This window comes from Kitasatospora nipponensis (genome assembly GCF_039528135.1).
Classification (GTDB): Bacteria; Actinomycetota; Actinomycetes; order Streptomycetales; family Streptomycetaceae; genus Kitasatospora; species Kitasatospora nipponensis.
Window position 1 is genome coordinate 1 of record NZ_BAAALF010000001.1, and the last position, 56,716, is coordinate 56,716.

Here is a 56,716-nt window from a genome sequence, read left to right on the forward strand (position 1 = left end):
CGCCGTCGCCCTGCCGGTGCTGCCCGATGCGGCGACCCGACGGCTGCCCGACCTGGAGCTGCTCCGCGCCGGTGCGATCGAGGTCGCCCGGCTGCACCCGCTGGTCGGCGAGTTCCTGGTCCCCGGGCATCCACCCGTCGATCGTTCCCCGGCCCCTGACCGCGCGGGAGAGCCGCGCGTCGTGGACTGCCGGGGAGCCCGGCACCGGATCGGCCTGGTCGGCGGGGTGCTGGCCCCGTTGGACCACGACCCGGCCGAGATCCGCCGGGAGGAGCTGCTGGCCGCCCTGAGCGGTACCCCCCTGCCCTGCCTCCAGGCCATCGACGCCGCGCACCGCCACCCGGACTGCCTCAGCGGCGTCCGCGAACGCCTGGACCACGGTGACATCGCCGGTGCGCTGGCCGTCGTCGAGGGCCTGCTGGGCCCCGGCGCGCTGCTGCGCGGCGGTGCGCTGCGGGACGAGCTGGAGGCGGCCGCACGACAGCGGATCACCTACGGGCTGTTCCGGGCCGGCCTGATCGGGCCCGGTCCGGAACGCGCCCAGCCGGACCGCCTCCGTCCCCGGCCCCGCCCGCGCCCCCGACCGCGCCGACCGCGCCCGAGTGCCGCGCCGTCCCGCTGACCTGTTGTTCCGCTGGTTCCGCTGGTTCCGCTTGTTCCGTTCAGCCGGGGTCCCGGTCCCCGGCCCGCTACCGACCGACAGGTGATCACCCATGCCCATGCCCACCCTGCTCGACGCCCCCGCCTCCCAACTCGACGTCGCCGGCGAGCTGCTGGCCCTGCTGCGCGAGGCGACCACCGAACCGCGCCCCGACATCCAACTGGAGGCCCTGACCCTGGCCGTGGCCGCCGACCTGCCGGTGATCCTCTGGGGCGAGCCGGGGATCGGCAAGACCTCGGCGCTGACCCAGCTCGCCGAGGCCCTGGAGCTCCCGCTGACCACGGTGATCGCCAGCGTCCACGAACCGTCCGACTTCTCGGGGCTGCCCGTCGTCGGTGACGATCCCGCGGAGCAGGGTGTCCCGATGGCCCCGCCGGACTGGGCGGTGCGCCTGGTGCGGGCCGGTCGTGGACTGCTCTTCCTGGACGAGCTGTCCACCGCGCCGCCGGCCGTGCAGGCCGCCCTGCTGCGCCTGGTGCTGGAGCGGCGGATCGGGACCCTGCGCCTGCCGCCCGGGGTCCGGATCGTGGCCGCCGCCAACCCGCGGTCCTCGGCCGCCGACGGCTGGGAGCTGAGCCCGCCGCTGGCCAACCGGTTCGTCCACCTCCACTGGACCCACGACCACGAGGTCGTGGTGCGCGGCCTGGGCGGGACCTGGCCCCGGGCGACGCTGCCCCGGCTCGACCCGCAGCGGCTGCCGGCCGCCGTGGACTTCGCCCGCCGGGCGGTGTGCGAGCTGCTCGCCGCCCGCCCCGCCCTCGTGCACCGGCTGCCCAGCAGCGAGACCCGGCGGGGTGGCGCCTGGCCCTCACCGCGCAGTTGGGAGATGGCCCTGTGCCTGGTCGCCTTCGCGACCGCGGCCGGATCCTCCCGGGAGGTGCTCTCGCTGCTGGTCCGCGGCACCGTGGGGGACGGCCCGGGGCTGGAGCTGCTGGCGGGCCTGGACCGGATGGACCTGCCCGACCCCGAACTGCTGCTCGCCGACCCGGCGAACGCCGTGCTGCCCGAGCGCGGCGACCTGCGCCAGGCCGCGCTCGACGCGGTGGTGACGGCGGTGCACCGGCGTCCGGAGAAGGCCCGCTGGGACGCGGCCTGGGCGCTGCTGGTCCGGGCGATGGAGACCGGGGCGCCGGACCTGGTGGTCGTCCCGGCGACCACCCTCGCCGGGCTGCGCCGGGCCGACTGGGACGTGCCGGCGTCGATCGACCGTCTCGCCGGGGCGGTGGCCCTGTCCCGGCTGGCGGACCGGGCGGCCGAGCAGACGGCGACCCGCGGCGCGGGCACCGCGAAGGCCGGCCGATGACCGACACCCTGCCCGCGCCGGTCGACCGGGCTCCGGCCCCGCCCCCGGCCCCGGCCCCGCCCCCGGAGCTGGACCCGGAGCTGGACTTCGACAAGCTCTTCGCCGCCCGGCTGCACGCCGCCCGGGTCCGCCCCTACCTGGCGACGGCGCTCTTCGCCCTGCACCCGGTGGCGTCGCGGCAGGTCCCGACGATGGCCGTCGACCGGCACTGGCGGTGCTACGTCGCGCCGGCGTTCGTGGACCGCACGCCCGTGGAGGAGCTGGCCGGGGTGTGGGTGCACGAGGTGTCGCACCTGCTGCGCGACCACCACGGTCGCAGCGACCGGGTCGCGCGCGAGCGCGGCCTGCACGGCCCGGGGGACCGGCTGCGGATGAACATCGCCGCGGACTGCGAGATCAACGACGACGTGTTCGGCGAGGGCCTGCTCCGGCCCGAGGGCGCGGTCACCCCGCAGCTGCTGGGCCTGACCGACGGGGAGCTGATGGAGGACTACCTGCGCCAGTTCACGCTCGGGCGGCGCACCGAGGGCCTGGTCTGGCTGGACTGCGGCAGCGGCGCCGACGGACTGGAGCGGGCGTGGGACCTGGGAGCGGACGGCGCGCACGGCCTCAGCGCGCAGCAGCGCGACGCGGTCCGGTTCCGGGTGGCGCAGGGCATCGCCGCCCGCCCGGGCGACACCCCGAAGGCGTGGCAGCGGTGGGCCGAGGAGGCCTTCCACCCGCCGCAGCCGTGGCGGCAGTTGCTGGGTGCGGCGGTCCGCTCGGCGACCTCCGGCTCCGGTGGGGGCGGGGACTACACCTACAGCCGGCCGTCGCGGCGCTCGGCCTCGGTGCCCGGCGCGGTGCTGCCCAGCCTGCGGCGCCGGCCGCCGCGGGTCTGCGTGGTCATCGACACCTCCGGGTCGGTCAGCGACGCCGAACTGGGCAGCGCGCTCCTGGAGGTCGCCGCGATCGCCCGGGGGGTGGGCGTCCGCCGGGACCTGGTCACCGTCCTGTCCTGCGACGCGGCGGCCCGGGTCGCGCACCCGCTGTGCCGCGCCGAGGGGATACCGCTGGTCGGCGGTGGCGGCACGGACCTGCGCACCGGCTTCGCCCGGGCGCTGCGGACGGAGCCCCGGCCCGACGTGCTGGTGGTCCTGACCGACGGGCAGACGCCCTGGCCCAGCAGGCGGCCGGCGTGCCGGACCGTGGTGGGCCTGTTCCCGCGGCGGCGGGTGTCCCGGTCCTGGTCCGAGCACGATCCCGACTACGTGCCGGACGCGCCACCCGCCCGGGCCCACGTGGTCGACATCGGCTGACCCGCCGCCGGGCCTCCGCCGGGCCTCCGCCGCCCGCCGGCCGTCAGTTCGCGGTGGCCCCCGCAGCAGCCGACCGGGCCTCGACCAGGCCGGACTCGTAGGCGGCGATCACCGCCTGGGCGCGGTCGCGGACGCTCAGCTTGCCGAAGATGCTGGTGATGTAGTTCTTCACCGTGGAGACGCTGAGCTCCAGGGCTCCCGCGATCTCGGCGTTGTCCAGCCCGGTGGCGAGCAGACGCCACACCTCGACCTCGCGGGGCGTCAGCTCGCCCGGTCCGACGCCCGCGCCCGCGCCGGTGCCCGCGCCCGGGGGCGGCGGCTGGGCGCGGTGCGGCGCGGTGACGTAGGTGGAGAGCAGCCGGGTGAGCAGGCGCGGCGCCACGGCGGCCTCGCCGGTGTGCACGGTGCGCACCGCGGCGAGCAGTTCCTCCGGTGAGACGTCCTTGGGCAGGAACCCGTAGGCCCCCGCGCGCAGAGCGGCGACCACGTACTCGTCCAGGTCGAAGGTGCTCAGCGCCAGCACCCGGCACTCGGGCAGTTCCCGGGCGAGCCGCTCGGTGGCCCCGACGCCGTCGAGGACCGGCATCCGGATGTCCATCACCACGACGTCCGGCCGGTGTTCGTGGGCGAGGCCCACCGCCTGCTCGCCGTGCTCCGCCTCGGCCACCACCTCGATCGCCGGGTCGGGGCCCAGGATCAGCGCCAGGCCGCGCCGCACCAGCGGCTGGTCGTCCGCGATCAGCACCCTGATCGGCGCCGGAGCACCGGCCGTGGCAGCCGTGGCAGCCGTGGCAGCCGTCGTCCCGCCCGTCATACCCGCACGTCCTCTCCCTCGACCGGTGCCAGCGGCAGGCTGGCCGCCACCCGGAAGCCGCCTCCGTCGAGCCGGCCGGTCCGCAGGCTGCCGCCCTGCAGCGCGACCCGTTCCCGCATGCCGATCAGACCGTACCCGCCGCGCCCCGCGGCGCCGGAGCCGGACCCGGACCCGGTCCGGGCCGGGTCGCCGCCCGGTCCCGCCGGGGCGCCGGCCGGCAGGCCCGTGCCGTCGTCCCGCACCTCGACGGTGATCCGGTCCGCCCGGTACGTCAGGTGCACCTGCGCCTGCGCCCGGCCGGCGTGCTTGCGGGCGTTGGTGAGGGACTCCTGCACGATCCGGAAGACCGTCAGGCCGGTGCTCGGCGGCAGCGGACGCTCCCGGCCGTGGACGGTGAGCTCGGTGGGCAGACCGGCCAGCCGGGACTCCTCGACGATCCGGGCGAGGTCGGCGGTGCCGGGCTGCGGCGCCGCGAGTGCCTCCTCCGGCTCGTCGCCGGCCCGCAGCACGTCGAGCAGTTGGCGCATCTCGCGCAGCGCCATCCGCCCCGAGCCCTCCAGCGTGCTCAGCGCCTCGCGCACCACCTCGGTGTCGCCCCCCAGATTGGCCCTGGCGCCGCCGGCCATCAGCTGCATGGTGGTGATGTGGTGGGCCACGATGTCGTGCAACTCCCGTGCGATGCGCCGGCGTTCCCTGGCCAGTGCCTGATCGGCCAGGAGCCTGCGGCGGTCCTCGACCTCGCGCTGGTAGCGCTCGAAGGCGCGGGCCCCGACGACGATCAGGCCGGCCGCGACCAGATTGCCCGTCAGCGAGCCGGCCGTCGGCGGCATCGGCTGCTCGCGGCCGATCAGCGAGGTGGTGGCGGCGGTCAGGGCCGCCACCACCGTCAGCGCGGGGCCGCACGAGCGGGCGAAGCCGAACAGGGCGACCGCGAAGGTGAGGCTGAAGTGGTTCGTCACCGGCACGCTCAGGTTCATCACCAGGCCGAGGGCCAGCACCGACGCCAGCGAGGCCCGCGGGTGGCGGCGCACGGTGAGCAGCGGCAGGGCCGCGAGCACCAGCAGCACCAGGCCGAGCAGCGCCACCGGGCGGTTCTCGTCCAGGCCGCCGATCGTGTAGCCGAGGACGTCCACGACGGCGGCCCCGACGGCCAGCAACGCCTCGTTGCGCGACCAGATCAGGGTGTCGGGGGTGAGCGGGCGCGGTAGGCGCGGTAGACGTGTCGGCATGCTGGCAGGTTCCTCCCCGCGGCCGGTTCCCCGGGCCCTCGCCGGCGTGCCGCAGCTGTTGTTCGTGGGCCATTCTCTCAGCTGCCCGCCGGGCCCGGCCCGGGCCGTGGGGCCGACCTCCGACCAGGACGCAGGTCCTGGTCGGGGGCGGTGGCCGGACCCCGGTCCCGGTGGCGTTCTCGTCCTGTGCACGGACGAGCGGGCGGGGTGCGCCGTGATGGTCTGGAGACCGGCCGGGGATCCCGGTCACCACCCACCCCGACCGCTCCGAACGCCGCACCGCCGGGAGGCACTGTGATCCGCGCCCTGACCGGGTTCTCCACCAGGAACCCGTGGAAAGTCATCACCGCCTGGATCCTGCTGGGGATATCCCTGGCCGTCCTGGGGCAGGCGCTGATGTTCCGGGTGACCCAGACCGGCACGGGGGACTTCCTGCCCAGGAGCTACGACTCGGCCGCCGCCATGAAGATCGCCCAGGACCAGTTCGGCGCGAAGTCCGACGCCAACCCGGTGACCGTCCTGGTCGCCAGGGCGGACGGCAAGCCACTGAGCGCCGACGACCAGCGGCGGATCGACGCCGAGGCGCAGAAGCTGGGCCGGCAGCGGGTCACCATGCCCAAGCCCGCCGACCCGGCCCCGCTGCAACGGGACTACTCGCAGGTCCCGCAGGTCGCCCCGGCCATGGTGGCACCGGACCGGAGCTTCGAGCTGCTCGCCGCCGACCTGACCGGGAACTCCGCGGATCCGGGCTTCCAGAGCACCTTCCGGGCCTTCCGGGACTCCACCCGCGCCGCGTTCGCCGCCGCGGACCTGCGGACCGGCTTCACCGGCCCGGTGGCCGACCAGGTCGACGCCGCCGACGACTCGAAGACCCTGACGGCGATCGCCTCCGGCTGCATGCTGGGGCTGATCGTGCTGCTCCACGTGCTGGTCTTCCGCAGCCTGATGGCGGCCCTGGTGCCGCTGCTCTCGGTGGTCGTGATCGGCGGTGCGGCCAGTGGCGCGGTGGTGGTCGGCGCGCTGCTCACCGGCATCCGGCTCAGCGAGTCCGTGCCGAGCCTGATCAGCGTGGTGCTGCTCGGGATCGGCATCGACTACTTCCTCTTCCTGATGTTCCGCTTCCGCGAACAGCTGCGGGCCGACCCGCGACAGCACCACCGCGTGGTGGCCGCCGAGGTCAGCGCCCGGGTGGGCACCGCGGTCACCTCGGCCGCGCTGACCATCGTCGCCGCCTTCGCGACCCTCGGACTGGCGAGCTTCGGGCAGTTCCGGGTGCTCGGTCCGGCCGTCGCGGTCTCGGTCCTGGTCATGCTGCTGGCCAGCCTCACCTTCATGCCGGCCGTGCTGGCGGCCGCCGGCCGTAAGCTCTACTGGCCCTCGCGGTCCCTGGACCGCGAGCCGCGCGAGGGCAGGGCCGCGCGCTTCGGCGCCCTGGTGGCCCGCCGCCCGCTGGTCCTGGCGCTGGCCTGCGTCGCCCTGCTGGGCACGCTCGCCACCGGGCTGGTCGGCATACGGATGGACTACGGCCAGGGTGGCGGCGGCGCGCGCACCGCCGCGCGGAACACCGCCGCCGAGATCTCCCGTGCCCTGCCGGCCGGGGTCTCGGACCCGACCAGCGTCTACCTGACGGCCAAGGACGGCGCCACCCTCGCCGCCGGGCCCCTGGCCGGACTGGCGCACGAGCTGGCCCGGGTCCAGGGGGTCGGCCAGGTGTCCGAGCCGGTGCTCAGCCAGAGCGGGAAGGCGGCCCGGATCGACCTCTTCCTGACCGCCGACTCGCAGTCCTCGCAAGCCCGGGAGCTGGTCTCCGGCCCGCTGCGCGCGGCGGTGGCCAAGGCGACGCCGGCCGGGCTGGCGGCGCACGTCGGCGGCACCCCGGCGATCCTCGCCGACGTCTCCGCCGCCGTCGACCACGACCTGGAACTGGTCTTCCCGGTGGCGGCCCTGCTGATCGCGCTGATCCTGTTCGTGCTGCTGCGCAGCCTGCTGGCGCCGGTGATCCTGATGATCTCGGTCGGCCTCGGTTTCGCGGCCACCCTCGGCTCCGCCGCCCTGCTCTTCCAGCACGCGATGCACCGGCCGGGCGTCGACTTCACCCTGCCGCTGGTGCTCTTCCTCTTCGTGGTCGCGCTCGGCACCGACTACAACATCCTGATCAGCGACCGGATCCGCGAGGAGATGGAGCAGCCGGTGCCGGCCCGGACGGCGGTGGCCCGCGCCGTGCGGCACACCGCGCCCGCCATCGCGACGGCCGGTGTGGTGCTGGCCGGCTCCTTCGCCACCCTCGCGGTCACCCCCTCGTCGTCGACCCAGCAGGTCGGCTTCGCGATGGCGCTGGGCATCCTGCTCTCCGCCTTCCTGCTCTCGATCGTGCTGGTGCCCTCGCTGGCGGCCCTGCTCGGCCGGAGCCTGTGGTGGCCGGTCCGCTCGGGCCGGTCGGCCACCCGCCCGCCGGCGCACGAGCAGGTGCCGTACCGCCCGTACGCCGCGCATCCCGCCCCGGGCGCGAACCCCGACCCCGACCCCTACTGGATCACCACCACCGACCACTGACACCCCCGAACGCCGCCGCCCGCCCCCTGACGGTCCGTCAGGGGGCGGGCTCCGTGCCGCTCGCCGGCGACCGGCGGCTCGTGATGGCCCAACGGGGTATTTCTCCGCATGAACACCTCATGAATCGCGCGTACCCGGCCCGTTGACGGGACAGGGATCCCAGACGGCGCCAACCAACGACCGATCCGGAGGATCCCCGTGCGCAACAAGCTGCTCGTCCCGGCCCTGGCCGCGGCCACCCTGCTGCTGGCCGTCCCGGCCTCGGCGGCCACCCCGACCCCGGGTGCGCCGGGTGCCGGCGACCCGTACTACCCGACCTACGGGAACGGCGGCTACCGGGTCTCGCACTACGACCTACGGCTGAAGTACCAGCCCGCCACCGACCAACTGGAGGGCACCGCCACGCTGTTGGCCACCGCGACCCAGGACCTCTCGCGCTTCGACCTGGACTTCGCGCTCGACGTCAGCCAGGTGCTGGTCAACGGCCACCCGGCGAAGTTCGCGGCCACCGGCGTCCAGGAGCTGGAGATCACGCCCGACCGGCCGCTCGCCAAGGGCAGCCAGGCCACCGTCGTGGTGCAGTACTCCGGAGTGCCCTCCAAGGTCTCGCGCTACGGCTTCACCGCCTGGCAGCGCACCCCCGACGGTGCGGTGATCGCCGACGAGGCGGAGGCCGCCTGGTGGTGGTTCCCCAGCAACGACCACCCCTCGGACAAGGCCACCTTCGACGTCTCGGTGCTGGTCCCCGACGGCACCCAGGCGATCAGCAACGGCGTGCTCACCTCGCAGAGCTCCAAGCTCGGCTGGACCCGCTTCAACTGGCGCGAGAACAAGCCGCAGGCGACCTACCTGGCGACGCTGGCGATCGGCAAGTTCGACATCACCACCGGCACCAGCCCCAGCGGCATCCCGGTTCTCAACGCCTACAGCCCCGACCTCGGCGACAACGCCGACGCCGCCCGCGCCAGCGTCGAGCGCACCGGCGAGCTGGTCGACTGGCTGAGCGGCTACTTCGGCCCGTACCCGTTCAGCTCGGCGGGCGGCTACGTCCCCAACGTGCCCACCCACTACGCCCTGGAGACCCAGACCCGGGTCTTCTACAGCCCCCGGCAGTTCGCGGGCGGCGCCAACACCTCGGTCGTCGTCCACGAGTTGGCGCACCAGTGGTACGGCGACAGCGTCTCGCTGGAGCGCTGGAGCGACATCTGGCTCAACGAGGGCTTCGCCAGCTACGCGCAGTGGCTCTGGTCGGAGCACGAGGACGAGGGCACCGCCCAGCAGCTCGCCGACTACGTCTACGCCTCGCACCCGGCGGACGACCCGTTCTGGACCGTCAAGCCCGGCGACCCGGGCGCGGACAACCAGTTCGACGCCGCGGTCTACGACCGGGGTGCCCTGACCATCCAGGTCCTGCGCAACACCATCGGCGACGACGCCTTCTTCCAGCTGCTCAAGGCGTGGCCCACCGAGCACCGCTACGGCAACGGGACCATCGCCCAGTTCCAGGCGCTCGCCGAGCGGATCTCGGGCAAGAAGCTCGACGACCTGTTCCGGACCTGGCTCTACACCCCCGGCAAGCCGGCCCTGGCGGCCGCCACCAAGGCGCACCTGGCCACCGCCGACACCGTCACCGGTGCCGCCGCGGCGCCCACGGCCGAGCCCCGCTCCTGGCAGCAGATCAAGGCCGCGCAGCAGCACTGACCCGGCGACCGCCCGGTCGGTCCGGTGCACCGCCACCGGACCGACCGGGCGGGGCCCGGACCGGTCAGCACGAACGCCGGTCGGCGCGAACGCCGGCCGGTGCCAGGCCGGTCAGCACCGGGCGGCCGCCGCGCAGGCGTTCTCCCAGTCGTGCGCGGAGGCGGGGGCGGGGGCAGGGACCGCGGGGCCGGTCGGATCGACCCGGCGCGGGGCGACGGCCGCGTCGGAGGCCAGCCGCACCACCAGCGCGTCGATCACCGGGCGCGGGCTGGGCCCGGCGAAGTTGTTCACCAGCACGCTGAACGCGAGGGTCCGCCCGTCCGCCCGGTCCAGGTAGCCGGCCAGCGCGTCCACCCCGGTCATCGAGCCGGTCTTGGCGTGCAGCCGGCCCTCGGCGGGGGTGCCGCGCAGCCGGTCGGTGAGGGTGCCGCCGACCATCCGGCGCGGGTCACCGGCCACCGGCAGCGCATCGTACCAGGCGCCGAACCAGGGCTGCTGCCGGGCGAAGCGCAGCAGCGCCACCAGCCGCCGGCCGGTCAGCAGGTTCTGCCGCGACAGCCCCGAGCCGTCCACCTGGCGGGCCGGGGTCGGCTCCAGCGCGTTGCGGGTCAGGAAGCCGCGCACCTGCTCCAGCCCGGCCGCCCAGCTGCCGGACCCGGCCCGCACCACGCCGATCTCCTTCACCAGGTGCTCGGCGATGCCGTTGTTGCTGAGCTTGAGGAAGGGCACGAGCAACGCGCCGAGCTGCGCCGAGTCGTGCGCGGCCAGCACGGTGGCGCCCGCCGGCGCCGGCCCCTCGCGCAGGGCGCCGCGCACCGTGACGCCGTGCCGGGCCAGCGCCGCCGCGAAGACCGTGCCGGCCAGCCGCGCCGGGTCGTCGATCGCCACCCACGCCCCGGTCGGGCCCGCGTCGGCCGGCAGGCTGCCGGAGAGCACCAGGTCGTTGTCGCCCGGGCGCCGGTCCACCTGCACGGTGCTCGCACCGCCCGCCGGGCCGGTGATGACCTGCCCGGAGATCCGCACCGGCGCCTGCTCCGGGGTGAGTCGCACCGCCGCCGGTCCGCCGGGCGTGGCGTCCGGGGTGAGCGTGAGGCGCACGCTGCCCACGTCGTCGTCGCTGTCGGTGGTGAGGGTGAGCGCGGAGATCTGCGGGCTGTAGTAGGCGGCCTGGTCGTCCCAGGCCCAGGCCGCGGCCAGCGCGTCCGCGTCGTAGCGCGAGGCGTCGGCCAGCACGCCGCCCGCCACCTCGGTGACCCCGGCGGCGGCGACCCGGACGGCCAGCGCGTCCAGATCGGCGGGCAGCAGGCTCGGGTCGCCGCCGCCGCGCAGCACCAGGTCGCCCTCCAGGCGGCCGCCGGTGCGGGGGCCGGCGGCGAGGACCTCGGTGGTGAAGCGGTGGTCCTGGCCGAGCAGGTCGAGCGCGGCGGCCGCGGTGACGGTCTTCTGGGTGGAGGCGGGCAGCATCAGCGCGTCCGGGTCGTGCCGGTAGAGCTCCTGCCCGCTGGCCGCGTCGCTGACCAGCACGGACACCTCGGCTCCGGCGAGGCGGGGGTCGGCGAGCAGGCGGTCCAGGTCGCCGGCGAGCGCGCCGGTGCCGCCGGGGCCGGCCGGGGAGGTGGGCGCCGCACCGGACCCGGTGAGCAGCAGCGCGACGAGCACGGCCGCCAGCGGGACGGCGAGTCGACGGACGGGGATGCTCTGCACGGCGCCTCCGGAAGGTGAACGGGCTGCGGGACGGGTGACGGGGACGAGCGGCGGGACCGCGCCCGCCGACCACCACCATCACGCGACCCGCCCACCGTCGGGGCCCGGTGACACGCCGACCACCCTCCATCGCCCACCCGGTGGACGATTCGGCAGGGAATATGACTACCCGTCACCGTCCCTGGAGCGTGAACTCCTCGCCGGGCCGGTGGGCGCGCAGCGCGACCGTGCCGAGGGGGTCCTCGATCCGCACCACGTGCACCCGGCCCAGGCCGCTGACCCGGGCGCGGTCGCCGTCCACCGTGAGCAGGGTGTTCTCGTCGATCGCCACCCCGCACGGGGCCGCGCCGCGGGCGACCGCCTCGATCAGGCGGGGCAGGGTGCCCCACTGGGCGGCGTGCACGTCCACGGTGAACGGCACGAGGCCCAGGCCCGGCCGTACCTCGATCTCCTCCAGGTCCTCGGAGGCGTTCTCGTCGCAGACCTGGGTGCCCTGCGAGAGCCAGCCCCCGACCACGGCCGCGCTCGCGGCGACGACCGCGCCGGCGGAGAAGCCCGCGTACGGCATGTCCCGCGCGGCCAGCAGGGCCGGCAGCGTGGTCAGGACCGGCACCAGCGCCTCCTGGTAGGCGGGCGTCAGGCCGCCGCAGACCAGCAGGGCGTCGGCCCCCTCCAGCGCGGTCGGATCGAGCACGTCACCGAGCGGCACCAGCACCGGGACGGGCCGGCACGGGGCCACCTTGCGCAGCACCGCCTCGATGCGCGCGAACCGCTCGGCGCCGTCGCCCTCGTCGATCAGCAGGCAGGCCACCACCGGATCGGGTCCGGCCGCCGCCAGGAACGGTCCGTAGACCAGCTCCGCCGCCTCGTCGTGCCAGCCCCCACCGATCAGATACGTCGTCACCACGCCGCCCTCCAGGAATCCCGCCCAGGTGGGCCCCGGCGGTGCAGCCACGGAGACTAGCAATCCACCCGCCCCGGAAGCGAAGGATTTCGGCCGCCGGCCCGCCGGCCCGGTCGGCGGCGGTCGGCCGCGACCCGTCAGGCCGTGCGGCGGTAGTAGCTGACGCTGATCCTGACCGGTCCGTCGTCGGGGGCGGTGGTCAGGGCCCGGACGAGGGCGAAGTCCTGGCCGCCCTGGGCGCGGACGCAGAAGCTCCGGCCGTCGGAGAGGGCGCCGAAGGTCAGGGCGGCCGCGGGGCGGGTCTCCACGCCCTTGACGCAGTCGGGGAGGGTGAGGCCGGCGGACTGCGGGACGTAGGCGTCGCTGTCGTCGGGGAGGTAGAACTCGCCCGCGTGGCGGCCCAGGTACCAGGTGGAGGTGTCCTGGGGTGCCACCTTGCCGGCCTTGAGGTCGAACTCGTAGGAGTGGTCGGGCGAGGTGAGTTCGAGGTCCGTGTAGACCGCGGTGAAGCCGGGGACGTCGGCGGGCGGGTTGAGGGCGGGCGGCGCGGTGGCGGGCGGCGCGGTGGTGGGCGGGGCCGGTGAGGGGGTGGGGCCGCCGGTGGCGGCGACGGTCTGGTCGTCGAGGCCGTCGAAGGACCCCGGATCCAGCAGGAGGAACGTTCCGGCGGCGCCGAGGAGGAGTGCACCGGTCGTCAGGAGGGCGGTGCGGGCGGTGCGGGCGGTGCGGCGTCCGCCGGTCCGGCTCTCGGGTCCGCCGGGGTCCGGTGCGGCCGGCTCGAAGCGGGTGGTCGCCGGGGCGGGGGCGATGCGCGCGGTCGGGACGTCGTCCGGGCCCGGGGACCGGTCGAGGACGGTGACGGGCGGGGGAGTGGCGCTCGGCCAGTCGGTGTGGCGGTGGAGCTCGGTGCTGATCCGCCGGGGCAGCCAGTCGTCGCCGAAGCGCAGTTCGCCGCCGGTGGCCGGGTGGTCGCGTGCGGCCTCGACGAGCTGCTCGGTGCTCGGCCGGTCCTCGGGGTTCTTGGCCAGGCAGCGCCGGACCAGCTCGTGCAGGGTCTCCGGCAGTCCGGTGAGGTCCGGTTCCTCGTGCACCGCCCGGTAGAGCGAGGCGGGTTCGGGCCCCTCGCCGAACGGTGGCCGGCCGGAGCCGACGTGGGCGATCAGGGTGCCCAGCGCGAAGACGTCGGTGGCCGGGGTCGGGGACCGGCCGATGATCTGCTCGGGGGCCATCGAGCCCGGCGAGCCGATCCGCAGGCCGGTGCCGGTGAGCGGGCTGCCGTCGGCGGCGCGGGCGATGCCGAAGTCGATGACGCGGGGGCCGTCGGCGGCGATCAGCACGTTGCCGGGCTTGAGGTCGCGGTGGACCACGCCCGCGGCGTGGATCGCCTGCAGGGCCTCCGCGATGCCGGCGAGGAGCAGCAGCACGGTCCGTTCGGGCAGCGGGCCGTGGCGGTGCACGACCTGCTGCAGGGAGGGGCCGGGTATGTAGGCGGTGGCCAGCCAGGGCGTGGCGGCGTCGGTGCCCGCATCGACCACCTGGGCGGTGTAGAGGCCGTGGATCCGCCGGGCGCTGGCGACCTCCTGGGCGAAGCGGAGCCGGAACTCGGGGTCCTCGGCGAGTTCGGGCCGGACCACCTTCAGCGCGAGGGGGCGTCCGCCGGGGGTGTGGGCGAGGTAGACCCGGCCCATGCCGCCCGCGCCGAGCCGCGCGCGCAGGCGGTAGCCGCCGACCTCCCGGGGGTCGTCCGGGGACAGCGCCTGGAATGCCGTGGGCGACGGGGCGCCGAAGGGCTCTGCGGTCATGCTCTCTCCCAGCGGATCGGCGGGCGGGGCCGGACCGGATCCTACCCGACTGGATTTTCAGTCAGTTCCTCCGGCGAGAACCCCCGGTGTGGCGCCTCCTTCCCGGGTCCGGGTCCGTACGAGGACAGGGATCCCGTCACACCTTGACTGAATTTTCAGTCTGGAGCAGGATGAGGCACCCCCACATCCCCTCCCTCAGGGAGTCCCATGAACACGTCCGTCCCCACCCGGCGCAGCCTGCTCAAGTTCGGCGCGGCGGCCCTGCCGCTGGTCGCCCTCGGTGCGGCGTTCCCCGCCGGCGCCCTGGCGGCGACCGCGCCGTCGGGCGCCACGCTGCGCCTGCCGGCGGAGACCGACCGGCACACCCGCACCTTCATGGCCTGGCCGGCCCTGGCGTCCGTCTGGCAGGACCAGCTCCCGGCGGTCCGCCGGGACATCGCCAACCTCGCCCACGAGATCTCGCGCTACGAGCCGGTCGTGCTGCTGGCCCGCCCCGGGCAGGCCGCCGACGCCCGGTACGCCTGCGGCTCCGGCGCCTACTTCTCCATCGAGGTGGAGGAGATCGCCAACGACGACCTGTGGATCCGTGACTTCGGGCCCACCTTCGTCGTCGCCCCCGGGGCGATCGCCGGTGTCGACACCAACTTCAACGGCTGGGGGAAGACCGGCACGTCCTACTACCAGCCGTTCGGCAACGACGCCGCCGCGGCCGCCACGCTGCTGGGCCGGTACGGCGTCGACCGGGTCCAGGCCTCCTTCGTCGGCGAGGGCGGCTCGCTGGAGACCGACGGCCAGGGCACCCTGCTGGCCACCGTCAGCTCGCTCGTCAACCCCAACCGCAACCCGGGGATGACCCAGGACCAGGTGGAACAGTCGCTGCGGGACTCGCTCGGGATCGACAAGGTCATCTGGGTGCCGGGGCTGGCCGGCCAGGACATCACCGACTGCCACATCGACTGCCTGGCCCGGTTCACCGCCCCCGGCCAGGTCCTGCTGGACCAGCCCGGCCCCGGGACCGACGCCCGCTGGGTGGCCGTCTACGACGAGGCGAAGCGGATCCTGCAGAACGCCACCGACGCCCAGGGCCGCCGGCTGGAGGTCACCGAGCTGCCCGGACCGGACCGCCGCCTGATCCGCGGGCGCGGCAAGGACTTCCTCTCCAGCTACACCAACTACTACACCGTCAACGGCGCCGTCATCGCACCGCAGTTCGGCGACGGGTACGCGGACGGTGTCGCCTTCGCCATCCTCCAGGCCAAGTACCCGGACCGCAGGATCGTCCAGGTCGACATCGACAACATCGCCGCCGGTGGCGGTGGCATCCACTGCTCCACCCAGTCCCAGCCGGCCGTCCCCGCCGGCTGACCCCACCCCGCGCCGGGCCCGGCCCCACCCCGGGCCGGGCCCGGGCTGAGGCGGGCCCGGACCGAGGCGTCAGAGGCCCGCGAGCAGATCGTGCAGCGGGGCCGGGACCCGCCCGGGGTCGAGGGCTTCGACCAGGAGGTGGCCGTAGCGGATCTTGCGGCCCTTCTTGGTGCCCAGGAAGCGCCGCAGTTGCCGCTGCGGGAGGCGGCCCTGGTGGGCGGGCTGGCGTACGAAGGTCTGCCAGGCCGGGAGGTCGCCCTCGGCCCGCAGGATCTCCTCGACGCGTGCCACGCCCAGGGCGCGGACGAGTTCGTCCTCCAGGTCCGTCACGCAGACGAAGAACCCCTGGCGGGGCGCGCCGGCCCGCTCCAGCGCGCGGTCGTAGTAGCGCCGTTCGCCCTCGTCGCACAGTCCGGCGAGGCGCAGACCCAGCCCCGGCGGCCCGAGCAGGTCGGCGTAGCGGCCCACGCTCATCGCCCCGCCCATCGGTATGACGCACACCCCTTCGGCGGCCAGGTCCCGGCCGTGGCGCGCGGCCAGCGTCTCGACGGCCGCGAGATCGCTCGGCCCCTCCAGCAGCACCGCCGTCCGCACCCGCAGCCGCCCGGCCAGCTCACCCGCCGGCTCGCCGGGGCCGCCCGCCGCCCAGCCGGTGACCGCATCCCGGAACGCTCGCATGTCCGCCATGGGGCGATTTTGCCCCTGCCCGGCGGTTACGGCTCGGATTTTTCGTCACCGTCCACGCGATCGCCGCCGGGCGCCACCCGCTCAGGAGCCCTTCGACGGGGTCAGGCCCGGCAGCGCAGCATCTCCAGCGGCGGGTGGGCGAGCAGGTCCGCCCAGAACTCCTCGCCGAACTCGCGGACGCCGGCCTCCGACACCCGCAACGGCACCCACTCGAGCGCCCGGAACCCGGCCGCCCGCAGGGACTGCTCGTAGACCTCGCGGCGCGGGGCCGTTCCCTCGATGCTGATCGGCCGCGGGTCCAGCAGGGCCGTGACCCGCACCCGCGGACCCGTCTCGGCCTCCTCGCCGGTCCGCTCGCAGCGGAACCCGTACGTCTCCAGGGACGCGCAGTCGAACCGGTAGTCGGGCTTCTGGGCGAGCACGAGGAACTCCCCGCCCGGCACCAGGCTCCGGTGGATGTTGCGGCACATCCGCTCCATCGCCGCGACGGACTCGGCGTAGTTGAGGCACTGCACCCCCAGCGCGAGGTCGAAGCGCCGCTCCAGCGGCCGCAACTCGGCCACGTCACCGACCTCGTAGCGCACCCCCAGCGGGTCGCGCCGGTCGATGTCCCGCGCGGCGGCGACCATCTCGGTGGAGATGTCGACACCGAGGACGTCCGTGGCGCCGCGCCGCCTGACCTCCCTGCTGTAGAAACCCGTGCCGCATGCCAGGTCGAGCACCGACCTGCCGCGCACGTCCCCGACCAGGTGCAGGAAGCTCGGCACCTCCCCGTACCGCGCCAACGGCAGCGCCTTGAACCCCTCGAAGGCCTCGCCGATCCGGTCGTACTGCTGCTGCTCGCTCATCCGCCGCCCCCTGGTGCCTCATGGTGTCCGCGCCCTGCCGGACACTCTCCTCCGCCCGGCCCGGCCGCCGTACTGGCAGATGCCACAAAGAAGTTGGCCCAGCCGCGGGCGCCGATGGTGGCCGGGGCGAGCGCCCGGGCGGCAGCCGTCGGCGGCTGGGGACGGTCACGGGCAGGTGCGGCGGTAGGCGACTGCGGCGGGTACGTACTGGTGCCACTCGTCCTGGGACATGGATCGGCCCGCGATCGCGCAGACCCTGTCGATGAGGGCGGAGAGATCGTCGAACACGCCGGTATCCCACAGTCGCACCGTGTCGTCGTCGGCCCGGGTGGCCAGGGCACCGCCACCGGGGCTGAAGACCGCCGACCGCACCGTGCCGGTGTGTCCCGTGAGGATGGCCAGTGGACGGTGGGTCGCCACGTCCCACAGCCGGACCGTCCGATCGTCGCTGCTGGTGGCCAGGGTCTGCCCGTCCGGGCTGAAGGCCACCGACCAGACGGTTTTGGTGTGCCCGGTGAGGGTGGCCACCGACGTGTGGGTCCGCACGTCCCACAGCCGGACGGTGGCGTCCCTGCCGCTGCTGGCGAGGGTTCTGCCGTCCGGGCTGAACGCCACCGACTGCACGCTGTCGGAGTGGCCGGTCAGGGTGGCCAGTGGGCTGTGCGTCCGCACGTCCCACAGCCGAACCGTCGCGTCCCAACTGCCGGTGGCCAGGGTCCGTCCGTCCGGGCTGAAGGCGATCGCGCCCACCATGTTGGTGTGACCGGTGAGGGTGGCCAGGGCGCTGCGGGTCCGCGCGTCCCACAGTTGCACCGTCAGGTTGGTGCTGCCGCCGGTGGCGAGGGTGTTCCCGTCCGGACTGAAGACCACGGTTCCCATCCAGCTGGAGATGGTGGCCACCGCCTCGTGGGTGCGCACGTCCCACAGCCGCACCGTACGGTCGACGTAACTGCCGGTGGCCAGGGTCTGCCCGTCCGGGCTGAAGGCGATCGAGCCCACCAGGCCGGTGTGGCCGGTGAGGGTGGCGAGCAGCCGCCCGGCCCGGACGTCCCAGAGCCGCACGGTGCCGTCGTCACCACCGGTGGCCAGGGTCTGCCCGTCCGGGCCGAAGGCCAGGGAGAGTGCCGAGCCGTCCTGTCCGGCGAGCGTGGCCACCGGCCGGCCGGCCCGGACGTCCCACAACCGGACCGTCCCGTCGTCAAGGCCGTTGGCCAGCGTCCGTCCGTCCGGGCTGAAGGCCGCCGACGGCATCGAGCCGCCCTCTGCGGTGAGGGTGGCCAGCGGGTGGACGACCCGCATGTCCCACAGCCGCACCGTGGCGTCCTCACTGCCGGTGGCGAGGGTGCTTCCGTCCGGGCTGAAGGCCACCGAGTTCACCTCGCCGGTGTGGCCGGAGAGGACGAGCAGCGCGCTGTGGGTCGCCACGTCCCACAGCCGGACCGTCCGATCGGCGCTGCCGGTGGCCAGGGTCCGCCCGTCCGGGCTGAACGCCACCGCCCAGACGTTGCCGGTGTGGCCGCCGAGGGCGGCCAGCAGGCTGTGGGCCGCCACGTCCCAGAACCGCGTCGTGCCGACCCGGTCGCCGGTGGCGAGGGTCTTTCCGTCGGGGCTGAACGCCACCGAGTCCACGTTGCTGCCCTGTCCGGTCAGGGTGGCCGACTGACGCCGGGTCGAAACGTCCCACAGCTGTACCGTCCCGTCCGTGCTGCCGCCGGTGGCGAGCGTCTTCCCGTCCGGGCTGAAGGCCACCGACACCGTCGTGTGGTCGCCGGTCACCGCGAGCGTGGCCGGCGGAGCCTGGGTCCGCAGGTCCCAGAGCCGCACCGCCCCCATCCCGCCGCCGGTGGCGAGGGTGCTGCCGTCCGGGCTGAAGGCCACGGGTCCGCCCGTGTCGGTGAGGGTGGTCAGCAGACGATGCGTCGGTGCGTCCCACAACCGCACGGTCCAGTCGTCGCCGCCGGTGGCCAGGGTCCGCCCGTCCGGACTGAAGGCCGTCGACCACACCGCGTCGGGGGCGCCGGGCAGGGCGGCGGTCTGGCTGCGGGTCCGCAGGTCCCACAGCCGCGTGGTGCTGTCGTCACCACCGGCGGCGACGGTGTTCCCGTCGGGGCTGAAGGCCACCGCGCGCACCGGTCGAGTGGGGCCGGTGAGCGTGGCGCGCAGGGGCGAGGTGAGGGCTGTCAGGAGTCGGCTGCGCGTGTCGGCGGTGGGGTGGACGCTCTGGGCGGCCAGGGCGAGGCGGGCCGCCAGGGCGGGGTCGGCGGCGGCCTGGAGCTGGCTCTGGGTGACCAGTCGCTGGGAGGCGGCGAGGTCGCGTTGCGCCTCGCCGGTCCGGGCGTTGACGAAGGCGAGGCCGGACACGACGAGGACCAGGACGGTGAGGAGGGCGAAACCGGTGCGGACGAGACGGCGTCGGCGCCTGCGGCGAAGCTGCACCTGCCTGCTGGCCTCGACGAACGCGGCTTCCTCGGCGGCGACTTCGGCGGCCCGGGCGTCGATCCAGTGCTGCGCCTCCTCGACGCGGCGCCGGTCGAGGGTGAGTTCGGGGGGCCGGCCCTGTTCCCGCCAGGCCCGCAGGGTGCGCCGGAGCCCCTCCTGCCAGCCGCGGAAGTCGCGGTTGTCCTCGACCCAGTCCCGCAGGCGCGGCCAGCTCTCCACCAGGGCCTGGTGGGCGAGTTCGGCGGTGTCCAGGCCGCTCGGACGGCTGGTCACGACCACCAGCCGGGTGCTGGCGAGGCGGTGGATCAACGACCAGTCCTGCTCGGAGAACTGGGTGCGGTCGGCCACCCTGCGGGTGTCCGGGCCGCGGTCGCCGGCGTCCAACTGTTCGGCGGGGCGCACCAGCTGGATGAAGATCCGTTCCAGGGCCGGGTGCTCGGAGTCGTCCGCCCACTCCCACAGGGTGCGTTCCGCGGTGCCGACCAGCGCTCCCTCGACCCCGCCGAGCTCCTGGTAGGCGGTGGACGTCAGGAAGCCGCGTTCCTGGCGTGCCCACAGCTGGCTCAGGGTGTACTCCAGCATGGGCAGCGCGGCCGCGCCGCGCGGGGTGTCGTTGAGCAGTCGCTCGACCAGGCCGTCGGCGAATCGGGTGCCCGCGTGCCCGTCCAGCGGGCGGGTGATGGCCATCCGCAGCTGGTCCCGCGTCATCGGCGGCACCACGAAGTGGGTTCCCGTCCAGGCGGCACGGAGGTGGGGCAGCCGCTCGATCTGCGGCAGGTAGTCGATCCGGGCGACGACCACCGCCTGGGCCGGCCGGCTGCCGTCGGTCCGGCGCGCGGTCAGGACGCCCAGCATGGTGTCCAACTTGGCTGCGGTGTCCGGCGCGTCCGCGAGAAGGGTCTCGAACTGGTCGACGACGAGCAGGAGTCTGGAGCGCCCGTGGCGCCGGGCCAGGGTCTGCTCCAGCGCGGTCCGCAGCCCGTGCTCGTCCCCCAGTTGACGGGACAGGGTGGTCCAGCGCTCGTGCCAGTCCGCCGTCCCGGTGTCCGCGTCGCCGGCCGATGCCAGGGCCCAGGCGAGCAACTCCTCGGCGGTCAGGCGCAGGCCGTGGGGCAGACGAGCGGTCAGGTAGGTGGCGTCGTCGAGATGGGCCAGCAGGCCGGCGCCGGTCAGCGAGGACTTGCCGACGCCGGAGGCGCCGAGCACCGGAAGTACCGGTACCTGCTGCTCCACCAGGAGTTCGAGCAGCTGACGCGTCTCGTGGTCACGCCCGTGGAACACCGCGCTGTCCTGCTCGGTGAACGGCAGCAGCTCGCGGAAGGGGCTGTCGGCGAGCAACCGCGCGCGCAGCTGCGGCCATTCGCGGGCGAGCGACTCGACGGTCAGCGCGTAGCCGGTCCGGCGCCGCTGGTCCCCCTCGACCGCGACGACGACACCGATCACCCCCTGGTACTCCTCGTCCCACACGGGTGCCCCGCTGAAGCCCCCGGCCAGCGGGAAGCCCGCCTGCTCGTCGCAGGTCAGCTGCCACCAGCCGGTCCCCTCCCGGCCCTCGATGGTGCCGCGGGTCCAGATCCCGGCGTTCTTGCTGCCGCCCGGACCCGGGTACCTCGGGAAGCCGAACGCCCGCCAGCGGTGTCCGGCGAGGTCGTCGGACTCCAGGATCCGCAGGGCGACGGCGTCCGGCGGCGGCTCGTCGGCCAGTTGCAGCACGGCCACGTCGCCGCTGTTGTCGGCGGCCACCGGCACGCTGAAGTGCACGGTGGCCGCGGCCCTCGGGCGCCCGGGCAGGAGCGGGAAGTCGACGGTCACCGGAAAGCGCTCGGGCAGCGGCTGTTGGTCCGGGAGGCCGGCGATGGCCGAGACGACGTGGGCGCACGTGAGCAGGAGCCGGCCGGGGATCAGGAACGCGACACCGACCGGCTCTCCGTCGTGCAGGACGCGGGCGGTCCCGCGCTCCCAGGCCAGGGCGCCCGGGCCGCCCGGTGGCGTCACTCGCCGCCCGCCGCGCGACTCCATTCCAGCTCCAGCACGATGTGCGCGTCGCCGGATCCCTTGGCCACGACGAGTCCCGCCTCGGCCGTGAGGCGGATCCCGAACTCCGCGCGGATGTGGTCGGGCCGGCGGGGGAGGTCCGTCAGCCGCTCCAGGATCGCCGTGGCGAGGTGCCGGACACGGCCGAGGCCGGACTCGAAGGTCTCGGCCGAGGACTCGACCAGGGCCTCACCACGACTCGCCCGCAGGACGCCGGAGCCCTGCCCCTCGGGCAGTTCGACGAGCATCGTCTCGCCATTCTCGAAGGGCACACTCAGGTACACGCGACGACCTCTCCCGTGGCTCGTCAAAGGAACTGCTCCGACGAGAAGTTGATCAGACTTGATGCTGCCTCGTCATGATAGGCCGGGCCGGTGGGATCGGTTGGGACAAAGGGTGAACGTTTGCTCCGGATCGTGTTCCACCCCGGCGCGGCGATCACCGGGATCGCGGCGCTGGGCACGGCTGGGGGTGCCGGCGGTGGACACCGGCTCTGCGCGGCGCGGCGGTGGACCCGGCCGACTCCGCCGGATGTCGAACTTCCGCGGCCGCCGACGCATCGTGTAGGTATGACCTCGATCCATGCGACACCGAAGGCGGCCCGGCCCGGCGACGCCGAGCTGGTGGCCGCGGCCGGGCGGGGCGACACGGCGGCCCTCGGGCTGCTGCTGGAAGGCCACCGGGCCCGGCTGAACCGCCAGGCGCTGGCGCTGCTGGGCGATCCGCAGGACGCCGCCGACGCCGTGCAGGACACGTTCCTGATCGCCCTGCGCCGGCTCTCCGAGCTGCGCGATCCGGCGGCCTTCGGCGGCTGGCTGGCGCGGATCCAGCGCAACGTGTGCCTGATGCGGCTGCGCGCCGCCCGCGAGAGGCCGGCCGAGGACGTCACCGCCCGGCTCGACCGGGCACGGCCGGTGCCCTCGGCCGAGGAGTGCGTGGAGCGCCTGGCCCTGAGCGACTGGGTGTGGCAGGCACTCGGCGAACTGCCCGAGTCACTACGGGTGACCGCCATGCTGCGCTACTTCGGCCGGCAGCACTCCTACCAGGAGATCGCCGCGATCACCGGGGTGCCGCTGGGCACCGTGCGCAGCCGTCTGCACCAGCTGCGGGCGGTCCTGGCGAAGCGGCTGCTCGACGAGGCGGCGCGCACGAGCAGTGCCGCACGCGACGCGGCCGGCCAGTGGACCCGGCGCTTCGACGAGGCGTTCGAGGCGTTCAACCGGCACGGCGATCCCGGACCGCTCGCCGCCGTCTTCGCCCCCGACGTGACGGCCCGGCTGGCCGACGGCCCCGAGTTGCGAGGTCGCGGCCAGGTGCGGGCACGGCTCCTGGAGGGCGACCTGGCGGACGGGGTCGGGTACCGGCTGGTCGGCGTGGTCGCCAGCGGTGGCCTCGCCGTCGTCGAGGCGCGGTTCGTCAACCCCGCCGCCGACCCCTTCCACTGCCCGCCCGCCTTCACCCAGGTCCTGCACCACCGCGGCTTCCAGGCCCACCGGGTGATCGCCTACTACGCCGCCAGACCCGACGGCGACCCCTACCGCGAGAACGGATGACCGAAGGAGTCCGTCATGTTCCAGGAACTGTCCCGGCGCTGCTTCGCGGCCGCCTACGACACCATCAACGGGCCCGCCGAACGCGCGGGACTGCGCGAGCGGCGGCGCGACCTGCTCGCGCGGGCCAGTGGCGCCACCATCGAGATCGGCGCCGGCACCGGACTCAACCTGCCGCACTACCCGGCCGCGGTCGACCGGCTGGTCCTGGTCGAACCCGACCCCCACATGAGGCGCCGCCTGCGCGCGCACGCCGCCGGACTCGAACGGTCCACCGAGATCCTGGACGCCTCGGTCGAGCGGCTGCCCTTCCCGGACGCGACCTTCGACACCGCCGTGGTCACCTTCGCCCTGTGCAGCGTCCCCGAGGAGCAGGTCGCGCTGGCCGAGATCGCGCGGGTCCTGCGGCCGGGCGGCAGGCTGCTCTTCCTCGAACACGTCCGCTCCGGCGACCCGAAGGTCGCCGCGAAGCAGGACAGCCGGCCCTTCCCCTACCCGCTGATCGGCTGCCACCCCAACCGCGCGACGCTGGAGGCGATCGAGGCCTCCCCGCTCACCGTCGAGAGCGTCCTGCGCGGCGTGGTGCCGAAGGTCCCCAAGGTCGAGAGCCCGATGATCGTCGGCAGCGCCCGCCGGCCGGCCCCCGTCGGCTGAGCGACCCGGTTCGGCTGGGCGACCCCGTTCGGCTGGGCGACCCCTGTCGAAGCGAACGAGACCGGGAGGAACGGACATGAACGAGAGCACCGCACGTCAACTGGCCGGCAGGTTCGTCACGTTCCTGGAGACCGGCGACCCGCCGCAGGGCCTGTTCCGGCCCGACGTGTTCTGCGACTTCACCCCGCCGCAGTGGCGCCTGCAGGCCAGCGGTGTCGAGGAGGTCGTCCGGGCGCGCCGGCAGTCCCACCCCTCGAAGGGGACGGTGCCGCGCTGGCGCTGCGACCCCACGCCGACCGGGTTCGTCCTGGAGGTCGAGGAACGCTGGACCGACGCCGACGACCACTGGTACTGCCGCGAGTTGTTCCGCGCCGACGTCACCGACGGTGCCATCAGCGACCTGTCCGTCTACTGCACCGGCGACTGGGACTCCGCCCAACAGGAGCGCCACCGCCGCGAGGTCGCCCTGGTGCGCCCCTGACGGCCTCACGGCTCCCGGAAGTGGACCAGCACCCGGCCGGGGTTCCTCGGGTCCAGCTCACGCCGCAGGTACAGCTTGCGGATGTGCTTCTGGTCCAGGAAGGCCAACACCCGCCGCATCAGCTGTCCGGAGCCCTTGCCGGGAATGATCTCGGCGGCCTGGTCACCCGACTGGGCCGCCGAGAACAGGAACTGACGCATCGCCAGCTCGATGTCACGGTTGTTCCGGAAGATCGGGTGCAGGTCGAGACTGCGCATCAGCGGGAGGTCCTGGGTCCGGGGTTCTCGTCGGTGGTCATCGCCGCACCCTAACCGACCCGGCCGGCCCCGGTGTTCCGGCCGCGGCGGCGCCGGATCGCCACGGCGGCCGCCACGGCGAAGCCGAGGGCGGCCGCGATCAGGTGCCCGACGGTGGTGAAGTCCGGCAGCGGTCCGGTCCAGTCGGCGCCGCCGAGCGGCCAACCCAGCACGAAGAGCACCCAGGGCAGGCGGGCCCAGCCGGGCAGGGCGAGGATGCCGGCCGCCAGCACGGTCTGGGCGCCGTAGCTGATCCCGTAGTCCGTGGCCTGTCGCACGCTCGCCGGGTACCAGGCGTGCCGCAGGGCGAGGGTGATGACGACGGCGGTGAGCAGGGTGGCCGCGACGTGCCCGCCGAGGAACACCGCGGCGGCCCGCGCCCCTCCCCACCGGCGCTCCGCCCAGGCCAGGAAGCAGCAGACGCCCAGGCCCAGGGTGATCAGGGTCGCCACGAAGCCGAGTGAGGTGACGTCGGTGAGCGTGCCGTCGAAGAACAGCGCGCTGCCGAGCAGTGAGGGCACCGGGTGGTCGTGCAGGTTGCCCAGGTTGGTGCTGACGTAGCCCAGCAGGGCGTCCGCCCGTTCGGCGGACAGTCCGTAGGTGACCCAGGCGTGGCTGACCAGGAGCAGGCAGACGTAGCCGAAGGTCAGCGGCGAGCGGCGCGGGTACGCCCCGGCGGCGCGGACCAGCCCGCGCAGGGGGGCCCACAGGGACTGAGGGTTCATGCCTGGAGATTCTCCAGGTCAGCCGACGGAGGGCACCGCCCGGGGGGCGTCCGGGAGGGTCGCCCGGGGCGTCGCCCGGGGAGCGGGTCGGCGAGCCGGCCGGTGAGCGGGTCCAGGCGCGGGCCCGAGTCCGGGTCCGGGAGTGGGTCCAGCCCCACCCCGTCGTACGGCCAGGCCCATACCGCGCCGCTCGGGCGCTCCGTAGCGTCGAGGACATCACCACGACACGGAGGAACGAAGGACCATGACGACCACCCCCGCGACCGCGACCACCACCACCGCCACCGCCAACCCCGGCGACTCCCTCACCCGGGAGGCCTTCGACACCGTCGGGACGTACGTCACGCTCTTCGGCGCCGTCAGCGCCGTCGTCCTCGGGACGGTGGCCGTGATGGCCCTCACCCACCACCCGGTGACCGCGTTCCTCTGGGTCCGCGGCGGCATCCTGCTCGCGCTCGCCCCGCTGCTGCGCCGGTACGTGAACCAGGCGTCGCAGGGCTCCCGGCCGGCATTCGACCGGGTGCGCACGCTGGCCACCACCCTGCCGGTCGCCGTCGTCGGCGTCGACCTGGTCCCCGGCCTGTGCCCCGCCTGGTACGCCGTGCTGCAGGGCCTGTCCGCGCTGGCCCTGGTGGCCGTCGCCGTGCTGACCCGCGGTGCCGTCCTGCGGGCCGCGTTCTCCGGGCGGGGGGAGAGGGTCTGAGGATCCGCCGCACAACTCCCGCGGGCCGGACCCCGGCTGACACAATGATCACCATGGCGAAAGGAGTCGGGCGGATGTGGACACCCCCAGGAGGCGGCCCGCGGCGCTGGTGCGTCGAGGTCGGGCTCGGGCTGTACCGGTGCGCCGTGCTGGTCGGGATCACCTGCGTGCCGGCCCTGTTCGCCGTGCCCGTCGCCCTCGGCGGCGCCGCGCTGGCCTACTCCTGGTCCGACGGCCTCTCGGCCCCCCTGGCCCTGCGGGCGCTGGCGACCCTGGGAGAGACCCTGGTGGTGGTCCTGTGGACCGCCGCGACCCTCTGGGTCGTGCACCCGCTGACCAGCCGGACGCTCGCCCGGGCCGCCCGCCGCCGCGCGGCACACTGGCTGAACCTGCAACTCGCGGTGACCTACCGTTCGGTGCCGCCGGTGACCAGGATGGCGACGGGTTTCTGGTGGGACGGTCACGAGTACCACAAGTCCGAACGGGAGGCCCGCCGCCGGGCCGCGGTGCACGCCCGGTTCCACGACCCCCAACTGCACTGGGACGGGCTGTGGGCCCTGGTCGCCTCGGTCACCGTGCTGCCGGTCGCGGCCCTGCCGCTGCTCGCGCTCGGTTACGGCGGCTGCCTGCTGCTGACGCCCGCGGTCACCGGCCGGGGCCCGGAGGCCGCCGGCCACGGGCTCGCCGCGGCCGTGATGGTGGCCGGCCTGGCCGCTGTCCCCTTCGCGTGGCGGCTCCTGGGACCGGTGGCGCGCCGGTTCCTCGGTCCCGTCCCGACCAGTCGGCTCGGGCGGCGGGTGACCGAACTGGAGGGCATCCGCGCGGACCTGACCCAGACCCAGACCCGCGAACTCGAACGCATCGAGCGCGGCCTGCACGACGGCGCGCAGGCCCGCCTGGTGGCCATGGGGATGTCGATGGGCGCCGCCGAGCAGCTCGTCGACAGCAACCCCGAGGCGGCCAAGGCCCTGCTGGCCCAGGCCCGCGCCTCGTCGGCCACCGCGCTCGCCGAACTGCGCTCGCTGGTGCGCGGCATCAACCCGCCGGTGCTCGCCGAGCGCGGCCTGGTCGACGCCGTACGAGCCCTGGCGCTCGACTCCTCCGTGCGGGTCGACGTCGTCAGCCGGCTGCCCTCGCGGCCCGAGCGTCCCGTCGAGTCGGCCCTCTACTTCGCCGTCGCGGAACTGCTGGCGAACGTCGCCAAGCACGCCCGGGCCGAGCGGGTCGGGGTCGAACTCGCCTATGCGTCGCGACTGCTGACCGCCACCGTGAGCGACGACGGGATCGGCGGCGCCGCCGCGTCCGCGGGCTCCGGGCTGAGCGGCATCGAGCGCCGCGCGGCGGCGTTCGGCGGGCGCGTGGAGATCGACAGCCCCGTCGGGGGACCCACTCGAATCACCGTGGCGGTGCCGTGCGAATTGTCGTAGCCGAAGACCTCTTCCTGCTCCGCGACGGGCTGGTGCGCCTCGTCGAGGCGTTCGGGCACGAGGTCGTCGCGGCCGTCGACTCGGGGCCGGCCACGCTGGAGGCCCTGGTCGGCCTGCGACCGGACGTGGCCATCGTGGACGTCCGGCTGCCGCCGACGCTCTGCGACGAGGGACTGCAGGCCGCGCTCTCCGCCCGCCGGGCCGTCCCCGGGCTGCCCGTGCTGATCCTCTCGCAGCACGTGGAGCAGCTGTACGCGCGCGAGCTCCTCGCCGACGGGCACGGTGGCATCGGCTACCAGCTCAAGGACCGCGTGCTGGACGCCGGGCAGTTCATGGACGCGGTCCACCGCGTCGCGGCCGGCGGCACCGCGCTCGACCCGACGGTCGTGGCCAAGCTGCTGGGCCGGCCCCAGCGGGCCGACCCGCTCGCCACGCTGACCGAACGGGAGCGCTCGGTCCTCGCGCTGATGGCCGAGGGGCTCTCCAACACGGCGATCGCCGGCGGGCTCTTCCTCAGCGAGGGCTCCATCAGCAAGTACACGACCGCGATCTTCACCAAGCTCGGTCTGACCAACGACGAGGACAGCAACCGCCGGGTCCGGGCCGTGCTGACCTACCTGGGGGCGGACGGCCAGGACGAGTGACGCGCAGGGGGCGCACCGGGCCGGCAGTGGGGCGGCCGTGTTCAAGGAGTAAACGATAAGGCGGCTTGAGGGCGCCTTAATGCGACATCTCTTGACTCGATCACGCCAACTGGCCAGAGTGACAGACCAGCTGGACCAGCCCTGCTCCGCAGCCCGTCGCCGCCTCCGCCAGGGAGTACTCCGTGATCGCCCGTAGGACCCTGATCGGCGCCTCGATCGCCGCCCTCGCCGCCCCGATCGTGCTCACCGCGCAGGAGCGTGGCGCCAGAGCCGCCACACCGGCCACGCTGAGCGTGAACCTGGCCAACACCACGTCCTCGGACACCGTCTACGCCTACGTCCTGGGACTGGACCCCGCCCAGGGCAACACCTGGGCCTTCCTCCAGGCGGACGGCCGCACGCTCTACCACCCGCCCTCCCCGTCCGCCCCCGGAGCCGCGCTCGGCGCCGACTGCGCGATCGCCCTGCCGCCCGCCGGCGCGGCGCCCCGCACCATCTCGCTGCCCCGGCTGGCGAGCGGGCGGATCTACTTCTCCATCGGCGGCAAGCTGGTGTTCCTGGTCAACCCCGGGCCCGGCATCGCCATGCCCTCGGTGAGCAACCCCAGCGATCCGAACATCAACACGGCCTACAGCTTCTGCGAGTTCACCTACGACCAGAGCCAGCTCTACGCCAACATCAGCTTCGTGGACTTCGTCTCCGTCCCCATCTCCTTCGCCCTGCAGACCTCCCAGGGGACCCAGACGGTCCAGGGGCTGCCGGCCGGCGGGCTGGACTCCGTCTGCGCCGCCCTGCGGGCGCAGGCCGCGGCGGACGGCGGCGACTGGGCCAAGCTGATCGTCCAGGACTCCGCGGGGAGGAACCTGCGCGTCCTCAGCCCCAACCTCGCCATCGGGTCGAACGGTTCGCTCTTCGCCGGGTACCTCGAGCCCTACCTGGACCAGGTGTGGCAGAAGTACCAGAACACGGACCTGGTGATCGACACCCAGTACACCTGGGGCACCGTCAGCGGCCGGGTGAGCAACGGGGTGCTGACCTTCCCCGGGGTGGGGAGCTTCACCAAGCCGTCCACCGCGGCGGTCTTCAACTGCAGCAGCGCGCCCTTCACCACGGGCAACGACGAGATGGGCAACCTCAGCGCGCGCCTCGCGGCGGCCCTCAACCGCACGACGCTGCTGGCTGACGCGAACCAGCCCGACGGCGAGAACCCGGCCGCCTTCTACACCGCGCCCCGCACCAACCACTACGCGCGCATCCTGCACGCGACGACCTCCGACCACCTCGGCTACGCGTTCCCCTACGACGACGTCCACCCGGCCGGCGTCGACTTCGAGGGCAAGGTCCAGTCCGCCACCCCGACCCTGTTCACCATCACCGTCGGAGCCGCCGCCCAGGGCTCGGGCAACCCGCCCCCGCCGGGCGGCGGCAGCGCCTACGGCACGCTCCAGGCGGAGGCGTACACCTCCCAGTCGGGCACCCGGACCGAGGCCTGCGGCGACGCCGGCGGCGGCCGGGACGTGGGGTGGATCTCCAACGGCGACTGGCTCGGCTACGCCGGCATCGACTTCGGTGCGGCCGGCGCCACCCAGTTCAGGGCCCGGGTGGCCTCGGGGGCGGCGTCAGGCGTCAGTGGCCTCGTCGAGGTCCGCCTCGACAGCCCCACCGCCCCGCCCGTCGGCAGCTTCGCCCTGGCGAACACCGGCGGCTGGCAGAGCTGGACCACCGTCCCGGCCGCGATCTCCCGCGTCACCGGCGTCCACACCGTCTACCTGACCTTCAGCAGCGGCCAGGGCGCCGACTACGCGAACATCAACTGGTTCACCTTCGCCGCCAACTGACGGCCGGACAGGCCGAGGCCCCCGCCGGTGCGGCGGGGGCCCGGTCGCGATCAGCTCACGGAACCACGCAGGTGACGACGGCCTTCCAGTAGCCGCCCGCGCCGCCCTCGACCTCCTCACCGCACTGGGCGTCGGTGAAGCCCGCGGCGTGGGCCGAGGCCCACGCCCACGCGCCGGCCTGGCCCGGGTTGCGGCCGGTGGCCACGAAGTGCCTGATCGTGGTGGCGGAGGCCTCGGTGGCGGTGGCGCCCGCGAGGCCGAGCAGGCCGGCCGCGACGAGCGTCACGGCGGCGGCACGGTGGGACAGCGAAGCCATGCTTGTTCTCCATCTTCTCTGGCGGAGTAGTGCGGGAGTCCTGCATGCGCCGGGTCACGGCAAGCAGGGACTTTAACAGCTGATGTGAGTGGCCAACAGATATCCATCAGCTGAAATTAGCGACACTCGACCTCTTCGCCGCCCACGGTGCTGCTGAGCAGGTCCTATGTCGAAGAGCAAGACGTCTCGACTGCAGTGGGCACTCCGAACGAGACCACGGAGGAAACCGTGCCGGCACTGTCGAAGCCCCTCACGTTCCGCTGGGCCCTGACGCCGTGCGTCCGGCTCTCCAGCAGCAGCCTCGCGAACCACAGCAGCGTCCACGTCACCGGCGGCAGTACCGACGTACGCGTCTACACCGGTGTGTACGACTCCTGTAACGGCGTCACCTACGGCATCAACGGCGACTCTGCCGGCGACATCCTCTTCCCGGGCCAGTCCAGTCGGTGGTCAGCCAGGGGGTCTACGGTCTCCACTGCGCCAGTGGCCTCTGGGGCATCGCGCGGATCACCAACTCCGGGAACGGATCCCCCTGGGCCTGGTCGACCGGCATCGCCACCCGGTATCTCCAAGTGATGCTTATATTTCCGCGTGTGCCATGCTGGATTCCTTATATCGGGACCTCCGGTGGCGGCCGCGGGGCCGCTCGGAGTCGACGTGAGGGGCAGGGCGATGAAGACGATCGGGCTGATCGGCGGGATGAGCTGGGAGTCGACGGCGGAGTACTACCGGCTGGTGAACGAGTTCACCCGCGACCGCCTCGGCGGGCTGCACTCGGCCCGGTGCGTGCTCTACTCGGTGGACTTCGCGGAGATCGAGCAGTTGCAGGTCCAGGGGCGCTGGGCGGAGGCCGGCGAGGTGCTGGCCGCGGCCGCTCAAGCGCTTGAGGCGGCCGGCGCCGATCTGGTGCTGATCTGCACCAACACCATGCACAAGGTCGCCGACCGGGTCGAGGCGGCGGTCTCCATCCCCCTGCTGCACCTGGCCGACGCCACCGCCCGGGCGGTACGGGCGTCGGGCCTGCACCGGGTCGGCCTGCTGGGCACCGCGTTCACCATGGAGCAGGACTTCTACCGAGGCCGGCTGGAGGCCGGCGGACTCGAGGTGCGCGTCCCGGACGCCGACGGGCGCGCGCTCGTCCACCGGGTGATCTACCAGGAGCTCTGCCTGGGCGTCGTGCGGGAGGAGTCACGCGCCGCGTACCGGAAGGTCATCGCGGACCTGGTCGCCGGCGGTGCGCAGGGCGTCATCCTGGGCTGCACCGAGATCGAGCTCCTCATCCGCCCCGAGGACAGCCCCGTCCCGGTCTTCGCCACCGCACGGATCCACGCCGCGGCCGCGGTCGACGCGGCCCTGTCCGGCGGTCCGGGCGACGCACCGCCCGCGCCCGCCCCGCACTGACAGCCGGCGGCTCCACCCGCGGCCGGCCCCGGCTCAGAGCAGGGTGTCCATCAGGGTGCTGACGTAGGCGTCGAGCCGCTGCGCCACCGCGCGCGTCGTCAGCTCGGTGCGCCCCGCCTGTCGCCACGGCTGTGCCACCAGCCGCACCTCCTGCGAGAACGCCAGCGCGCTGCGCACCCGCCAGTACAGCCGCTCGCTCGCGGTGGCGGCCGGCACCCCGCCGGCCTGCTCGTACGCCTCGGCGAACCGCAGGCCCCAGGCCGGGCCGTGCAGCAGCGCGAGGTTGGTGCAGCAGTGCGCCACGTCGAGGTCCACCGGGCCCCAGGAGGTCTGGGCCCAGTCGACGACGCCGGTGATCCGGGGACCCGCCGGCCCGGGTGCCGCGGCGTCGAACAGCACGTTGCCGGGTTGGAAGTCCCGGTGCAGGAGCCGCCCCTCGTGGCGCGGCACGGGCCGGCGGATCACCTCGATCGCCCCGGCCCAGGCCGCCGCGTCGGCGCCCTGCGGCGTGACGACGGTGTCGGCGGTCGTCCACGCCACGTACTCCCGGGGCCGCTCGGCGGGTCGCAGCGCGTGGATCGCCACGAGTTGCCGGGCCAGCCGGGGTACGCGCGCCTCCAGGCCCTCGTCGTCCAGGACCGTACGACCCGCCAGATGGGTCATCAGCAGCGAGGGGTACTCGCACTGCTCGGCGGTCGGATCGACCGCGACCAGACCGGGAGCCGGCACGCCGGTCCCCGCCAGCAGGGTCAGGGCACCGGACTCCCGGGTCAGCCAGTCCTCGGCGTGCTCCGCCCGGACGAAGGTCCGCAGCACCAGGTCCCGGGTGCCGCCGCCCCGCCCGCCGATGGTCAGCCTGCGCACCTCGGCCGTGATGCCGCCGTGCAGCGCCTCGCTGCCGACGATCCGTTCGCCGGGCTCCAGGTGCCGGCTCACCCAGGCCCGGGTCAGCGGTCGGACGGGTGCCGCCTGGTCGTGGTTGGTCACCGTGCCACCTCATCATCCCGACGGCGGCCCGCGCGAGGGGCCCGCCGCGGGCGACGGCGGTGGGCGCGCGGACCCGAGGCGGCGCCGTGCGGTCCGCGGGCGAAACCGCCGGTGGTCGACCGCGCGTCTTCGGTGCCAGCCGGGCGCACACGCGTCCGGGGCGTGGGACGGGGGTTCGGGGTGGGCGGCAGTGCCAGGTATGCCGACAGCGTCGTGTTCGTGCTGGACCGTGCTCGCCGGGAGGCGCGCGCGAGTGGCGCCGCGGAGGTGGAACCGGACCACCTGCTGGTCGGGCTGGGGTCGTTGTGCCGCTCCGACCTGGCGCAGGTGCTCGTCCGGGCGGGGTTCGACGAGGCCGGGCGCGCGGCGATGGCGCGGGACGCGGAGCGGGTGCGGGAGTGCTTCGACCGGGCGGGGGTGCACCCGCGGTACCTGCGGCGCAGCCTGCGCACCGCGCTCTCGGTGCGGGTCGCGCCCGGGTCCCCGGCTCCGGGCGTGGTCCCTCGCAGCAGCGCCGCCCGCCAGGTCTTCACGCGGGCCGCGGAGCTGGCCGCTCCGGACCGCGTGCGCGCGGTCGTGCTGTTGCGGGCCGTGCTGGAGGCCCTGACCCCGGTGGGGCGCGAGGTGCTGCGGGCCTACGACGTGGCGGACCCGATGGCCGGCTTCTTCCCCGCGGCGCAGCGGCCCGATGACGACACGCCGTTCCTGGACCGCTACGGCCGTGACCTCAGCGCCCTCGCCCGCGCCGGGTCGTTGCCCCCGCTCATCGGCCGCCGGGACGAACTGCGCTCCCTGGCACGCGTCCTGGTGCGCCGGCACAAGGCGAACGCCGTCCTGGTCGGGCACGCCGGGACGGGCAAGACCGGCATCGTCGAGGGTCTCGCCCAGCGGCTGGCGGCGCCCGGCGCGCCCGCCGAACTCGCGGGCTCGCGCATCGTGGAGCTGTCCATGGCCGCGCTGGTGGCCGGCACCACGCACCGGGGCGAGTTCGAGGAGCGCCTGCGGAACGTCCTGGCCGAGGCCGCCCGTTCACCCGAGCTGATCCTCTTCGTCGATGAGCTGCACACCGTCGTCGGCGCGGGTGGACGCGGCGCGAGCGACGCCGCCAACATCCTCAAACCCGCGCTGGCCCGCGGTGAGTTGCGCTGCGTCGGCGCCACCACGCCGGCCGAGTACCGGCGCGACATCGAGGGTGACGCCGCGCTGCGACGGCGGTTCGAGGTGATCTGGGTCGACGAGCCGACCCGGGACGAGGCGGTGGAGATCCTCGCCGGCCTGCGGGAGTCGCTCGGCGCCCACCACGGCGTGCCCATCACCCCGGCCGCCTGCGAGGCCGCCGTCGACCTGAGCATCCGTCATCTGCCGGAGCTGCGGCTGCCGGACAAGGCCATCGACGTGCTCGACCAGGCCTGCGCCGTCGCCCGGATCCGCACCCTCAGCCCCGGTCGCCCGCCGGGCCCGCAGGGAGCCGAGCGGATCGGACGCGAGGAGGTGGCCGTGGTGGTGGCCGAGCGCGCCCGGCTGCCGCTGGAGCGGGTCACCCGCGGTGAGGCCGAGCGGTTGCTGGCGATGGAGGAGCACCTGCGCCGCCGGGTGAGCGGTCAGCCCGCGGCCGTGCACGCGGTGGCGCAGGCGGTGCGGACCGGCAGGTCGGGCCTGGGTGACCCGCGTCGCCCGGTCGGGGTGCTGCTGTTCGCCGGACCGACCGGGACCGGCAAGACCGAACTGGCCAAGGCCCTGGCGGAGTTCCTCTTCGGCGACGAGCAACGGCTGGTGCGGGTCGACCTGTCGGAGTACAAGGAGCGGCACTCGATCTCCCGCCTGCTGGGCGCCCCGCCCGGCTACCTCGGCCACGACCGGGAGGGGCAGCTCAGCGGCCCGCTGCGGGACCACCCGCACAGCGTCGTGCTCTTCGACGAGGTGGAGAAGGCGCACCCGGAGGTCCTCGACCTGCTGCTGCAGGTCTGCGACGAGGGGCAGTTGACCGACGCCCGGGGCCGCCGGGTGCCGTTCGGCGAGTCGGTGGTCATCATGACGTCCAACCTCGGTGCCGCGCGGGCCCCTTCGGGCGGGCCCTTCGGCTTCGCTGGGCCGAAACCGGGCCCGGGCCCGGGCGCCGGCGTCGGTGCCGGTGAGCAGGCGGGGCGGGAGCCGGTCCTGGCGGCGCTCCGGGAGGGGCTGCGGCCCGAACTGCTCGGCCGCATCCGCGACGTGGTGGTCTTCTCGCCGCTGTCGGCGGCCGCCCTGGAGCAGGTGCTGGACAAGCTGCTCGACCGGCTCGCCGACCGCCTGCGCGGCCGCTCGATCGAGCTCACCCTCACCGACGGCGCCCGGCGGCTGCTGCTCGAGCACGGATCCGACCCGGGCGCCGGGGCCCGCGCGCTGGAGGGCGCCGTGGACCGGCTGCTGGTCCAGCCGCTCGGGCGGGCGCTGCTGGCCGGGAGCGTGCTGGCGGGGGCCGTGGTGCGGGCGGACGCCGAGGGCGGGGAACTGGTCCTGTCGCCGGGGGAGGCGCCGGGTGCGGCCTCGGGCTCCGGCCGGATCCGGACCTCCGGTGGGCGGCTGCCGGAGGGCGGGCTACGATCGGGGCCTTTCGACTAGCGATCAGGAGCTCGCCGATGCGGGTGGACCGACTTCGTGGGCGGCTGCGGGGCCGGCCGTGGGTGCGGCGGTCGCGGGCGCTGGCGGCGGCCGCCGTGGTGGCGGGCGTGGCGAGCGGCTGCGGGCCGAACACCGACGCGTACGTGGCGCTGCAGACGGTGATGAAGAACCACATCACCACCCAGGACCACCGACCGGTGGCCTCGGTGTCGTGCACGCCGCACGTGCACGACACCGCGCGGGAGGAGACGGCGCACCTGCGCTGCCTGGTCGTCTTCCAGGACAGGACGTCCTACACGGCCAACGCGGCCATCCACAACCAGAACTCCGGCGGCACCCACAACCGGCCCGACAGCTACTCCTGGGACAGCCCCCCGCGCTGAGTCCGACCGGTCGTCGCGCACAGCCGTCGCGCCCGGCAGCCGCTGCCCGTCCGGGCAGCCGGCCCGTCCCCCGGTGCTGCCCGCTCCGCCCTCGCCGTCCGCCCCGCGGGCGACTAGAGATGGACGGTCCCGTGCCGGACCGCGACGGAGGAGACCGGATGCGCGCCCAGGAGCCGATGCCGCAGGGCCCCGACGCCCCCTCCCGGGCCCGGCGCCCGTCGGCGGCCGCCGGAGCGGTAGCCGCCGGACCTCTCGTCGGCCGACGTCCCCTCGCCCCGGGCGACGTCGCCGCGCTGCAACGCGCCGTCGGCAACCGGGCGGTGGCGCGCCTGCTCGCCGAGGCCGCCGCCGACTCCTGCCCCGGGCACCGTGAGGCGGTCCAACGCAGCGCGGTCCACCGGGTGCTGCAGAGCGGGGGCCGGCCGCTCGACGCCCCGGTGCGGCAGGAGATGGAGGCCCGGCTGGGCGCCGACTTCACCGACGTGCGGCTGCACACCGACACCGGCGCCCAGCGCTCCGCCGCGGAACTCGGTGCCCGGGCCTACACTTCGGGCAGCCACATCGTGGTGGGGGCGGGCGGCGGCGACAAGCACACGCTGGCGCATGAGCTCACGCACGTCATCCAGCAGCGCAACGGCCCCGTGGCGGGCACCGACAACGGCGCCGGCGTCAGCGTCAGCGATCCCTCGGACCGGTTCGAGCGCGCCGCCGAGGCGAACGCCGCCCGGGTGATGCGGGGGGCGCCCCCGGCGCGCAGCGACCTGGAGGTCCCCGCCGAGCCGTCGTCGCAGGACGCCGGAGCGGCCGTGCAGCGGGTGATCACCTTCAAGCCCTTCCACGGCATGGCGAAGGCCAACGTCAGTCTCGCCGCCCTCGTCACCGACACCCTCCAGCACATGGGCCTGACCTATCCCCGGGGCGGCACCAGCGGGAACTCGGTGAACATCGAGAAGATGCTGCACGACACGGGCGGCTACTCCGACCCCGGTGCCCCGGACGACTTCGAGGAGATCCGGATGATCGACAGCGGTCTGGTCCGGGCCAAGGGGCAGACCAACGCGGCCACCGCGATGCACGCGATCAACGCCAGCTTCGCCGCCGGGACCAACAACACGGCCTGGAACATCTTCATGGGTTCCGCCCACTCCAACACCGACCTGCACGCGAACCTGGTGGAGCGGCCCATCCGGGCCGCGATCCAGAGCGGGAAGCCCGGTCGGGCCAGGGCGTACGAGGCGACCATGGCGGCCAACCCGCCCACCGCGCTGACGAACCACGCCGGGCTCTTCGGCTGGAACGACCCCACGCTGGCGCTGCCCGGGGTCAGCTCGCAGGCGTCGGTGCTGGCCGGTCTCGACCCGGACCCGCTCCCCAAGCTCACCCACGTGGCGGACCCGAACGCGCCGCTCGCCGACACGGCGGGCACGATCTGGCCCAAGATGATCCAGTACACCGTGGTCCCCAACCACACCTACGCCGCCTACCCGCACTGGCCGGCCTTCCTCACCAAGAACCGCGACGACGCGCAGGCGCTGGTGGACGCCGAGGAGGCCAAGCCGCTGACCGACCCGACCCGGGCCGCCCAGGCCCTGATCGACACCGAGAAGCACGCGATCACCCTCCTGGAGACCCGGGCGCACCAGCTCTTCCCGGAGACCTTCAGCTGCACGGCGAACTACTGGCTGGCCTCCTACGACCCGGCCGCGCCCTGGTACCGCTCCACCGACCACGAGACCTACGATGCGGAGAAGTGAGTGACCGGCCGACCGCCCGGCGTCCTGCTCTCCTTCGGCCCGGAGGGTGAGCGCGCCGCCCGGCGCCTGGACGCCCTGTTGCGCGGCGGCGGCGTGCGCACCGCCCTCGACGGCTTGGGGCACCTGGACGCCGGCCTGCCGCCCGGGCCGGTCCTGCTCGACCTCGGCGCCTGCGACCTGCTGGTGGTCCTCTGGGGGCGCCGGTCCGCGGCCGACCCGGCGGTGGGCGCCCGGCTGACCGTGGCCGAGTCCTTCGGCACGCCGCTGCTCTGCTACGGCCTGGACGACACCCCCGCCCCCGCGCGGGCGGGCACGGTGATCCGCGCCGCGCACCACGACCCGGCCGGCGACGCGGAGGCCGCGCACCGGGTGCTGGTCGCCGCCCACCAGGGCCGTCCCGTCCCGGCTCCGGCTCCGCCGCCGAGCGGCGGGGCCGCCGTCACCCCGGGCCACTGGACGATCGAGGACGACGCGACCCACCCCTCGATCCTGTCACTGGAGCTGTCCGCGGAGGGCGGCGTGAGGGGATCCCTGCGGCACCGTCAGCTGCTCGCCCAGGTCACGGGCCGCTGGCGCTTCGAGGCGCGGGACCGGCGGCTCGAGCTGGACCTGCGGCACGCCTTCGGTCTGCGACCGGTCCGCACCCGGCTCGAACTCCAGCTCCTGGACGGCGATCGGCAGGGGCTGCGCGCCGAGGACGTGCACGGACTGGCGCACCGCCGCCGCTACCGGCTGGAGCGCACGGGGGAGGGGTGAGCCTGCCCGAACGGGCGTCCCCGGGCGTCCCCGGGGTCGGCCCTCACGGCCTGGCGGCCCGCCACCGGCCACGACCAGGATGACCCGCGACCGTTCCCCGACCGGTGGGCGGTCCCGGGACCCGCCCGAGGGGTCCCGGGCCGAAGCAGGACCGAGTGCGGGGGACGATGTCCGGTGCGTAGTGTCGATCACCGACCGAGGACCGGCCCTCGCCGCGGCGGCCGCTCCGTCGCGCTGCTGCTGACGCTGGTCCTGGCGGCCGCGGGCCTGTTCGCCCTGGTGGCGCGCGGTCAGACGGCGACGGCGGGCACGCCGCTGGCCCTGGACGGCCGGATCGCGTACGGCGGCACCCTGCACCGCAGCATCGGCGTCGTCGATCCGGGCAACCCCGCGGCGAGCACGCCGTTCTTCCCCGGCGGTCCGCAGCACTACGACGACGAGGTGTCCGCACGGGGGGACACGGTCGTCTGGACCAGCCTGCGCGCCTCCGCCGCGCCCGAGGTCTGGCTGCGGCGGGGCGAGGGCCCGATCACCGAGGTCACCGGCCCGCAGGTGGTGGGCGTCCAGCATCCGGTGCTCTCCCCGGACGGGCGGCAGATCGCCTTCGCGGCCGCCACCGACCGCCCGGACCCGGCCCTGCACGACATCTGGGTGGTGGGCACCGACGGCACCGGGCTGCGCCGGGTGACCGACGGCCAGGGCGACAACACCTGGCCGACCTGGTCGCCCACCGGCACCGAGCTCGCCTTCAGCGGTGACCGCGGCACCGACGGGGTCCACCAGATCTACCGGATCGCGGCCGGCGGCGGCGACCTGCGCCAGCTCACCTTCGCATCCGTTCCCGTGCAGACCCGCTCCTACCCGGTGGGCGACCTCGAACCGAGCTGGGACCCGGTGGCCGACCACCAGCGCCTGCTCTTCACCAGCAGCGACGACCGGCCCCCGGTCCCCGACAGTCCGCCGGACCTGATCCAGCAGCTCACCGTCCTCCACCTGGGCGGCGCCGCGGCGGGCACCGAGCAGCCCCTGATGCCCGGCGCCCTGTCGTCGCACACCGGAAGCTGGTCCCCGGACGGCACCCAGGTGGCCTTCGTCGGGCGCCCGCCACGGGGCGACACCGGGCCCGACCCGATCGACCGGCTCTACACGGTCGCACCGTTCGAATCCGGCGACCACGCGGTGCTGCGGCTGTCGGAGGACCGGCAGGTCGCCTCCCCGACCTGGTACGCGCCGGCCGGCGCTGCCCCCCAACTGCTGGTCACCCGGGACACCGCCGCCACCGCCGGCACGGTGGACCTGTCCGACATCACCTCCGGCGGCGCCGACCCCCGGGACCTGCTGCTGGCCGTGCGCGACCCGGATGACGTCTACGCCGAGGAGAGCCAGAGTTACGCGCCCGACGGGCGCCACCTCGCCTTCTCCCGGGTCGAGCGGCGCGACGACGGGTCCTCGCTGAGCGCGGTCTGGATCGCCGACGCCGACGGCTCGGACGCCCACCCGCTGGCCGACGACGCCTACCAGCCGGGGGAGGACGACAGCGACCCGGCCTGGTCGCCGGACGGCACCCGGATCGCGCTGACCCGCAGGGGACCGGGCGCCACCGGCAGCCGGATCTCGGTGCTGGACGCGGTCAGCGGTCACCTGCTCCTGACCCTGCCGCAGGGACCGCTCGACGCGGACTCCCAGCCGGCCTTCTCGCCCGACGGCGGCACGCTGGCCTTCACCCGCCACGGGAGGGAGGAGACGCGGGCGTCGCACATCTGGTCGGCCCGCGCGGGCGACGGATCCGACCAGCGCGACCTCACCGCGGTGGAGAACCCCGACGGCGCCCGCACCCTGGACAGCGCGGCGGCCTACGCACCCGACGGCCGGACGCTGGCGTTCGCCACCATGGGCGCGATCGGCCTGATGGACGCGGACGGCCGCGACCACCGGCTGCTCCCCGACCCGCTCGACCGGTGCCACGCGCGCGAACGGGTCCCCTCGTCGGCGCCCTGCCTGACCCCCACCTGGTCCCCGGACGGCGCGACCGTGCTGGCCGACGCGCAGTCCACCAACGCCGACGGCTGGGCGGATCCGGCCACCAGCCGCCGGTCCGTCCAGTTCATGTCCCCGGTCAGTGGCGCGGGCCCGGCGCTGACCCCGACCGAACCCCAGGCCCAGGGGCAGCAGTTCCACCCCAGCTGGCAGCCGACCGCCAACCTGGGCACGGCGCTGGTGACGCCACCGGCGCCGGCCGCGGTCGGCGCCACGACCGACCTCACGCTGAGCGTCACCAACCAGGGCAGCGCGGGTGACCCGGCGGTGCGGCTGACCCTCGCCGTCCCCGACGGGCTGCGGCTGACCGGCCTCACGACGGATCACGGAACCTGCCGGCCCACCGACCTCGGCTGCGAGCTGGGCGACCTGCCGGCCGGTCAGGGCGCCCGGGTCACCGTCGAGCTGGTCGGTCTGAGCGCGGGCACCCGGACGGTCGCCTGGTCGACCACCGGCTGGGTCCTCGACCCCGACCTGGCCGACAACCACGCCCAGGCACCGACGACGACAGGCCCGCCCACCCCCGCCCCGCCCAGCACGACGCCGACCCCGGCGCCCGCGCTGCCCGACCCGGCCGTGCAGATCACCGCGACACCGGCACCGGCCTACGTCGGGGGGCCCGTCACCCTGACCTACACCGTGACCGACCGCGGCGCCGCCCCCGCCACCGGGCTGCGGCTGCTGCCGCACACGCCGGCCGGCGTCGCGGTGGCGTCCTGGCCGGCGGGCTGCGATCCGGGCGGCGGATGCGTGCTCGGGGACCTGGACCCGGGCGCCTCCGCGGTGGTGCAGGTGGTCGCCGTCCCGGCGGTGGCCGGAGCACTGGACTTCGCCGCGACCGTCACCACCGGCGGCCCCACCGCGCTCCCCGACGACGGTCACGCCCATCTGACGCTCCAGGTCGGGCAGCCCGCCGTCACCTCCGCGCCGCAGGTCGGCTCGCCCGGGTCCGTCACCCTGGTCCGCGGCCAGGGCTTCCCACCGGGCCTCCCGGTGCGGCTGACCTGGTCGCCGGGGATCACCGCGGCGAGCCGACCGGCCGTCCCGGCCGCGGACGGCACCTTCGTCGCGCAGCTGCTGGTCATGCCGGGCGACGAGACCGGCCCGCGCACCGTCACCGCCACGGGCACCGGCTTCGCGCCGGTCACCACGGCGTTCCTCGTGGTGGCCGGCTCCCAGGGCCCACCCCTGTTCTTCGGCTCCGCGCCGAGCGTCCGTCGGGAGTGAAGGCGTGATCCACGAGATCGACGAGGCCCTGCACGGCCTGCTCACCTCGCAGGTGCTCGCCACGAGCGGCATCGAGGTGGTCTTCGACGCGCCGACCCGGGAGTGGGCCTCGCGGCGCAACGCGCCGACCGTCAACCTCTTCCTCTACGACATCCGCGAGGCGGTCGAGCACCGCCAGCAGGGCAGGCGGGCCCACCACGCGGCCGACGGCACGGTGGCCGCGGTCCAGGGGCCGCCACGGTGGTTCGCACTGTCGTACCTGGTCACGGCCTGGACGAAGCGACCCCAGGACGAGCACCGGCTGCTGTCGGACCTGCTGTGCGGGCTGATGGACGGTGACGTGCTGCCCGCCGAGCGGCTCGGCGGCTCGCTGGCCGCCCTGGCCCTGGCGGTCCCGTACACGATCGCGCTGCCGCCGGGCGAGGGGCGGGCGCTGGCCGACGTCTGGTCGGCACTGGGCGGGGAACTCAAACCCTCGCTCGACCTGGTGGTGACCGCCCCCCTCGCGGCGGCCCGCCGGCCGGTCGGGCCGGCCGTCACGGACGCGCTGGTGGTCCGCGCGGTGGACCGCGCCGACCCGCGGCGCGGCGAACTGCGCCGTCCGCGCCACGAGGGGGTGTCCGAGGACGGCGCCATCGGGGTGCGGCGGGTCCGCGGGGAGACGGACCGCCGGCCGCCGGCCGGTCCGGTGCCCCGGTGACCGCGCCGGGCGTGGCGGTGCAGGGGATGGAGGTGGGGGTGGCGGGGGAGTGCGCCGGGCAGCGCCATCTGGTGGCCCGGCTGCGGCTGGTGGAGCAGCGGGTCCGGCGGGCCGTGCAGGTGCGCCGCGAGGGTGAATCGCAACCGGACGACCCGTTCCGCGGCCTGTACCTCTCCGAGGAGGCGGTCGAGCGGATCCTGCGGACCGGCCCGCTGCCCGAGGGGCCCGCCGACCCCACCGACCCCACCGACCCCGACGGCCTCGACGACCCTGACGGCCCCGACGGCCCGGCTGACGCGGCCGAGGCGGCGGCCGTCGAGCAGGCCGCGGACCTGGCCGAGCTGGCAGGCGCCGACCTGCCCCTGCGCAGGCTGGCGGCCACCTTCGGCCTCACCCCGCTCGAAGTCGAGCTGCTGCTGGTCGCCCTGCTGCCGGACACCGACCCGCGCTTCGGGCAGCTGTACGGCTACCTCAACGACGACGTCACCCGGCGCCGGGCGAGCGTGGGCCTCGCGCTGGAGCTGGTGGGCGCCGGCCCGCTGCACCGCACCGCGCGTGCGGCCCTGGCCCCGGGCTCGGCGCTGCGGGCCGGCGGGCTGCTGCTCATGGAGGAGACCGAACAGCCCTTCCTGGCCCGCCCGTTGCGGGTGCCGGACCGCGTCACCGCGCACCTGCTGGGCGACGACACCGCGCACCCCGACCTGCTCGGCCTGATCGAGACGCCGACCGGGGTGGCGTCCGCCCAGTCTGCGGCCCTGGGGGGAGCGCTGCGGGCCGGGGCCGGCCTGGTGTACCTGCGCGAGGAGCCCGGCGGCTGCGCGAGCGCGCTGGCCGCGGCCGCCCTGGCCGACGCCCACCGGCACGCCCTGCGGCTGGACCTGGCGGCCCTGCTGACCCGGCCCGCGCCCCAGGAGACGCTGGCCACGCTCACCCGCGAGGCCCGGCTGATCGGCGCCGGCCTGATCGCCGGCCCGGTCGACGCCCTCACCCCGGAGCACACCCGGCTGCTGCGCCGGCTGACCGCCCTGCCCGTGACGGTCCTGCTGACCGGCCGCTGCGGCTGGGACCCGTTCTGGTCCGGCGACAGCCCGCTCCAGCTGAACGCCGCCGCGCTCACCGCCGGCGACCGGGCCGCGCTGTGGACGGCGGCGCTGGAGGAGGACGAGCTCGACCCCGGGCTGGACGCCTCCCAGGCCCTCGGACCCTACCTGCTGACCCCCGACCAGATCCGGCGCGCCGCCCGGGCCGCCCGCCGCCAGTGCCTGCTCGACGGCGGCGGACCCGTCCGCGCGGGTCACCTGCGTGCGGGCGTGCGGGCGCAGAACGCCGCGGGACTGGAACGGCTGGCCCGCCGGGTCGAACCCGCGGTCGGCTGGGACGACCTGGTGCTGCCGTCCGCCACCACCGGGCAGCTCGCGGAACTCGCCCTGCGGGCCCGCCACCGCGACCAGGTGCTCGGCACCTGGCGGATGCGCCCGGGCGGCGGCCGCGGGCGCGGGGTGATGGCGCTCTTCGCCGGGGACTCCGGCACCGGCAAGACGATGTCCGCCGAGGTGATCGCCGCCGACCTGGGCCTGGACCTGTACGTGGTCGACCTCTCCACGGTGGTGGACAAGTACGTCGGCGAGACCGAGAAGAACCTGGAGCGGATCTTCACCGAGGCGGCCGGCGTCAACGGCGTCCTGCTCTTCGACGAGGCCGACGCCGTCTTCGGCAAGCGGTCCGAGGTGAAGGACGCGCACGACCGCTACGCCAACATGGAGAGCGCCTACCTGCTCCAGCGGATGGAGTCCTTCGACGGGATCGCCGTCCTGACCACCAACCTGCGCGCCAACCTGGACGAGGCGTTCACCCGCCGGCTCGACGGTATCGTCGACTTCCCCGTGCCGCAGAGCCCCGAACGGCGGCGGCTCTGGGACCGCTGCCTGGGACCGCTGCTGCCGCGCGGAGCCGACCTCGACCTGGACTTCTGCGCCCGCTTCGAGCTGGCGGGCGGCTCGATCCGGGCCTGCGCCGTGACGGCCGCCTACCGGGCGGCGGAGGCGGGCCGTCCGCTGGGCACGCCCGACCTGGTCGAGGCGGTGCGGCGCGAGTACCGCAAGCTCGGCCGGCTGGTGCTGGACCAGGAGTTCGCGCCCTACCTGTGAGCGCCCGCGCCCGCGCCCGCGCCCGCGCCCGCGTCGGAGTCGGCGTCCGGTGCGGGCCGGCGTCGTCCTCCGGCGTGGGCGGGCGGCCCGGCGGCTGCCCCTACGGGCAACCGTTCACTGCCCCTGGCCGGCGTCCGATGGTCATGCCCGCGCGGCGGTCGAGGGGCCAGGCTGCTGATCGACTCGAAGACCAGGGAAGAAGGGGCCAAGGATGCCGTCGTATCTGTCACCCGGCGTGTACGTGGAAGAGGCGCCCAGCGGTGCCCGCCCGATCGAGGCGGTCGGGACGTCGGTGGCGGCCTTCGTCGGCTTCGCCGAGAAGGGCCCGCTGCAGGAGGCCAGCCTGGTGACCAACTGGAGCCAGTACGTCCAGACCTTCGGCGACTTCGTCGACGGGTGCTACCTGGCCCACGCGGTCTACGGGTACTTCGCGAACGGCGGGGGCATCGCCTACGTCGTGCGGGTCGGTGGGCAGGCCGCCGCCTCCGGTGCCGGCGACGGGGACGGTGACGGGGCGCGGCGGCTCGCCGGCGGCGACCAGCCCGCGCAGCCGACCGGCGGGGCCCCGGCGGCGCTGGGGACGTTCAAGGCCTCCGTGCGGGCCGGCGTGGCGGGCGAGGTGACCGTCGAGGTGGCCGACGCCACGGGTGAGAACCCCACCGACGACCGCTTCACGCTGATCGTCAGGCAGGACGGCAAGCAGTTGGAGAGCTTCGACGTCTCGGCGAAGAAGACCGCCAAGAACTACGTGGTGACGCAGGTCCGGGAGCGTTCGACGCTGGTCCACGTCGAGGAGGAGGGGGCGCCGGCCCGGCCCCGCAACCAGAGCCTCGCGCTGACGCGGGCCGCCGGTGCCGCCCCCACTCCCGCCGCCCCCGCCGGCGCGCCGCCGCTGCCCGAGCCACTGACCCCGCAGGAGTACATCGGGGACGCCGAGAGCCGCTCCGGTTTCGGGGCGCTGGAGGCGATCGACGAGATCACCATGCTGGCGGTGCCCGACCTGATGTCCGCCTACCAGCGGGGCATGATCGACGAGCAGGGCGTCAAGGCGGTCCAGACCGCGATGATCACGCACTGCGAGCTGATGGGCGACCGGATCGCCGTACTCGACCCGCTGCCCGAGATGACCCCCCGCCAGGTCAAGGAGTGGCGGGTCGAGGGGGCCGGCTACGACTCCAAGTACGCCGCGCTGTACTACCCGTGGATCAAGGTCTTCGACCCGTCCACCGGCAGGAACCGCTTCGTGCCCCCGAGCGGCCACATGCTGGGCGTCTGGGCCAGGAACGACGCCGAGCGCGGTGTGCACAAGGCGCCGGCGAACGAGGTGGTGCGCGGGGCGATCGAGCTGCAGACCAACGTCACCAAGGGGGAGCAGGACCTGCTCAACCCGATCGGCGTCAACTGCATCCGCGCCTTCCCCGGGCGAGGCCTGCGGATCTGGGGTGCGCGGACGCTCTCCTCCGACCCGGCCTGGAAGTACATCAACGTCCGACGGCTCTTCAACTACCTGGAGGAGTCCGTCCTGTTGGGCACCCAGTGGGTGGTGTTCGAGCCCAACGACCCGTACCTGTGGAACACCATCCGGCGCAACATCTCGGCCTTCCTGACCGAGGAGTGGCGCAAGGGCGCGCTCTTCGGGGCGACGGCGAACGAGGCCTTCTACGTCAAGTGCGACGCGGAGACGAACCCCCCGCAGTCGATCGACTCCGGCCAGGTGGTCTGCGAGATCGGGATCTGCCCGGTCAAGCCCGCCGAGTTCGTGATCTTCCGGCTGGCGCAGTTCTCCGACAGCACCAGCCTCGTCAACGAGTGAGTGCCCCCACCTCCTCCCCGAGTAGCGAAAGGCGGTAGCAGCAGATGGCCGACTCCGGTGACACGCTCGCCACACACACGTTCAAGGTCCAGCTCGGCAGCATCCAGGTGGAGACGGTGCAGGAGGTCTCCGGCCTGAGCATGGAGCTGGACACCATCGACATCGTCCAGGTCAACGCGCAGGGCAAGCTGATCATCCGCAAGCTGCCCGGCGCCCGCAAGGGCGGCGAGGTGACCATCACCCGCGGCATGGACCAGGCCAGCAGCTTCACCACCTGGATCAAGCAGACCTTCGAGAACGGCGACGTCACCGCGGCCCGCCAGCAGCTCAGCATCATCTTCACCGATGCCAAGGGCGGCCAGGACCGCACGATCAACCTCAAGAACGCCTGGGCCAGCAAGTGGGAGGGCCCGGGCCTGAAGGCCGGCGACGGCTCCCCGGCGACCGAGAAGGTCACCATCGTCTTCGAGGACATCGAGTTCCAATGAGGCGCGGTGGTGGTGCCGGCCCCGCCGGGGACGTCGGGGACATGGCGGCGGACGGTGCGCGGTTCGGTCCGGGTGGCCCCCGTGGGGCGAGTTCGTCGTCGGGTTCGTCGGGGGGCTCCCCGGGCGGCGGGCAGGAGCGGATCAGGACGGAGTTCGAGTTCGAGCTGCCGCGTGGCTACCTGGACGCGGCGGGCACCGTGCACCGCCACGGCGCGATGCGACTGGCCACCGCCCGCGACGAGTTGACGCCGCTGGTCGACCTGCGGGTCAAGGAGAACCCGGCCTACCTGTCCGTGGTCCTGCTGGGCCTGGTGGTCACCCGGATCGGGACGATCACCGAGGTGCACGCCGGCATCGTCGAGCAGCTCTTCGCGTCCGACCTGGCCTTCCTCCAGGACTTCTACCAGCGGATCAACGCGGAGGGTCACACCCGGGCCGCGGTCGTCTGCCCGGCCTGCCAGTCGCCGTTCGAGATCGACCTGGCGGGTGGGCGCCTGGGGGAATCGTGACGTACGCGACCGATCGGCTCCACGAGGAGATCGCGTACATCGCCTACCACTTCCACTGGCCGCAGGAATCGATCCTCGACCTCACCCACGCGCAGCGTGCTCGGTGGGTCCGCGAGATCGCCCGGATCAACACCCGGATCAACGAGAGATGAGGGACGGATCGTGACGGTGCGGGACCGGCTGGGGCGACTGTGGCTGCCGTCGCGCCCGCGACCTCGTCCGGCCGCGGGGGAGGGAGCTTCGGCGGGTGTCGGTGCTGCGGAGGCAGCCCCGGCGCTGCCTGCGGACGGGGGCTGGCGTGCCGTCCCGGTGCTGCGGCGCGCGCTGGCCGATCCGGCGCCGATCTCGGACCCGAACGGCTTCCGGGACTCGCTGACCACGCATCAGAGGCCCACGCTGACGCGTGCGCCGGGCCACCTCATCACGCCGATGGCTCCGTCGGGCCTGCTGCACGGCCTGGCCCGGCCGGTGGCCGGCCGGCCGGTGCAGCGGGCCGCGGCGGGATCGCTGACCTGGCTGCGACCGCCGGCCGATGAGGTGGGCGCAGTGGGTGATGTGGGCGAGATGGGTGAGCTGGCCGGATTGGACGAGGTGCGTGGGGCGCGGCTCCCGGGCGAGGTCGCCGGTTCGGGCGGGGCTCGCCCGGGGGAGCGCGGGAAGCTGCCCCGGCTGGCGGTGGCGCGGGCGGCGGTGAAGCCTGTGGGTGAGAGTGCCGTGGACTCGTGGGGGTCCGGTCGCATGACGGTGGCGCGCTCCACGGTTCTTCCCGCGCGGCGGTTGCCAGCGCGGGGCGGTGGAGCGGGTGGAGGGGTGGGCGGTGTCGCGCTGCCGCCTCCTGGGGACGCAGCCGCGGCTGCGGGGGTGCCGGCGGGGGTGGTTGGGCCGGTGGGCGGTGGTCCGACGGGGGCCGTTGCGCCGGTGGCACCAGCGGCACCAGCGGCGGTTCAGCGTGCTGTGAACACCGGTGGGTTCGGGCTGCCGTTGCCGTCGCTGCCGGCCACCGCGCGACCGGTCACTCCTACCCGAGCCGGCACTCCGACGCCGACGCCGACGCCGACGCCGACGCCGACGCCGATGCCGATGCCGACGCCGATGGCGATGCCGACGCCGACTCCGTCGTCGGCGCCCCGGGACGCGGCTGGTGCCCGGACCGCGCCAGTGGCCGGTCCGGCAGCGGAGCCCGGCCGCGCCGCAGCCCGGCGTCCGGGTCTGGGGAGGCCGCTCGACCCCTCCCGGCCGGACGCAGCCGCCCTGCCGTCGGCGGCCCCGGGGAACTCGGCGACCCCTGCGCCGACGTCGCTGCCAGGCAGGGCCGTTCAGCGAGCCGCTGCGGAAGGCCCGGCGCAGGTGGTGCACTTCGCCGGCGACGCTCCCGTCACCGGCGCAGCCCAGCCGCTCCCGCTCTCCGATCTTCCCCCGGTGAAGCCGGGAGCCGGTCGGCCGGTAGCAGTGGAAGGGCCGGTGCCGGTTGCTCGACTCGACGTTCAGCGAGCCTCATCCGGCTCGGACGGCGACGGCGGTGGCACGGTGCTCGGCAGTGGACCAACCCCCCTTCCGGTCGCCGCTGTTGGGCCGCACCCCTCGTCCCCCGACCTGCCGTCTGCCCTGACCCCGGTCCTCCGCACGGAGGCGGCGACGGCCACCCCGCCACCGCCGAACGGCGGTTCAAGGCGCCGTGCTCAGTCGTCCGAGCCCAGCACGCGGGAAGCGGTCGTGCGCCCGAGCAGTGCAGGCCCGACCCCCGCCGCCGACGCGGCCCTGCCGGTCCAGCGGGTGGCGGCCAGTGACACCACGCCGGCCGCGCCGCCCGCGCTGACGTTGCGTGGGGGCGCTGTCGACCACGCCCTGGTGGGTGGGAGCCCCCGGCCTGGGCGCACGGAGGACACTGTGGACACCGCAAGTGCCCTACGGAAACCGCAGGTTCGACGGAATGCGGACGAGCGCACGACCGGCGTGGCGGCGGGAGGTGTCGGAGCGGGGCCGGTGGAGTCGCGTGTGGAGGTGCAGCGGGTCCGGTCCGAGGCGGAGGTGGCGCCGCGTCCGGCGGGACCGGGGGTACCCGTAGGGTCTGCCGCCGCCCCAAGGTCCGCCGCGCCGCTGACTGTTCTGCGGCTGCTCGCCGATCGGCCGCTGCGTCCCGTGCTCGCGCACGAGCCGTCGCCGCGCACTGACCCGGCACCCGTCGTGGCACCCCTGCGGTGGGTATCGCGGGAGCCGGAGCCGGAGCGGGAGATCGCAGCGGGCGCCGGCGGGAGTGGTGCGGCCGGCGCAGCTGCAGTGACGGGGTCCACCACAGCTGCTCCCGGTGGCGGTGATGCGACCCCGAGTCCGGCGCGGAGGTCCGGTGGGGAGCGGGTAGCACGGTCCGGCGGAAGGCGAGTACCGGGACTGGTCCGGCGCGCGCTGGGTGTCGCCGACGCGCTGGGTGTGGTCGCGGGGCGGGCGGCGGTACAACGGACGTCGGACGGCTCTGCGTCGCGCAAGCGTCCGGCGCCGGCCGCGGACCCGATGACGGTCCAGCGGAAACAAGGGCATGACGAGCGGACGCCCGGCCGGGCATCGGTGGTGGCGCGGCGGGTGGCGGACAGTCCACCGGCCGGCGCCGGCGCGGGGGCAAGCCCGAGTCCGGGCGCGAGCCCAAGTGCGGGTGCGGGTGCGGGCCCAGGCGGGGGCGCAGGTGTGGGCGCAAGTCCCAGTCCGAGTCCGGGCGCGGGCCCAGCCGCGCGAGCCGGTCAGCCGTCGCAAGCCGCACTGGCACCGGCGGCGGGGCCGGCCCCGCCGCGCGTGGTGCCGGGTACGTCCGGCCCCGTGGCACTCCTCGCGGCTGCCCCGCACGTCGGTGGCGCGCCCGGCCTGTCCGCCCGAGCCTCCCGACAGCCGGTCGGCCCGGTGACTGGAGCGCCCAGCGGACCTGCGGTGGGTCCAGCGCCCGCGCCATCACCGTCACCCGCGCCAGCGCCCGCGTCGCCGGTCTCCGCGCCGGTGGGCTTCGCGGTGCAGCGTGCCGTGGTGCCCGTGCCCGTGCCCGTGCCCGCGCCGGCCGGACGCCTCGTGCAACGGGCTGAGCGCCTTCCGGCCCAGCCAGCACCGCCGCCCGCGTCACCGCACTCCGCACCGCTGGGCTTCGCGGTCCAGCGGGCCGTGGCGCCCCCGCCCCCGGCGGCCGGACCCGTCGTGCGACGGGATCCGCGCCTTCCGTCCGTCGCGGCAGCGGCGCTCCCGGTGGCACGGCCTGCGCCTGCGCCGGCGGGTCCCGGGGCCGGTCTGCCGTCCCCCGCCGTCGTCGTGCTGCGCGCTCCACGGCGGGACGCCACCCCCTACCGGCCGGAAGCCACCCGCGCCGATCTCCCGCCCGACACCGCGCCGGGTCAGCCGCGTCGGCCCGGGCTCCCGTCGACGCCCCGGAGCCGGACGGCGGCGGTGCCGGAGGGGGCGGCCGGTAGCCGGCCGGTGCCACCGCACACCAGGGCGTCGGCCGCCGTCCCGGTGTCGGGTGCGCCGGGTGCGGGGGCACTGCCCGGTCAGGCGGTCGACGCCGCCGGGTCGGGGCCGCTGAGCCGCGAGCAGGTGGACCAGCTGGCGCGCCGGCTGGTCGATCCGGTCAGCCGGTTGCTGCGCGCGGAACTGCGGCTCGGCCGGGAGCGGGCCGGGCGCCTGCTGGACGGTGGCCGATGAGATCGCAGACGCAGCACGACGACCCGGGCACCAGCGTCCACTTCCGCCTGCAGATCGACGGCATCGACCTCGGGCACTTCACCACCTGCTCGGGGCTGAGCGCCCAGGTGGAGGTGGAGCAGCGCGTCGAGGGCGGCAACAACGGCTTCGTCTGGCAGCTGCCGACCCGCGTCACCTTCCCCAACGTCACGCTCACCCGCCCGCTGACGTCGGACTCCGCCAAGGTGACCAGGCTCCTCGTCGGGCTGCCGCAGCACGTCACGCGGGGCACCGCGCAGATCTCCGCACTGCGCCCGAACCTGCTGGACGTGATCGCCGAGTGGTCGCTGCGCGACGTGCTGGTGGTCGGCTGGACGGGTCCGTCCTTCGACCCGGCCCAGTCGCAGGCCGCGACCGAGAGCATCGAACTGGCCTACCACGGCTTCCTGCACTGAGCCGGTCCCCGTGGTCCGGCCGCCCCACCAGCCCCAGCCCACCCCAGCTTCACCCCCGTCCCACCACTCGTCGTCCACCCGTGAGGAGTCACCCGCGATGCCCTCCCCGGCCCGTGCCACGCTGACGGCGTACGAGCCCCCCAAGCGGCCCGGCCAGCCGCCCGGCGAGGCGCTGGGCACGGTGGCGTTCCAGTTCAACCCGCACACCCTCGCGCTGCGCAAGGGCGCGGGGTGGGTCACGCACCCGAGCCGCGCCGCGCACCAGGTCGGCGCGCCGGAGTTCACCGGGGCGCTGCCGCGCCGGGTCGGCGTCGAGCTCTTCCTCGACGCCACGGCGACCCATGACACGGCCGTGCAGCGGAGCGTCGAGACGCTGCTGGGCTGGTGCGCGCCCACCGCCCGCAGCATCGCGGCCAAGGCGCCCTGCGCGCCGCGGGTCCGGTTCTCCTGGGGCTCGTTCGACAGCGCCTCCTTCTTCGGCTACCTGGAGGAGGTCAGCGCGACGTACACCCTGTTCGACGCCAACGGCACCCCACTGCGGGCTACCTGCGACGTCCAGCTGACCGAGGCCGGTGACCCGACGCCGCGCCAGAACCCGACCTCCGGCGCGCCGTTCGCCCGCCGGGTGCACCGGTGGGTCGCCGGCGACTGCCTGGAGCTACTGGCCTACCGGGAGTACGGGGACCCGGCCGCCTGGCGGCTGATCGCGCAGGCGAACGGGATCGACGATCCGCTGCGTCTGCGCCCCGGGACCGAGGTCCTGGTGCCGGCCGCCGACGAGGCAGGGGGTCGCTGAGCCCCATGACCGTGGGAACGAACACCACCGCCTTCGTCATCGGGACGCCGCATCCGTTGCCGCCGCCCTGGGACGAGGTGCCGGTCGACCTGCACGTGGAGGAGGGTGCCGGTCTGCCGGCCGTGGCGCAGCTGCGCTTCCCGGATCCGGACCGGGCCCTGCTGGCGGCGACCGGGATCGGGATCGGCACCGCGGTGACCATCCGCGTGCGACCGGGTGAGGAGCCCACCGCGCCGGCCCTGTTCAGCGGCGAGGTGGTGGCGCTGGAGGCGGAGTTCGACGGCCAGGGCAGTTTCACCACCGTGCGCGCCCTGGACCTGTCCCACCGGCTGCGGCGCGGTCGCCACATCGCGGGCTTCCCCGGGCGCAAGGCGTCCGAGATCGCGGCCGATCTGGCGGGCCGGGCCGGGATCCCGCTGGGACGGATCGACGAGACCGCGACGGTGTACCCGCTGCGCACCCAACCGAACGTGTCGGACTGGGAGTTCCTGGGCGCGCTGGCGGAGGAGAACGACCGGGAGGCGGGCGTGGCGGACGGCCGGTTCTTCTTCCGCTCACCCGAGCCCGCGGCCTCGGCGCCCGGGCCGTCCACGGCGGCGGCGCAGAGTCCGTACGTGATCGAGATGGGGGAGAACGTGCTCTCGATCCGCTCCTCGGTGACCTCGGTGAACCAGGTCGGCGCGGTGCGGGTGCGCGGCTGGGACGTCCAGCAGAAGAAGGGGCTGCTCTCCGAGCGGACGGTGCGCGCCGGCGCCGGGCCGCTGCTGGGGCTGGACTCCCCGAAGGTCGTGGCGCCGTTCCCCGCCGCGCACCTGCTGGTCACCGACGTGCCCTACCGTACCGACGCCGAAGTCCAGGCGGTCTCGGCGGCGTTGGCGGCGCAGCTGGCGGCGGCCGTGGCCGAGCTGGAGATCACCGTGCTGGGCAATCCGCGGCTGCGGATCGGGACGCCGATCTCGCTGATCGGCGCCGGCGCCCCCTTCGACGGCAAGTACACCGTCACCGCCAGCCGTCACAGCGACCGCCCGGGGCTCGGCTACGAGACCTGGGTGACCGTCAGCGGGCGTCAGGACCGCACCTCCCACGGGCTGGCCGCCGGCGCCTGCGCGCCGGCGAGGTCGGCGCGGGTCCCGGGGGTCGCCATCGGCGTGGTCACCGACATCCAGGCGCCCGAGGAGTGCGCGGGACAGGGCTGGGTGCGGCTGTCCTTCCCCTGGCTCTCGGAGGCGGCCGGCCAGGAGCCCGGCTACGTGAGCGACTGGGTGCGCACCGTCCAGCTGGGCGGCGCGGGGGGTGGCGGCGTCTTCAGCCCGGAGGTGCACGACGAGGTCCTGGTCGCCTTCGAACAGGGCCTGCTGGAGCGGCCGGTGGTGATCGGCGGCCTCTACAACGGGGTGGACGCGCCGACGCCCGACGACAGCCTGGAGCTGGTCGACAAGTCCACCGGCAAGCTCAACCGGCGCTCCTTCGCCTCCCGCGGCGGCCACCGGATCGAGCTGCTCGACGCCGCCGCCGGGCCGGCGGGGGTGCGGCTGCGGACCCACGAGGACCGGCTCAGCATCCACCTGGACCAGCAGGAGACGGTGATCACCGTGCACAGCGACGGGAAGGTCACCGTCACCGCCGCCGAGGAGGTCACCGTGTCCGGCAAGGGCATCACCCTCGACGCCGGCGCCGGCGCGCTGACCCTGACCGGCGAGTCCGTCACGGTCTCGGGCAGCAGTGGGATCAGCCTGGACGGCGGCCCCGAATGCACCATCAAGGGCGGCCTGGTGAAGATCAATTGAGGACACCGGAGACACCAGGGACGCCAGCGACCCGAGCGACCCGAGCGACCCCCGGTACGGCCGGTACCCCCGGTACGGCCGGTCGCCGTGGCAGCGGGTGGCCCGGTGGCTGAGCAGTTCGTCGGATCCGGCTGGGCCTTCCCGGTGCGCACCGGCTCCTCGGGTGGCATCGCCCTGGTCACGGGCGAGCGCGAACTCACCGAGTCCATCACGCTGATCCTGGCCACCGCGCCCGGGGAGCGGCCGATGCGCCCGGAGTTCGGCTGCGCGGTGCACGAGCACGTCTTCGCCCGGGCGGACGAGGACACCGCGGGCCTGATCGCGTACGAGGTCCGCCGGGCGCTGGACCGCTGGGAGCCGCGCATCGAGGTCGAGGACGTCGAGGTGTCCTTCGACACGCAGGACAGCGGCACCCTCTACATCGACATCCGGTACACCGTCCGCGGCACCAACAGCCCGCGCAACCTGGTCTTCCCGTTCTACGTGATCCCCCTCCACGACGACACCCGCGGCGGCGACCCCGCAGGCGGTCAGGACGTCCCGCACCCCCAGGAGAGTGACCGCTGATGGCCCTGCCCGCCCCCGACCTCGACGACCGGCGCTTCCAGCACCTGGTGGACGAGGCGAAACGATTCATCCAGCAGCGCTGTCCCGAGTGGACCGACCACAACGTCTCCGACCCCGGCGTCACCCTGGTCGAGGTCTTCGCGCACATGGTGGACCAGGTCCTCTACCGCCTCAACCGGGTGCCGGAGAAGAGCCACCTGGCCTTCCTCGACCTGATCGGCGTCACCCTCTTCCCGCCCAGCGCGGCCGAGGCGGAGCTGACGTTCTGGCTCACCACCCCGCAGGCGGCGCCGGTGGCGCTGCGCCGGGGCACCGAGGTGGCCACCGTGCGCACCGACACCGAGGAGGCGGTGGTCTTCGCCACCACCGACGACCTCACCGTGGTGCCCTGCAGCCTCACCCAGGTGCTCACCCAGGCGGCGGACGGGCGGCCGGTGGAACGCGGTGCGGACCTGCTGAACGGGCAGGACGTCGCCTGCTTCGCCGCGGTGCCCGGCGCCGGCGACGCCGTGCTCTTCGGACTCTCCGCGGCGGTGCCGGGCTGCGTGGTGGCGCTGCGGCTGGACAGCAGGGCCCGCGGGGTGGGCGTCGACCCGCGCCGCCCGCCGCTGCGGTGGGAGGCCTACGACGGCAGCGACTGGCAGCCCTGCGAGGTGGGGCAGGACGGCACCGGCGGCCTGAACAAGCCGGGCGACGTGCTGCTGCACGTGCCCCACGGGCACGCGCCGGCCGCCTTCGCCGGGCACCGGGCCGGCTGGCTTCGCTGCCGGGTGGTGGCGCCCGAGGCGGACCAGCCGGGCTACTCCCTGTCGCCCACCGTCCGTCGCGCCTCCGCGTTCACCATCGGCGGCACGGTGGCCGCGGTGCACGCCGAGACGGTGGCGGGGGAGGTGCTGGGCGAGTCCGCGGGCGTCCCCGGACAGCGCTTCACGGTCAGTCGGCCGCCGGTGCTGGCCCAGCGGGAGCCGCTGGTGGTGGAGGTCCTGGAGGACCAGGACTGGACCGGGTGGAGCCGGATCGAGGCGTTCGGCGCCTCCACCCCGCAGGACCGCCACTTCCGGCTCGACCCCACCACCGGGGAGATCACCTTCGGGCCGGCGGTGCGCGAGCGGGACGGCTCGCTGCGCCAGTACGGCGCGGTGCCGGCCAAGGGCGCCCGGATCCGGGTGCGGCGCTACCGCACCGGTGGCGGCCGCCGGGGCAACGTGGCCCCGCGCACCCTGACGGTCCTGCGCAGCTCGATCCCGTTCGTCTCCCGGGTGGAGAACCGGGCGGCGGCCGCGGGCGGCGTGGACGGCGAGACGGTGGAGAGCGCCAAGCTCCGCGGTCCCCTGCACCTGCGCGCGGGGGACCGCGCCGTGACCGTCTCCGACTACGAGCTGCTGGCCCGGCGGGTGGCCCCCGCCGCGGCCCGGATCCGCTGCCTGCCGGCCGGGGAGGGCGCGGACGCGGGGGGCGTGCGGGTGCTCGTCGTCCCGCAGGTCGCCGCGGCGCAGGGCGGTGACCGGCTGCGGTTCGAGCAACTCGTGCCGCCGGAGGGCATGTTGGCGGCCATTGCCGACCACCTGGACGCGTGCCGGCCGATCGGCGCCCGGGTGCTGGTCCAGCCCCCGTACTACCAGGGCGTCACCGTGGTCGCCCGGCTCGTCGCCGAACGGGCCGAAGCGGCCGGGCGGGTGCGCGAACGGGCGCTGGCGGCGCTGTACGACTACTTCGACCCGCTGACCGGCGGCTCCCAGGGCGCCGGCTGGCCCTTCGGCCGCCCGGTCCAGAGCGGCGAGGCGTACGCGGTGCTGCAGCGGGTGCCGGGCGTGGAACTCGTCGAGGACGTCAGGCTCTTCGCCGCCAACCCGCTCACCGGCGAGCGCGGCGCCCCGGGCGACCGGGTCGAACTGGACCCGCACGCGCTGGTCTTCTCCTACCAGCACCAGATCAGGGTGGACGAGCGGTGAGCGTCCCCCGCCCCGCGGGGCGCCGGTACGCCGTCCCGGGCCTGGCCACCCCGCACCCGCTCGGCGAGCGGCTCCCGGGCCCGTACGCGGACGACGACTTCACCGGACGGTTCGTCGCGGCCTTCGACGAGGTGCTCGCACCGGTGTTCTGCGTGCTGGACTGCCTGGACGCCTACTGGAACCCCGCGCTGGCACCGGAGGACTTCCTGGACTGGCTGGCGCACTGGGTGGCCGCCGACCTCGGCGACCAGCCGCCGGCGGCCCGCCGCGCCGCGGTGGCCTCGGCGACGGACCGTCACCGCCTGCGCGGGACCGCCCGAGGCCTGGCCGAGCAGGTCCGGGCGGTGCTGGGAGGGGACCCGCAGGTGAGCGAGAGCGGCGGCGCGGCCTGGTCCGCCGAACCGGGTGGACCGCTGCCCGGCTCCCCGCAGCCGTGGCTGCGCCTGCGGGTGCGGCTGTCGAGCACGGACCGCGCCACGGTGACCCGGCTGCTGGCGCCGCTGGTGGAGGCCAACCGGCCGGCGCACGTCCCCTGGACGGTCGAACTCATGGAAGGTGGCAGCGGTGCGGACCTGTGAGCAGTGCGGCGCGCGGACCGGCGCGGGCGACGACTTCTGCGGAGGGTGCGGCGCCTTCGTCGACTGGCAGGAGCCACCCGCGGCCACCGCGGGCCCTGCCGACGGCGTGGCGCCGGACGCCGCGGCCGTCCAGCCCTCCGAGCCTCCG

Annotated in this window: 44 protein-coding genes and 1 pseudogene; 32 read left to right on the forward strand and 13 right to left on the reverse strand. The window is 74.9% G+C overall.

Annotated elements, in window-relative coordinates; translation table 11 throughout:
• The 3 genes and pseudogenes from ABD323_RS00005 to ABD323_RS00015 form a co-directional block, all read left to right on the forward strand.
• A pseudogene (locus ABD323_RS00005) lies at positions 1–622 on the forward strand (hypothetical protein); the annotation flags it as partial.
• A 91-nt stretch (positions 623–713) separates the two neighbouring features.
• Positions 714–1,964 carry an AAA family ATPase gene (locus ABD323_RS00010; RefSeq protein ID WP_425555813.1) on the forward strand — a complete coding sequence of 417 codons (1,251 nt, stop codon included), beginning with the start codon at positions 714–716 and terminating at the stop codon, positions 1,962–1,964.
• The gene (locus tag ABD323_RS00015) at positions 1,961–3,262 is read left to right on the forward strand and encodes a vWA domain-containing protein (protein ID WP_344437418.1); all 1,302 of its coding nucleotides are present in this window, start codon (positions 1,961–1,963) and stop codon (positions 3,260–3,262) included. The genes ABD323_RS00010 and ABD323_RS00015 overlap by 4 nt, the downstream gene beginning before the upstream one ends.
• A gap of 43 nt (positions 3,263–3,305) precedes the next feature.
• Here ABD323_RS00015 and ABD323_RS00020 read toward each other — a convergent pair whose 3' ends face one another.
• Together ABD323_RS00020 and ABD323_RS00025 are read right to left on the reverse strand one after the other, a co-directional pair.
• Positions 3,306–4,076: a response regulator transcription factor gene (locus tag ABD323_RS00020; RefSeq protein WP_344437420.1), complete on the reverse strand. Its 771-nt coding sequence runs from the start codon at positions 4,074–4,076 to the stop codon at positions 3,306–3,308.
• A complete protein-coding gene (locus tag ABD323_RS00025) occupies positions 4,073–5,305 on the reverse strand; it encodes a sensor histidine kinase (RefSeq protein WP_344437422.1) in 1,233 nt (410 codons plus the stop codon). The genes ABD323_RS00020 and ABD323_RS00025 overlap by 4 nt, the downstream gene beginning before the upstream one ends.
• A gap of 294 nt (positions 5,306–5,599) precedes the next feature.
• Between ABD323_RS00025 and ABD323_RS00030 the strand changes: the two genes are divergently transcribed.
• Positions 5,600–7,858, forward strand: a complete 2,259-nt coding sequence (locus ABD323_RS00030; RefSeq protein ID WP_344437425.1) for an MMPL family transporter — start codon at positions 5,600–5,602, stop codon at positions 7,856–7,858.
• A 198-nt stretch (positions 7,859–8,056) separates the two neighbouring features.
• The gene (locus ABD323_RS00035) at positions 8,057–9,559 is read left to right on the forward strand and encodes a M1 family metallopeptidase (protein ID WP_344437427.1); all 1,503 of its coding nucleotides are present in this window, start codon (positions 8,057–8,059) and stop codon (positions 9,557–9,559) included.
• 111 nt (positions 9,560–9,670) lie between these two features.
• Here ABD323_RS00035 and dacB read toward each other — a convergent pair whose 3' ends face one another.
• From dacB to ABD323_RS00050, 3 genes are all read right to left on the reverse strand, one after another.
• The gene (dacB, locus tag ABD323_RS00040) at positions 9,671–11,263 is read right to left on the reverse strand and encodes a D-alanyl-D-alanine carboxypeptidase/D-alanyl-D-alanine endopeptidase (protein ID WP_344437429.1); all 1,593 of its coding nucleotides are present in this window, start codon (positions 11,261–11,263) and stop codon (positions 9,671–9,673) included.
• A gap of 172 nt (positions 11,264–11,435) precedes the next feature.
• Positions 11,436–12,218, reverse strand: coding sequence for a Type 1 glutamine amidotransferase-like domain-containing protein (locus tag ABD323_RS00045; RefSeq protein WP_344437432.1), 783 nt, complete (start codon positions 12,216–12,218; stop codon positions 11,436–11,438).
• Positions 12,219–12,304: 86 nt separating this feature from the next.
• Positions 12,305–13,969: a serine/threonine-protein kinase gene (locus ABD323_RS00050; RefSeq protein WP_344437434.1), complete on the reverse strand. Its 1,665-nt coding sequence runs from the start codon at positions 13,967–13,969 to the stop codon at positions 12,305–12,307.
• 207 nt (positions 13,970–14,176) lie between these two features.
• Here ABD323_RS00050 and ABD323_RS00055 point away from each other — a divergent pair, with 207 nt between their 5' ends.
• A complete protein-coding gene (locus ABD323_RS00055; protein WP_344437436.1) occupies positions 14,177–15,334 on the forward strand; it encodes an agmatine deiminase family protein in 1,158 nt (385 codons plus the stop codon).
• A gap of 69 nt (positions 15,335–15,403) precedes the next feature.
• Here the strand turns inward: ABD323_RS00055 and ABD323_RS00060 are convergent, their stop codons facing one another.
• The 4 genes from ABD323_RS00060 to ABD323_RS00075 form a co-directional block, all read right to left on the reverse strand.
• Positions 15,404–16,021, reverse strand: coding sequence for a TOPRIM nucleotidyl transferase/hydrolase domain-containing protein (locus tag ABD323_RS00060; protein WP_344437439.1), 618 nt, complete (start codon positions 16,019–16,021; stop codon positions 15,404–15,406).
• A gap of 101 nt (positions 16,022–16,122) precedes the next feature.
• Positions 16,123–16,869, reverse strand: a complete 747-nt coding sequence (locus tag ABD323_RS00065; RefSeq protein ID WP_344437441.1) for a class I SAM-dependent methyltransferase — start codon at positions 16,867–16,869, stop codon at positions 16,123–16,125.
• A 165-nt stretch (positions 16,870–17,034) separates the two neighbouring features.
• On the reverse strand, positions 17,035–21,327 hold the full coding sequence (locus ABD323_RS00070) for an nSTAND1 domain-containing NTPase (protein ID WP_344437443.1): 4,293 nt from the start codon (positions 21,325–21,327) through the stop codon (positions 17,035–17,037).
• Positions 21,300–21,626 carry a CU044_2847 family protein gene (locus tag ABD323_RS00075; protein ID WP_344437445.1) on the reverse strand — a complete coding sequence of 109 codons (327 nt, stop codon included), beginning with the start codon at positions 21,624–21,626 and terminating at the stop codon, positions 21,300–21,302. Before ABD323_RS00075 ends, ABD323_RS00070 begins: the two co-directional genes overlap by 28 nt.
• A gap of 285 nt (positions 21,627–21,911) precedes the next feature.
• Here ABD323_RS00075 and ABD323_RS00080 point away from each other — a divergent pair, with 285 nt between their 5' ends.
• From ABD323_RS00080 to ABD323_RS00090, 3 genes are all read left to right on the forward strand, one after another.
• A complete protein-coding gene (locus tag ABD323_RS00080; protein WP_344437447.1) occupies positions 21,912–22,895 on the forward strand; it encodes a sigma-70 family RNA polymerase sigma factor in 984 nt (327 codons plus the stop codon).
• A gap of 15 nt (positions 22,896–22,910) precedes the next feature.
• Complete coding sequence (locus tag ABD323_RS00085) at positions 22,911–23,546, forward strand: class I SAM-dependent methyltransferase (RefSeq protein WP_344437449.1); 636 nt, start codon at positions 22,911–22,913, stop codon at positions 23,544–23,546.
• A gap of 76 nt (positions 23,547–23,622) precedes the next feature.
• A complete protein-coding gene (locus ABD323_RS00090) occupies positions 23,623–24,027 on the forward strand; it encodes a hypothetical protein (protein ID WP_344437451.1) in 405 nt (134 codons plus the stop codon).
• 5 nt (positions 24,028–24,032) lie between these two features.
• Here the strand turns inward: ABD323_RS00090 and ABD323_RS00095 are convergent, their stop codons facing one another.
• On the reverse strand, positions 24,033–24,284 hold the full coding sequence (locus tag ABD323_RS00095) for a Smr/MutS family protein (RefSeq protein ID WP_344437453.1): 252 nt from the start codon (positions 24,282–24,284) through the stop codon (positions 24,033–24,035).
• A 50-nt stretch (positions 24,285–24,334) separates the two neighbouring features.
• Positions 24,335–25,048, reverse strand: coding sequence for a rhomboid-like protein (locus tag ABD323_RS00100; RefSeq protein ID WP_344437455.1), 714 nt, complete (start codon positions 25,046–25,048; stop codon positions 24,335–24,337).
• Between the two features lie 244 nt (positions 25,049–25,292).
• Here ABD323_RS00100 and ABD323_RS00105 point away from each other — a divergent pair, with 244 nt between their 5' ends.
• The 4 genes from ABD323_RS00105 to ABD323_RS00120 all read left to right on the forward strand — a co-directional run bounded on the left by ABD323_RS00105 (position 25,293) and on the right by ABD323_RS00120 (position 29,660).
• Complete coding sequence (locus ABD323_RS00105) at positions 25,293–25,751, forward strand: hypothetical protein (protein ID WP_344437457.1); 459 nt, start codon at positions 25,293–25,295, stop codon at positions 25,749–25,751.
• Between the two features lie 53 nt (positions 25,752–25,804).
• Positions 25,805–27,178: a sensor histidine kinase gene (locus tag ABD323_RS00110; protein ID WP_344437460.1), complete on the forward strand. Its 1,374-nt coding sequence runs from the start codon at positions 25,805–25,807 to the stop codon at positions 27,176–27,178.
• Complete coding sequence (locus tag ABD323_RS00115; RefSeq protein WP_344437462.1) at positions 27,163–27,822, forward strand: response regulator transcription factor; 660 nt, start codon at positions 27,163–27,165, stop codon at positions 27,820–27,822. Before ABD323_RS00110 ends, ABD323_RS00115 begins: the two co-directional genes overlap by 16 nt.
• A 182-nt stretch (positions 27,823–28,004) precedes the next feature.
• A complete protein-coding gene (locus ABD323_RS00120; RefSeq protein ID WP_344437464.1) occupies positions 28,005–29,660 on the forward strand; it encodes a beta-1,3-glucanase family protein in 1,656 nt (551 codons plus the stop codon).
• A gap of 55 nt (positions 29,661–29,715) precedes the next feature.
• Here the strand turns inward: ABD323_RS00120 and ABD323_RS00125 are convergent, their stop codons facing one another.
• Positions 29,716–29,976 carry a hypothetical protein gene (locus tag ABD323_RS00125; RefSeq protein ID WP_344437466.1) on the reverse strand — a complete coding sequence of 87 codons (261 nt, stop codon included), beginning with the start codon at positions 29,974–29,976 and terminating at the stop codon, positions 29,716–29,718.
• A 672-nt stretch (positions 29,977–30,648) separates the two neighbouring features.
• Here ABD323_RS00125 and ABD323_RS00130 point away from each other — a divergent pair.
• Positions 30,649–31,377: an aspartate/glutamate racemase family protein gene (locus ABD323_RS00130; RefSeq protein WP_344437469.1), complete on the forward strand. Its 729-nt coding sequence runs from the start codon at positions 30,649–30,651 to the stop codon at positions 31,375–31,377.
• A gap of 33 nt (positions 31,378–31,410) precedes the next feature.
• On the opposite strand, the gene ABD323_RS00135 is transcribed toward ABD323_RS00130, so the two are convergent.
• A complete protein-coding gene (locus ABD323_RS00135) occupies positions 31,411–32,364 on the reverse strand; it encodes a phosphotransferase family protein (RefSeq protein WP_344437471.1) in 954 nt (317 codons plus the stop codon).
• 219 nt (positions 32,365–32,583) lie between these two features.
• Here ABD323_RS00135 and ABD323_RS00140 point away from each other — a divergent pair, with 219 nt between their 5' ends.
• The 18 genes from ABD323_RS00140 to ABD323_RS00225 all read left to right on the forward strand — a co-directional run bounded on the left by ABD323_RS00140 (position 32,584) and on the right by ABD323_RS00225 (position 56,568).
• Positions 32,584–34,965 (forward strand): AAA family ATPase, encoded by a 2,382-nt coding sequence (locus ABD323_RS00140; protein WP_344437473.1) that lies wholly within the window; start codon positions 32,584–32,586, stop codon positions 34,963–34,965.
• Between the two features lie 17 nt (positions 34,966–34,982).
• Entirely contained in the window at positions 34,983–35,348 is a 366-nt protein-coding gene (locus tag ABD323_RS00145) for a hypothetical protein (protein WP_344437475.1), read from the forward strand.
• Positions 35,349–35,506: 158 nt separating this feature from the next.
• On the forward strand, positions 35,507–37,102 hold the full coding sequence (locus tag ABD323_RS00150) for an eCIS core domain-containing protein (protein WP_344437477.1): 1,596 nt from the start codon (positions 35,507–35,509) through the stop codon (positions 37,100–37,102).
• The gene (locus ABD323_RS00155) at positions 37,103–37,858 is read left to right on the forward strand and encodes a hypothetical protein (RefSeq protein ID WP_344437479.1); all 756 of its coding nucleotides are present in this window, start codon (positions 37,103–37,105) and stop codon (positions 37,856–37,858) included.
• A 174-nt stretch (positions 37,859–38,032) separates the two neighbouring features.
• Positions 38,033–41,122, forward strand: coding sequence for a hypothetical protein (locus tag ABD323_RS00160; RefSeq protein ID WP_344437481.1), 3,090 nt, complete (start codon positions 38,033–38,035; stop codon positions 41,120–41,122).
• Between the two features lie 4 nt (positions 41,123–41,126).
• Positions 41,127–41,822, forward strand: a complete 696-nt coding sequence (locus tag ABD323_RS00165) for a Pvc16 family protein (RefSeq protein ID WP_344437483.1) — start codon at positions 41,127–41,129, stop codon at positions 41,820–41,822.
• A 26-nt stretch (positions 41,823–41,848) separates the two neighbouring features.
• On the forward strand, positions 41,849–43,969 hold the full coding sequence (locus tag ABD323_RS00170) for an ATP-binding protein (protein ID WP_344437746.1): 2,121 nt from the start codon (positions 41,849–41,851) through the stop codon (positions 43,967–43,969).
• Between the two features lie 211 nt (positions 43,970–44,180).
• Positions 44,181–45,782 (forward strand): phage tail sheath family protein, encoded by a 1,602-nt coding sequence (locus ABD323_RS00175; protein ID WP_344437485.1) that lies wholly within the window; start codon positions 44,181–44,183, stop codon positions 45,780–45,782.
• 44 nt (positions 45,783–45,826) lie between these two features.
• Positions 45,827–46,270 (forward strand): phage tail protein, encoded by a 444-nt coding sequence (locus ABD323_RS00180; protein ID WP_344437487.1) that lies wholly within the window; start codon positions 45,827–45,829, stop codon positions 46,268–46,270.
• On the forward strand, positions 46,267–46,779 hold the full coding sequence (locus ABD323_RS00185) for a hypothetical protein (RefSeq protein ID WP_425555814.1): 513 nt from the start codon (positions 46,267–46,269) through the stop codon (positions 46,777–46,779). Before ABD323_RS00180 ends, ABD323_RS00185 begins: the two co-directional genes overlap by 4 nt.
• Positions 46,776–46,931: a DUF6760 family protein gene (locus ABD323_RS00190; RefSeq protein ID WP_344437491.1), complete on the forward strand. Its 156-nt coding sequence runs from the start codon at positions 46,776–46,778 to the stop codon at positions 46,929–46,931. Before ABD323_RS00185 ends, ABD323_RS00190 begins: the two co-directional genes overlap by 4 nt.
• A 3,298-nt stretch (positions 46,932–50,229) precedes the next feature.
• The gene (locus ABD323_RS00195) at positions 50,230–50,454 is read left to right on the forward strand and encodes a hypothetical protein (protein ID WP_344437493.1); all 225 of its coding nucleotides are present in this window, start codon (positions 50,230–50,232) and stop codon (positions 50,452–50,454) included.
• Positions 50,451–50,888, forward strand: coding sequence for a phage tail protein (locus ABD323_RS00200; RefSeq protein WP_344437495.1), 438 nt, complete (start codon positions 50,451–50,453; stop codon positions 50,886–50,888). Before ABD323_RS00195 ends, ABD323_RS00200 begins: the two co-directional genes overlap by 4 nt.
• A 97-nt stretch (positions 50,889–50,985) precedes the next feature.
• A complete protein-coding gene (locus ABD323_RS00205) occupies positions 50,986–51,684 on the forward strand; it encodes a CIS tube protein (protein WP_344437497.1) in 699 nt (232 codons plus the stop codon).
• Positions 51,685–51,689: 5 nt separating this feature from the next.
• Complete coding sequence (locus ABD323_RS00210) at positions 51,690–53,471, forward strand: VgrG-related protein (protein WP_344437499.1); 1,782 nt, start codon at positions 51,690–51,692, stop codon at positions 53,469–53,471.
• A 105-nt stretch (positions 53,472–53,576) separates the two neighbouring features.
• The gene (locus tag ABD323_RS00215) at positions 53,577–54,038 is read left to right on the forward strand and encodes a GPW/gp25 family protein (RefSeq protein WP_344437501.1); all 462 of its coding nucleotides are present in this window, start codon (positions 53,577–53,579) and stop codon (positions 54,036–54,038) included.
• A complete protein-coding gene (locus tag ABD323_RS00220; protein ID WP_344437503.1) occupies positions 54,038–55,990 on the forward strand; it encodes a putative baseplate assembly protein in 1,953 nt (650 codons plus the stop codon). The genes ABD323_RS00215 and ABD323_RS00220 overlap by 1 nt, the downstream gene beginning before the upstream one ends.
• Positions 55,987–56,568 (forward strand): phage tail protein, encoded by a 582-nt coding sequence (locus ABD323_RS00225; protein WP_344437505.1) that lies wholly within the window; start codon positions 55,987–55,989, stop codon positions 56,566–56,568. The genes ABD323_RS00220 and ABD323_RS00225 overlap by 4 nt, the downstream gene beginning before the upstream one ends.
• Positions 56,569–56,716: the final 148 nt, after the last annotated feature.

Excerpts from the sequence above, each read along its gene's own strand:
- ABD323_RS00010 (WP_425555813.1), top strand. The coding sequence starts at position 714 with ATGCCCATGCCCACCCTGCTCGACGCCCCCGCCTCCCAACTCGACGTC.
- ABD323_RS00015 (WP_344437418.1), top strand. The coding sequence starts at position 1,961 with ATGACCGACACCCTGCCCGCGCCGGTCGACCGGGCTCCGGCCCCGCCC.
- ABD323_RS00020 (WP_344437420.1), bottom strand. The coding sequence starts at position 4,076 with ATGACGGGCGGGACGACGGCTGCCACGGCTGCCACGGCTGCCACGGCC.
- ABD323_RS00025 (WP_344437422.1), bottom strand. The coding sequence starts at position 5,305 with ATGCCGACACGTCTACCGCGCCTACCGCGCCCGCTCACCCCCGACACC.
- ABD323_RS00050 (WP_344437434.1), bottom strand. The coding sequence starts at position 13,969 with ATGACCGCAGAGCCCTTCGGCGCCCCGTCGCCCACGGCATTCCAGGCG.
- ABD323_RS00055 (WP_344437436.1), top strand. The coding sequence starts at position 14,177 with ATGAACACGTCCGTCCCCACCCGGCGCAGCCTGCTCAAGTTCGGCGCG.
- ABD323_RS00060 (WP_344437439.1), bottom strand. The coding sequence starts at position 16,021 with ATGGCGGACATGCGAGCGTTCCGGGATGCGGTCACCGGCTGGGCGGCG.
- ABD323_RS00065 (WP_344437441.1), bottom strand. The coding sequence starts at position 16,869 with ATGAGCGAGCAGCAGCAGTACGACCGGATCGGCGAGGCCTTCGAGGGG.
- ABD323_RS00070 (WP_344437443.1), bottom strand. The coding sequence starts at position 21,327 with ATGGAGTCGCGCGGCGGGCGGCGAGTGACGCCACCGGGCGGCCCGGGC.
- ABD323_RS00080 (WP_344437447.1), top strand. The coding sequence starts at position 21,912 with ATGACCTCGATCCATGCGACACCGAAGGCGGCCCGGCCCGGCGACGCC.
- ABD323_RS00085 (WP_344437449.1), top strand. The coding sequence starts at position 22,911 with ATGTTCCAGGAACTGTCCCGGCGCTGCTTCGCGGCCGCCTACGACACC.
- ABD323_RS00090 (WP_344437451.1), top strand. The coding sequence starts at position 23,623 with ATGAACGAGAGCACCGCACGTCAACTGGCCGGCAGGTTCGTCACGTTC.
- ABD323_RS00095 (WP_344437453.1), bottom strand. The coding sequence starts at position 24,284 with ATGCGCAGTCTCGACCTGCACCCGATCTTCCGGAACAACCGTGACATC.
- ABD323_RS00100 (WP_344437455.1), bottom strand. The coding sequence starts at position 25,048 with ATGAACCCTCAGTCCCTGTGGGCCCCCCTGCGCGGGCTGGTCCGCGCC.
- ABD323_RS00105 (WP_344437457.1), top strand. The coding sequence starts at position 25,293 with ATGACGACCACCCCCGCGACCGCGACCACCACCACCGCCACCGCCAAC.
- ABD323_RS00110 (WP_344437460.1), top strand. The coding sequence starts at position 25,805 with ATGGCGAAAGGAGTCGGGCGGATGTGGACACCCCCAGGAGGCGGCCCG.
- ABD323_RS00125 (WP_344437466.1), bottom strand. The coding sequence starts at position 29,976 with ATGGCTTCGCTGTCCCACCGTGCCGCCGCCGTGACGCTCGTCGCGGCC.
- ABD323_RS00130 (WP_344437469.1), top strand. The coding sequence starts at position 30,649 with ATGAAGACGATCGGGCTGATCGGCGGGATGAGCTGGGAGTCGACGGCG.
- ABD323_RS00145 (WP_344437475.1), top strand. The coding sequence starts at position 34,983 with ATGCGGGTGGACCGACTTCGTGGGCGGCTGCGGGGCCGGCCGTGGGTG.
- ABD323_RS00150 (WP_344437477.1), top strand. The coding sequence starts at position 35,507 with ATGCGCGCCCAGGAGCCGATGCCGCAGGGCCCCGACGCCCCCTCCCGG.
- ABD323_RS00170 (WP_344437746.1), top strand. The coding sequence starts at position 41,849 with ATGGAGGTGGGGGTGGCGGGGGAGTGCGCCGGGCAGCGCCATCTGGTG.
- ABD323_RS00175 (WP_344437485.1), top strand. The coding sequence starts at position 44,181 with ATGCCGTCGTATCTGTCACCCGGCGTGTACGTGGAAGAGGCGCCCAGC.
- ABD323_RS00180 (WP_344437487.1), top strand. The coding sequence starts at position 45,827 with ATGGCCGACTCCGGTGACACGCTCGCCACACACACGTTCAAGGTCCAG.
- ABD323_RS00185 (WP_425555814.1), top strand. The coding sequence starts at position 46,267 with ATGAGGCGCGGTGGTGGTGCCGGCCCCGCCGGGGACGTCGGGGACATG.
- ABD323_RS00200 (WP_344437495.1), top strand. The coding sequence starts at position 50,451 with ATGAGATCGCAGACGCAGCACGACGACCCGGGCACCAGCGTCCACTTC.
- ABD323_RS00205 (WP_344437497.1), top strand. The coding sequence starts at position 50,986 with ATGCCCTCCCCGGCCCGTGCCACGCTGACGGCGTACGAGCCCCCCAAG.
- ABD323_RS00210 (WP_344437499.1), top strand. The coding sequence starts at position 51,690 with ATGACCGTGGGAACGAACACCACCGCCTTCGTCATCGGGACGCCGCAT.
- ABD323_RS00220 (WP_344437503.1), top strand. The coding sequence starts at position 54,038 with ATGGCCCTGCCCGCCCCCGACCTCGACGACCGGCGCTTCCAGCACCTG.